The 57,671-nt window shown below is 63.1% G+C and carries 46 protein-coding genes and 2 pseudogenes (1 of these 48 cut by a window edge); 30 read left to right on the top strand and 18 right to left on the bottom strand.

Annotated elements, in window-relative coordinates:
- Positions 1-110: 110 nt before the first annotated feature.
- Positions 111-1,532, bottom strand: coding sequence for an aminotransferase-like domain-containing protein (locus tag L0U84_RS39255; protein WP_233858943.1), 1,422 nt, complete (start codon positions 1,530-1,532; stop codon positions 111-113).
- A 264-nt stretch (positions 1,533-1,796) separates the two neighbouring features.
- Between L0U84_RS39255 and L0U84_RS39250 the strand changes: the two genes are divergently transcribed.
- Positions 1,797-2,000, top strand: coding sequence for a DUF2970 domain-containing protein (locus tag L0U84_RS39250; protein WP_233858941.1), 204 nt, complete (start codon positions 1,797-1,799; stop codon positions 1,998-2,000).
- A 120-nt stretch (positions 2,001-2,120) separates the two neighbouring features.
- Here L0U84_RS39250 and L0U84_RS39245 read toward each other — a convergent pair whose 3' ends face one another.
- A complete protein-coding gene (locus L0U84_RS39245; protein WP_233858939.1) occupies positions 2,121-2,864 on the bottom strand; it encodes an IclR family transcriptional regulator in 744 nt (247 codons plus the stop codon).
- Positions 2,865-3,032: 168 nt separating this feature from the next.
- On the opposite strand from L0U84_RS39245, the gene L0U84_RS39240 reads away from it, so the two are divergent.
- The 6 genes from L0U84_RS39240 (at position 3,033) to L0U84_RS39215 (ending at position 11,225) form a co-directional block, all read left to right on the top strand.
- Positions 3,033-4,073 carry an extracellular solute-binding protein gene (locus L0U84_RS39240; RefSeq protein ID WP_233858936.1) on the top strand — a complete coding sequence of 347 codons (1,041 nt, stop codon included), beginning with the start codon at positions 3,033-3,035 and terminating at the stop codon, positions 4,071-4,073.
- 81 nt (positions 4,074-4,154) lie between these two features.
- Positions 4,155-6,194, top strand: coding sequence for a hydantoinase/oxoprolinase family protein (locus L0U84_RS39235; protein WP_233858933.1), 2,040 nt, complete (start codon positions 4,155-4,157; stop codon positions 6,192-6,194).
- Positions 6,195-6,224: 30 nt separating this feature from the next.
- Complete coding sequence (locus L0U84_RS39230) at positions 6,225-8,234, top strand: hydantoinase B/oxoprolinase family protein (protein ID WP_233858931.1); 2,010 nt, start codon at positions 6,225-6,227, stop codon at positions 8,232-8,234.
- A gap of 80 nt (positions 8,235-8,314) precedes the next feature.
- A complete protein-coding gene (locus L0U84_RS39225; RefSeq protein ID WP_233858929.1) occupies positions 8,315-9,511 on the top strand; it encodes an ABC transporter ATP-binding protein in 1,197 nt (398 codons plus the stop codon).
- Positions 9,508-10,398 (top strand): ABC transporter permease, encoded by an 891-nt coding sequence (locus tag L0U84_RS39220; RefSeq protein ID WP_233858927.1) that lies wholly within the window; start codon positions 9,508-9,510, stop codon positions 10,396-10,398. The genes L0U84_RS39225 and L0U84_RS39220 overlap by 4 nt, the downstream gene beginning before the upstream one ends.
- Entirely contained in the window at positions 10,395-11,225 is an 831-nt protein-coding gene (locus tag L0U84_RS39215) for an ABC transporter permease (protein WP_233858925.1), read from the top strand. The genes L0U84_RS39220 and L0U84_RS39215 overlap by 4 nt, the downstream gene beginning before the upstream one ends.
- Positions 11,226-11,272: 47 nt before the next feature.
- On the opposite strand, the gene L0U84_RS39210 is transcribed toward L0U84_RS39215, so the two are convergent.
- Genes L0U84_RS39210 through L0U84_RS39195 form a run of 4 tightly spaced genes read right to left on the bottom strand, consistent with a single transcriptional unit; the run spans position 11,273 to position 12,866 of the window.
- Positions 11,273-11,473: a hypothetical protein gene (locus L0U84_RS39210; protein ID WP_233858923.1), complete on the bottom strand. Its 201-nt coding sequence runs from the start codon at positions 11,471-11,473 to the stop codon at positions 11,273-11,275.
- 31 nt (positions 11,474-11,504) lie between these two features.
- Positions 11,505-11,873 (bottom strand): hypothetical protein, encoded by a 369-nt coding sequence (locus tag L0U84_RS39205; protein WP_233858922.1) that lies wholly within the window; start codon positions 11,871-11,873, stop codon positions 11,505-11,507.
- Positions 11,874-11,890: 17 nt separating this feature from the next.
- Positions 11,891-12,523: a response regulator gene (locus L0U84_RS39200; protein WP_233858921.1), complete on the bottom strand. Its 633-nt coding sequence runs from the start codon at positions 12,521-12,523 to the stop codon at positions 11,891-11,893.
- A gap of 34 nt (positions 12,524-12,557) precedes the next feature.
- On the bottom strand, positions 12,558-12,866 hold the full coding sequence (locus L0U84_RS39195) for a hypothetical protein (RefSeq protein ID WP_233858920.1): 309 nt from the start codon (positions 12,864-12,866) through the stop codon (positions 12,558-12,560).
- Positions 12,867-13,459: 593 nt separating this feature from the next.
- Between L0U84_RS39195 and L0U84_RS39190 the strand changes: the two genes are divergently transcribed.
- From L0U84_RS39190 to L0U84_RS39180, 3 genes are all read left to right on the top strand, one after another.
- A complete protein-coding gene (locus L0U84_RS39190; protein ID WP_233858919.1) occupies positions 13,460-13,981 on the top strand; it encodes a hypothetical protein in 522 nt (173 codons plus the stop codon).
- A gap of 184 nt (positions 13,982-14,165) precedes the next feature.
- Complete coding sequence (locus L0U84_RS39185; RefSeq protein ID WP_233858918.1) at positions 14,166-14,936, top strand: DUF3047 domain-containing protein; 771 nt, start codon at positions 14,166-14,168, stop codon at positions 14,934-14,936.
- Between the two features lie 165 nt (positions 14,937-15,101).
- Positions 15,102-16,820, top strand: a complete 1,719-nt coding sequence (locus L0U84_RS39180; protein WP_233858917.1) for an alpha/beta-hydrolase family protein — start codon at positions 15,102-15,104, stop codon at positions 16,818-16,820.
- 46 nt (positions 16,821-16,866) lie between these two features.
- On the opposite strand, the gene L0U84_RS39175 is transcribed toward L0U84_RS39180, so the two are convergent.
- A complete protein-coding gene (locus L0U84_RS39175) occupies positions 16,867-17,595 on the bottom strand; it encodes a FadR/GntR family transcriptional regulator (RefSeq protein WP_233858916.1) in 729 nt (242 codons plus the stop codon).
- A gap of 411 nt (positions 17,596-18,006) precedes the next feature.
- Here L0U84_RS39175 and L0U84_RS39170 point away from each other — a divergent pair, with 411 nt between their 5' ends.
- The 4 genes from L0U84_RS39170 to L0U84_RS39155 are packed head-to-tail and all read left to right on the top strand — an operon-like array spanning position 18,007 to position 22,728.
- The gene (locus tag L0U84_RS39170) at positions 18,007-19,134 is read left to right on the top strand and encodes a sugar ABC transporter substrate-binding protein (RefSeq protein ID WP_233858915.1); all 1,128 of its coding nucleotides are present in this window, start codon (positions 18,007-18,009) and stop codon (positions 19,132-19,134) included.
- Between the two features lie 35 nt (positions 19,135-19,169).
- Entirely contained in the window at positions 19,170-20,768 is a 1,599-nt protein-coding gene (locus L0U84_RS39165; RefSeq protein WP_233858914.1) for a sugar ABC transporter ATP-binding protein, read from the top strand.
- Positions 20,765-21,745, top strand: coding sequence for an ABC transporter permease (locus L0U84_RS39160; protein ID WP_233858913.1), 981 nt, complete (start codon positions 20,765-20,767; stop codon positions 21,743-21,745). Before L0U84_RS39165 ends, L0U84_RS39160 begins: the two co-directional genes overlap by 4 nt.
- A complete protein-coding gene (locus tag L0U84_RS39155) occupies positions 21,742-22,728 on the top strand; it encodes an ABC transporter permease (RefSeq protein ID WP_233858912.1) in 987 nt (328 codons plus the stop codon). The genes L0U84_RS39160 and L0U84_RS39155 overlap by 4 nt, the downstream gene beginning before the upstream one ends.
- 4 nt (positions 22,729-22,732) lie before the next feature.
- Here the strand turns inward: L0U84_RS39155 and L0U84_RS39150 are convergent, their stop codons facing one another.
- From L0U84_RS39150 to L0U84_RS39130, 5 genes are all read right to left on the bottom strand, one after another.
- Positions 22,733-23,902: a diguanylate cyclase gene (locus L0U84_RS39150; protein WP_233858911.1), complete on the bottom strand. Its 1,170-nt coding sequence runs from the start codon at positions 23,900-23,902 to the stop codon at positions 22,733-22,735.
- A gap of 274 nt (positions 23,903-24,176) precedes the next feature.
- Entirely contained in the window at positions 24,177-25,340 is a 1,164-nt protein-coding gene (gene argE, locus L0U84_RS39145) for an acetylornithine deacetylase (RefSeq protein ID WP_233858909.1), read from the bottom strand.
- On the bottom strand, positions 25,333-26,010 hold the full coding sequence (locus L0U84_RS39140; RefSeq protein WP_233858907.1) for a DUF1028 domain-containing protein: 678 nt from the start codon (positions 26,008-26,010) through the stop codon (positions 25,333-25,335). Before L0U84_RS39140 ends, argE begins: the two co-directional genes overlap by 8 nt.
- Positions 26,011-26,020: 10 nt before the next feature.
- On the bottom strand, positions 26,021-26,452 hold the full coding sequence (locus L0U84_RS39135; RefSeq protein ID WP_233858905.1) for a RidA family protein: 432 nt from the start codon (positions 26,450-26,452) through the stop codon (positions 26,021-26,023).
- On the bottom strand, positions 26,452-27,810 hold the full coding sequence (locus L0U84_RS39130) for a flavin-containing monooxygenase (RefSeq protein ID WP_233858903.1): 1,359 nt from the start codon (positions 27,808-27,810) through the stop codon (positions 26,452-26,454). The genes L0U84_RS39135 and L0U84_RS39130 overlap by 1 nt, the downstream gene beginning before the upstream one ends.
- A gap of 275 nt (positions 27,811-28,085) precedes the next feature.
- Here L0U84_RS39130 and L0U84_RS39125 point away from each other — a divergent pair, with 275 nt between their 5' ends.
- From L0U84_RS39125 to L0U84_RS39080, 10 genes are all read left to right on the top strand, one after another.
- Positions 28,086-29,009 (top strand): LysR family transcriptional regulator, encoded by a 924-nt coding sequence (locus L0U84_RS39125; protein WP_233858901.1) that lies wholly within the window; start codon positions 28,086-28,088, stop codon positions 29,007-29,009.
- A gap of 123 nt (positions 29,010-29,132) precedes the next feature.
- A complete protein-coding gene (locus tag L0U84_RS39120) occupies positions 29,133-30,284 on the top strand; it encodes an SRPBCC family protein (RefSeq protein WP_233858899.1) in 1,152 nt (383 codons plus the stop codon).
- A 44-nt stretch (positions 30,285-30,328) separates the two neighbouring features.
- Positions 30,329-31,534: an ABC transporter ATP-binding protein gene (locus L0U84_RS39115; RefSeq protein WP_233858891.1), complete on the top strand. Its 1,206-nt coding sequence runs from the start codon at positions 30,329-30,331 to the stop codon at positions 31,532-31,534.
- Between the two features lie 2 nt (positions 31,535-31,536).
- Entirely contained in the window at positions 31,537-32,592 is a 1,056-nt protein-coding gene (locus L0U84_RS39110) for an ABC transporter substrate-binding protein (RefSeq protein WP_233858889.1), read from the top strand.
- Positions 32,593-32,631: 39 nt separating this feature from the next.
- The gene (locus tag L0U84_RS39105) at positions 32,632-33,888 is read left to right on the top strand and encodes an ABC transporter permease (protein WP_233858887.1); all 1,257 of its coding nucleotides are present in this window, start codon (positions 32,632-32,634) and stop codon (positions 33,886-33,888) included.
- 65 nt (positions 33,889-33,953) lie between these two features.
- On the top strand, positions 33,954-34,781 hold the full coding sequence (locus L0U84_RS39100; RefSeq protein WP_233858885.1) for an ABC transporter permease: 828 nt from the start codon (positions 33,954-33,956) through the stop codon (positions 34,779-34,781).
- 259 nt (positions 34,782-35,040) lie between these two features.
- Positions 35,041-35,490 carry an SET domain-containing protein gene (locus L0U84_RS39095; protein ID WP_233858883.1) on the top strand — a complete coding sequence of 150 codons (450 nt, stop codon included), beginning with the start codon at positions 35,041-35,043 and terminating at the stop codon, positions 35,488-35,490.
- A 346-nt stretch (positions 35,491-35,836) separates the two neighbouring features.
- Complete coding sequence (locus L0U84_RS39090; protein ID WP_233858874.1) at positions 35,837-38,602, top strand: MGH1-like glycoside hydrolase domain-containing protein; 2,766 nt, start codon at positions 35,837-35,839, stop codon at positions 38,600-38,602.
- Between the two features lie 420 nt (positions 38,603-39,022).
- The gene (locus L0U84_RS39085; RefSeq protein WP_233858872.1) at positions 39,023-39,439 is read left to right on the top strand and encodes a hypothetical protein; all 417 of its coding nucleotides are present in this window, start codon (positions 39,023-39,025) and stop codon (positions 39,437-39,439) included.
- Positions 39,440-39,742: 303 nt separating this feature from the next.
- Positions 39,743-40,906: an extracellular catalytic domain type 2 short-chain-length polyhydroxyalkanoate depolymerase gene (locus tag L0U84_RS39080; protein WP_233858871.1), complete on the top strand. Its 1,164-nt coding sequence runs from the start codon at positions 39,743-39,745 to the stop codon at positions 40,904-40,906.
- A gap of 651 nt (positions 40,907-41,557) precedes the next feature.
- Here the strand turns inward: L0U84_RS39080 and L0U84_RS39075 are convergent.
- The gene (locus L0U84_RS39075) at positions 41,558-42,388 is read right to left on the bottom strand and encodes a 3-keto-5-aminohexanoate cleavage protein (RefSeq protein ID WP_233858870.1); all 831 of its coding nucleotides are present in this window, start codon (positions 42,386-42,388) and stop codon (positions 41,558-41,560) included.
- Positions 42,389-42,764: 376 nt separating this feature from the next.
- Here L0U84_RS39075 and L0U84_RS39070 point away from each other — a divergent pair, with 376 nt between their 5' ends.
- Entirely contained in the window at positions 42,765-43,175 is a 411-nt protein-coding gene (locus L0U84_RS39070; RefSeq protein ID WP_233858869.1) for a VOC family protein, read from the top strand.
- Between the two features lie 611 nt (positions 43,176-43,786).
- Here the strand turns inward: L0U84_RS39070 and L0U84_RS39065 are convergent.
- Complete coding sequence (locus L0U84_RS39065) at positions 43,787-46,672, bottom strand: autotransporter family protein (protein WP_233858867.1); 2,886 nt, start codon at positions 46,670-46,672, stop codon at positions 43,787-43,789.
- A 159-nt stretch (positions 46,673-46,831) separates the two neighbouring features.
- Here L0U84_RS39065 and istA point away from each other — a divergent pair, with 159 nt between their 5' ends.
- Both istA and L0U84_RS39055 read left to right on the top strand, forming a co-directional pair.
- Complete coding sequence (gene istA / locus L0U84_RS39060; RefSeq protein WP_267939715.1) at positions 46,832-48,310, top strand: IS21 family transposase; 1,479 nt, start codon at positions 46,832-46,834, stop codon at positions 48,308-48,310.
- Positions 48,303-48,623, top strand: a pseudogene (locus L0U84_RS39055) (ATP-binding protein); the annotation flags it as partial. The gene istA and the pseudogene L0U84_RS39055, both read left to right, overlap by 8 nt.
- A 28-nt stretch (positions 48,624-48,651) precedes the next feature.
- Here L0U84_RS39055 and L0U84_RS39050 read toward each other — a convergent pair.
- Positions 48,652-50,709: a recombinase family protein gene (locus L0U84_RS39050; protein ID WP_233845960.1), complete on the bottom strand. Its 2,058-nt coding sequence runs from the start codon at positions 50,707-50,709 to the stop codon at positions 48,652-48,654.
- Positions 50,690-50,857, bottom strand: a complete 168-nt coding sequence (locus L0U84_RS39045) for a hypothetical protein (RefSeq protein WP_011493047.1) — start codon at positions 50,855-50,857, stop codon at positions 50,690-50,692. The genes L0U84_RS39050 and L0U84_RS39045 overlap by 20 nt, the downstream gene beginning before the upstream one ends.
- A 294-nt stretch (positions 50,858-51,151) precedes the next feature.
- On the opposite strand from L0U84_RS39045, the pseudogene L0U84_RS39040 reads away from it, so the two are divergent.
- Positions 51,152-51,646, top strand: a pseudogene (locus tag L0U84_RS39040) (ATP-binding protein); the annotation flags it as partial.
- Between the two features lie 49 nt (positions 51,647-51,695).
- On the opposite strand, the gene L0U84_RS39035 reads toward L0U84_RS39040, so the two are convergent.
- Both L0U84_RS39035 and L0U84_RS39030 read right to left on the bottom strand, forming a co-directional pair.
- Positions 51,696-53,192: a DUF3857 domain-containing transglutaminase family protein gene (locus tag L0U84_RS39035; protein ID WP_233858865.1), complete on the bottom strand. Its 1,497-nt coding sequence runs from the start codon at positions 53,190-53,192 to the stop codon at positions 51,696-51,698.
- A 291-nt stretch (positions 53,193-53,483) separates the two neighbouring features.
- On the bottom strand, positions 53,484-55,964 hold the full coding sequence (locus tag L0U84_RS39030) for a GcvT family protein (RefSeq protein ID WP_233858863.1): 2,481 nt from the start codon (positions 55,962-55,964) through the stop codon (positions 53,484-53,486).
- Positions 55,965-56,319: 355 nt separating this feature from the next.
- On the opposite strand from L0U84_RS39030, the gene L0U84_RS39025 reads away from it, so the two are divergent.
- On the top strand, positions 56,320-57,213 hold the full coding sequence (locus L0U84_RS39025; RefSeq protein WP_326491240.1) for a DeoR/GlpR family DNA-binding transcription regulator: 894 nt from the start codon (positions 56,320-56,322) through the stop codon (positions 57,211-57,213).
- Positions 57,203-57,671, top strand: partial view of a DeoR/GlpR family DNA-binding transcription regulator gene (locus L0U84_RS39020; RefSeq protein WP_233858859.1) — the 5' portion only. 353 nt of this gene lie beyond the right edge of the window; only the first 469 of its 822 coding nucleotides appear in the window; the start codon lies at positions 57,203-57,205; its stop codon lies off the right edge, out of view. Before L0U84_RS39025 ends, L0U84_RS39020 begins: the two co-directional genes overlap by 11 nt.

Genomic DNA, 57,671 nt, shown 5'->3' with positions numbered 1-57,671 from the left:
ATGCCGGAGGCCGGCGAACACGGAGGTGCAACCTTATCGTTCGGAAACCCCGGCCTCAAGCAGCAGATGACGTAAAAAAGAGCGCAGCAGATGCGATGCGCACCGCGCGCTCAGAATCGCGCGCGCACGTCAGGATGAACCAGCAACCCGGCGAGCGTGCGGATCGCCTCGTCGATCTGGGGTGACCATGGATGGCCGTAATTCAGCCGGATGCAATTCTCGAATGCGTGCGAGGCAGAGAAGATCGGGCCGGGCGCCACGCTGACGCCTTGCCCGATGGCGAGACGATGCAGCGCCAGCGCGTCGACGGGATCGGGAAAGGTAAGCCACAGAAAGTAGCCCCCTTCGGGGCGCGTGTACTGCGTGCCTTCCGGCATCCAGCGGCGGATCGCTTCGAACATCGTGGCGCGCTGACTCTGCATGGCCAGGCGCATCGTCTTCAGGTGGCGCTCGTAGCCGCCGTGCTCGAGATAGTCGGCAATGCCGGCCTGGGCGGGGATGCTCGCCGAGATGGTCGTCATGAGTTTGAGGCGCTGCACGCGCGCGGCAAAGCGCCCCGCGCTCGCCCAGCCGACCCGATAGCCTGGCGCCAGGCTCTTCGAAAACGAGCCGCAGTGCATGACCAGCCCGCGCCGGTCGAACGCCATGGCCGGCGGCGGATAGTTTTTCGAGTAATGCAGTTCGCCGTACACGTCGTCTTCGATGAGCGGAACCTCGTGCTGTGCGAGTAGTTCGACGAGCGCCTGTTTCTTTGCATCCGACAACGTGACGCCCGTGGGATTCTGGAAATTCGTCATGAACCAGCAGGCGCGGACGGGGTGTTTCTCGAGCGCCTCGGCGAGCGCGTCGAGGTCGAGCCCCGTCTGCGTGTCGACGGGAATCTCGAGCGCGCGCAGGCCGAGCCGCTCGATCGCCTGAAGGGCGCCGTAAAACCCCGGCGACTCGACGGCGACTATGTCGCCGGGCTGCGTAACTGCCATCAGACAAAGATTCAACGCTTCCAGCGCGCCGTTGGTCACGATGATGTCCTCGGCCGGCTGCGAAATGCCGACGCGCATATAGCGCAGCGCAATCTGTCGCCGCAGGTTTTCGTTACCGGGAGGTAGATCGACGACCGTGCTCCACGGGCTCACGCTGCGCGCGGCCTGGCCGAGTGATTTCGCCAGACGCGAAAGCGGAAAGAGCAACGGCGACGGGAACGCGGAGCCGAGCGGCACGATGCCGGGGCGCTTGGCGGCCTCGAGCACCGAGAAGACCAGGTCGCTGATGTCGACTGTCGCTGACTCGCCGCTCGTAGCCGGTGCCGTCGCCCTGCTGGACTTCGATGGCGAGGCGACGTAGTAGCCGGAACGTTCCTCGGCTCGCACCAAACCCCACTGTTCGAGCAGATAGTAAGCGCGCGTCGCCGTGGACTGGCTCACGTCGTGCTGGGCGATGATTTGCCGCAGCGACGGCATGCGGGAACCGGGCGCCAGGTTGCCGGACCGGATCTCGGTTGCCATGCTCTGCGCCAGGATTTCGTAACGTGTCATGCGCTTTCGCTCTTCGATGGAGGTTGCCGGTCGGGGGATGCCGCCGTGCGCTTCGATTTGCGTGTGCCTCGCCGGAGGTGGGATGCGATCTGCTGCGCTCATTTTATCGTCGACTTCTCCGGGGATGCGCCGGGGCTCACTGCGGCAAAGACGCCGCTCAGGCTGCGTCGCTCAAATCTTTCGCAACTGCTGCTTTTTCCCTGGATGGAAAAGTTCGAGAATTTGCCAACGGATTCAAGTTAATCGAGTGAAACGGAGGAAGAGATGGAACTCATCCGCATGATGCGCATCGTTTTGTGGAGTTTCTTCGGCGTGCGAAAAGGCGCGGCACACGAGGCCGACTTCGCCCATGTGAACTTTAGCTGGCTGCCGTTCGTTGCCGTTCTGATGGCCACGCTCATCGCGGCGTGCATTGCTGGTGTGGTACTGCTGGTCGCGCATTCCACGGGGTCGACCCAGGGGTTCTGATCAGGAAACCCGGAGACCTCGTCATAGGCCGACGACTCTGTTGATCTTTGCTGTTTCAGCAGACCCGCTGATGCGGGCGCTCTTTCTACCGGCATCAGCGGCGCATGGCGCACGGCACATTCAGGCGAGACTGCCTCCGCTGATCTCGTTCGCCGTGCGTCTGACCGCACTGCCCCATTCGTCGATGTTCTCCGGATTGAAGCGGGAGCCCGGCATCGAGAAGCACACGCTGGCCACGACGATGCCGTTGCTGTCGAACACCGGAGCGCCGATCGCATAAATGGCGTGGCGGTATTGCCCGAGGTTCACCGAATAGCCGCGTTCGCGAATCCGCATGAGTTCCTCACGAATCAGCGCGGGGTCGTTGATCGTGTTTTCGCCGTACTTCGGCAGGTCGCGGCCGAGGATCGTATCGATCTGCGTGTCGCTCATATGCGCGAGCACCGCGAGGCCGTTCGCCGTCGCATGAAACGGCGACACATTGCCGATCGTGTAGGCAGTGCGCACGACCTGCTTGCACTCGGTTTCCTCGATCAACACCATCGCCGTCGTCCCGTCCGGGATCGACAGATGAACCGTTTCGTCGACGAGATCGCATAAATCCTGCATCGGCTGGCGCGCGGCCTTCTGCAACGCGCCGCCCTTCAACGCGCTCGGCCGCACGCCGACCACGCGCGCGCCGATTTCCCAGCGCGTCGACTCGGTACCGGCCTGCCTCAGCCACCCAGCCTCCTGAAACGTCATCAGCACGCGCTGCACGCTCGACTTCGGCATCTTCAGCAGCTTCGACAGTTCGCTGACGCCGATGGGCTGCTGCTGCGCGATCGTCTCGATGATTTCGATGCTTTTCAGCAGGCTGTTCATTTTTGATTCCCTTGCGATCGCAAATATCGCATGCTAACTTGTACCGTAATGAAGCACGTCGTGCCGTATTGTGGCACAAACTGCCGAGCGTGCAAAGGCTTCTTTTTCATTCACCAATCGCTGTGATCGCTCATCAAAGCTGGGAGAAGAATGGAGACCACCGTTTCAATGCCCCGTCAGCGTAGGCCCCGGCTGCTGCGTGCCGGCGCATTCGCACTAGCCTGGCTGGCAATTACGCCCGCCGCGTTCGGCGCCGACCTGACCGTCACCGCATTCGGCGGCACTTGGGAAAAGGCCTATCGCAAGTGCTTCGTCGAGCCGTTCGAGAAGAAGACCGGCAAAAGCGTCGACGTGACGCTCGGCAATCCGCTGCAATGGGTCAACCAGGTCGCGGCGAATCCGGCCCGCCCGCCCATCGACGTGATGGTCAGCACGCCCGAAGCGACCCACATCGCGATCGAGCGCAACCTGCTCGATCCGGTCTCGCCGAAGGAAGTGCCCAACATGGCGCAGCTCGATCCGCGTCTGGTGCAGTACGGGCACGGCTACGGCTTTCCCCTCACGTATGGCGATTTCGGGCTGATGTACAGCACGAAGCGCGTGAAAAATCCGCCGAAAACGTGGAAGGAATTCGTCGATGGCGTGATCGCCGGTAAATACCAGGCCGGGATTCCTGACATCAACTACGTCGCGACGCCCGCCGGCCTGATCACGCTGTTCGACCAGATCTACGGCGGCTCGCCGACCAACATCCAGCCGGCGCTCGACCAGATCAAGCGCATGCGCGACAGCAAGAACGTCACGTTCTTCAGCGAGCCCAATGCGCCGCTCAACGCGATCCGCAACGGCGACATCGACATCGCGATGTACTACGACGGCCGCGCGTGGAGCGAGCACGACACCGCCAATCCCGACATCGCGTGGATCAATCCGGCGCCCGGCTCCGTCGCGTTTCCGAACATGGCGGTCAAAGTGAAGAACGGTTCGCCGCTCGGCATCCAGTTCCTCGACGAACTGGCCTCGGCGCAGGGCCAGGCGTGCTTCGCCAACACGATGCAGTACACGGCGTCGAACACCAGGGTCACCTATGACGCGAAAGTCAAACCGCGCATCGCGACCGTCGACAAATCGATCTGGGTGAATTTCGACGACATCGGCAAGTACGTGCCGCAATGGATCGAGAGCTGGAACAAGCAGATCGGGCACTGACCTCGGACCATCTGTAGCTATCGGCGGCGCTGACGCAACGCAGACGCGAGCGGTCTGCAACGGTTATCTAAAGGGACGGCAATGGGCTTGAGAATTGGAGTGGATATCGGCGGATCGTTTACGGACTTCGCCGTGCTGGACGACGAGACGCGTACCACGCGCACGCTGAAAGTGTTCTCGCGGCCGGATTCGCCGGGCAGCGAAGTGATCGACGGCATGCAAGGCCTGAAAGCGCGCTTCGGCATCGATCCGCATGAAGTCGTGTACTTCACGCACGGCACGACGGTCGGCGTGAACTCGGTCGTGCAACGCAAGGGCTTGCGTCTCGCTCTCATCACGACGCGCCATTTCGAGGACGTGCTGGACATCGCGCGCCTGAAGATCCCCGACATGTATCACCTGATGTCGCGCCGCCCCGAGCCGCTAGTCACGCGCGATCGTGTGTTCGGCGTCGATGGCCGCATGCGCCCCGACGGCACCGAGGAAGCGCCGATCGACGAAACGAGCGTGCTCGCCGCGCTCGAAGCGCTGCAGGCGGCGCAATGCGAAGGCGTGGTGATTTCGCTGCTGCATTCCTACCGCAATCCCGCGCACGAGCAGCAGGTCAAGGCGATCATCGAGAAAGCCGCGCCCGGGTTTTTCGTGTCGTGTTCGCACGAAGTGTGGCCGATCATCCGCGAATACGAACGCACGGTCACCGCGACGATCGGCGGGTACGTGCAGCCGCGCGTGTCGCAATACCTGACGCGGCTGCAGGCCGCGCTGGCCGAAAGCGGCGTCGGCGCGGACCTGAAAGTGACGAAGTCGAACGGCGGCGTGATGAGCGCCGAGAACGGCAAGAGCAATTGCGTCCAGATGATTTTGTCGGGCACCGCCGCGGGCGTGATCGGCGCGTCGTATCTGGCCGGCATGTGCAAGATCAAGGACTGCATGAGCCTCGATATCGGCGGCACGACAGCCGACGTCGCGCTGATCGTCGATGGCAAGCCGCAGTACGCCACCGGCGAGTACATCGGCGACTTCCAGATTCATATCCCGTCGGTGTCGGTTTCGTCGATCGGCGACGGCGGCGGCTCGATTGCATGGGTCGACGATTTCGGCGTACTGAAGGTCGGACCGGAAAGCGCCGGCTCGAATCCGGGCCCGGTCTGCTACGGGCGTGGCGGCACGCGCCCCACCATCACCGACGCGTTTGCAGTGATCGGCGTGCTCGGCCGTGCGTCGCTCGGCTATAACGCGGTGCAGGTCGACGTGGAGGCGAGCCGCCGCGCGATCGAACCGCTCGCGCAACGGCTCGGCATCGACGTGCATCAAACCGCGTCCGCGATCATCGACGTCGCGGTGTCCGGCATGTACGGCGGCGTGAGCCGTATCGTGTCGCGCTTCGGCATCGATCCGCGCGCATTCTCACTGATGCCGTTCGGCGGCGCGGGCCCGATGCTCGGCGGCTTTCTTGCGCGCGCGCTGAACATGCGCCATCTGATCGTGCCGACCACGCCGGGCGTGCTGAGCGCGCTGGGCGGCCTGATCGCCGATACGAAGAACGACTTCGTGCGTACCACCTACTACCCGCTCGACGCCGCCTCGCTCGACAAACTCGCCGGCGACCTCGCGACGCTCGAAGCGCAGGCGCGCGAGTGGATCATCAACGAAACCGGCTCCGACGCGGGTGCGGAAATGCTCGTGTCGGCCGACATGCGCTACCGCGGCCAGTCGTTCGAAGTCGACACACCGCTTGATCCGCAATCCATCCGTAACGGCGACATCGCGACGATCGGCGCGGCATTCCATCGCGAGCACCAGCGTCTGTACGGCCACAGCGACCCGGGTTCGGCCGTGCAGGTGGTGGCGCTGCGCCTCGTGATCAGCCTGCCGACACCGAAGCCCGAGATGCCGAAAATCGCGGTCGGCGAAGGCGCGCCGCGCGTCGAGGCGATGATCGATGTCTATCTCGACGGCGCCTGGCGCACGGTGCCGCTGTACCACCGCTCGGCGCTGCTTGCCGGTCATCGCTTCGACGGCCCCGCGATCATCGCGCAGGACGACACGACCACCTGCGTGCTGCCGGGCTTCGAAGCCGTCGTCGACGAATACGGCAACCTGCTGCTGTCGGCTCAGTGAAGCGTCAGTGAAATCCGAAGGACTCAGACCATGACATTCAATCGATCCGTTCTACAGATCTTCGCCAACTATTGCGTCGCGGCTGCGGAAAGCATGGCCCACACGCTGATGCGCACCGCGCACTCCGCGTTCGTCAAGGAAACCGAAGATTTCTCCTGCACGATCATGACGCCCGCGGGGCTCACCTTCGCGTCGCCGAAAACTCTCGGGGCGACCTGGTATCCGGGTCTCGACTTCGGCGCGGTGATCGAGGCGATCGATCACTACGAGCCGGGCGACATTGGCATGACCAACGACGCGTACAGCGGCTACGTCGCCACGCACACGCCCGACGTGATGATGTGGAAGCCGGTGTTCTACGACGGCGAGATCGTCTGCTACGTCGGCGGGCACATCCACAACACCGACATGGGCGGCGCGGTGCCCGCTTCGCTATCGCGCACGCTCACCGAGATCTATCAGGAGGGCATTCGCTGGGCGCCGACCAAGATCGTGCGCGCCGGCGTGCTCGACGACACGCTGCTCGACCACATGGCGATCAACGTGCGCGCCCCCGAGCAGAATCGCGGCGACCTGAAGGCGCAAATCGCGATGCTGATGACCGGCGAGCGGCGCGTGCTGGAAATCATCGAGCGCTTCGGCATCGACGATTTCAAGGCCGGCATGTACGCGATGATCGACTATTCGGAAGAACAGGCGCGGGCGATCGTCGCCGGTATGCCCGACGGCGAATACTTCTTCGCTGAATATGCCGACGAGGATTCGGTCAACGGCAAGCCGCTGCGCGTCGCGCTGAATCTGAAAGTGCAAGGCGAATCGCTGGTGCTCGATTTCACCGGCAGCGACCCGCAGCTCAATTCGTCGCTGAACATGCCGACCGGCGGCAAGGAGCGGCACGTGCTCGCGCTCGTCGGGCTGAATTACGTGCTGTATTCGCTGCATCCGGATCTGCTGCTCAATGCGGGCATGCTGAAGGTCGCGCGCTGCGTGCTGCCGGAAGGCACGATCATGAACTGCGTGCCGCCTGCCGCGGTCGGCATGCGCAGCCTCACCTGCAAGGTCGCGCAGAACGTCACGTTCGGCGCGTTCTCGATGGTCTGTCCGGACCGGCTGCCCGCGTGCCCGGCCGGCGGCATGTCGATACTGAACGTGCGCACCGTCGATAGCGAAGGACGCACCGTGATCGCGGCAATCGGTCCGGTCGGCGGCGGCGCCGGCGGCATGATCAGCGGCGACGGCTCCGATGCGTCGGGCGCCAACGTCGCGTTCCTGCGCAACACACCGGTCGAGATCAACGAAGCGGAAGTGCCGATCCGCATCCTGAAGTACGGCATGGTGCCGGGCAGCGCGGGCGCGGGCCGCTATCGCGGCGGCCTCGGCACCGTGATGGAGTTCCGCGTGTTCTCGCCGGGCACGCTGGTGACGGCGCGCAATCGCGACCGTTCACGCTTCGCGTCGTGGGGCGTACTCGGCGGCAAGGCGGGATCGACGTCGCGCTTCACGCGCAATCCGGGCACCGAACATGAGGAGAACCTCGGCGTGACCGATCTGGTCGTGTGCGGTCCCGGCGACGTGATCCGCCTCGAAGGCTGCGGCGGCGGCGGTTATGGCAATCCTCACGAGCGCGATCCGCAGAGGGTCGTGACCGACGTGAAGCGCGGCTATCTGAGCGAAGCGGATGCGCTGGCGCTGTACGGTGTCGTACTGCGCGCGGGCGAAGTCGATATGCAAGCAACCGCTGCGCGGCGGACCGAGCTCGAAGCGAACGCGCCGCGCACGCCGGCCGCGCACTTCGACTACGGCGCGGCTCGCACCGCCTATGAAGCGCGCTGGACCCGCGAGCGCTACGCGGTATTGACGGAAATCCTGGCCGGCGTGCCGGTCGTGTGGCGGCACTTTCTGAAGCACAAGATCTTCGACGCGTTCGATGCATGGGAAGCCGACGGTCGTCTGAAGCCAGGCGGGCAGACGATCAGCGAGATCTTCAGCGAGGTCGCGAGCCGGTATCCGCAATTGCTCGAAGCGCGGCGAGCCGCATAGCGCGAAGCGCGGCGCCGCGTGCGGGAGATCAACAGGTGCAGGCTGCCGTCTGCCGTGACAACGTCAATCAAGGTGAATCGATGCTGCAATCCGCGAATCCGTTTTCCGGCTCCGCGACGAGCGCCGCAGCGCCCGCCGTGCCGCCGCGTTCGCAGCCGCTGTCGCTCGATGGCGTCAGCAAGCGCTTCGGCGCGACCATGGCGCTGCAACAGCTGTCGCTCGACGTGCGCGCGGGAGACCTCGTCGCGCTGCTCGGTCCGTCCGGCTGCGGCAAGACCACGACGCTGCGGCTGATCGCCGGGTTCGAGTTTCCCGATACCGGCACGATCCGCATCGCCGGGCGCGAGGTGACGAATCTGCCGCCGAACCGGCGCGGGCTCGGCATGGTGTTCCAGAACTACAGCCTGTTTCCGCATCTGAGCGTGGCCGAGAATATCGCGTTCGGTCTGCGCATGGCGGGCGTGCCGAAGCGCGAGCGCGCCGCGCACGTGACGCGGATGCTCGATCTGATCCGACTGCCCGGCTACGGCGAGCGCCGCATCGCGCAGATGTCGGGCGGCCAGCAGCAGCGCGTCGCGCTCGCCCGGGCGATCGTCACGAATCCGTCGGTGTTGCTGCTCGACGAGCCGCTCGGCGCGCTCGACAAGAATCTGCGCGAGAACATGCAGTTCGAGCTCAAGTCGCTGCAAAGCAAGCTCGGCATCACGAGCGTGATGGTGACCCATGACCAGGAAGAAGCGCTGACGATGAGCGACCGTGTGGTCGTGATGAATCATGGGCGGATCCTGCAATCGGGCACGCCGACCGAAGTGTATGACCGGCCGCGCACGCGCTTCGTCGCGGAGTTTCTCGGCGCGGCCAATATCCTGCCGTTTGCGCTCGTGCGCGCCGAGCAAAACTGGCTCGATATCGCGATTCGCGACGCACGCGGCGAGGAGCGCACCGATGCGCCGCCCACCTGTCGCGTCGCGCATGCGCTGAACCGCACGCTCGCGGCGGGCGCGTGTGGCGAAGTCGCGGTGCGGCCGGAAAAGCTGCGCGTGGGCGACCCGCGTCCGGACGATATCCGCTTCGACGGCGTCGTCGCCGCGCGCGTGTTCCGCGGCTCGCAGCACGCGTACCGCATCGAGGTGCCTTCGCTCGGACAGACCGTCAGCGTCTATCAGCAGGCCGCTCGCGCGGCCGCGCTCGAAGCGGGTCATCCGGTGAGCGTGTCGATCAGCCCCGACGATCTGGTGGTTCTCGAAGCCGAACCCGGCGAAGGTGACGCCCGATGAGCACGCTCGCCACGCTGCCGCAGGCGAGCCGCCGTCCGCGTCGATGGCTGTCGCCGTACGCGATGCTGTGCGCGCCGGCGCTCGTCGTACTGGCGATCTTCTTCGGCATGCCGCTCTACGAAAATGCGCTGCGCAGCGTCGGCATCTCGGCGATTCAGGGCACTCACTCGGCCTTCACGTTCGCGTACTACCACAAGCTGTTCACCGATCCGTACTACGTGGGCATCATGATCGAAACGCTGAAGGTCAGCGTGTTGACGACGTTCTGGTGCCTGGTCATCGGCTATCCCGTCGCATGGTTCATGGTGCGCCGCGCGGGGCGCTTCGCCGGCCCGCTGATGTTCGTGCTGATCATGCCGCTGCTCACGTCGATCATCATGCGCACGTTCGGCTGGAACGTGCTGCTCGCGCGCCACGGCCTCGTCAACGACGCGCTGCTCGCGCTGGGGATGATCGAGCAGCCGCTGCGCATCACGCAAAGCCCCGTGATCGTCTATGTGGGCAACGTGCATGTGATGGTGTCGTTCATGGTGCTGTCGATCATCCCGGTGCTGCGCTCGGTCGATCAGCGTCTGGAAGAATCGGCGCGCGTGCTCGGCGCCGGCGCGCTACGCGCGTTCGTGCTGGTGACGCTGCCGCTGTCCGTCGAGGGGATCATCACCGGGTGCCTGATCGTGTTCATGATCGTCAACGGCAGTTTCATCAGTGCGCTGCTGCTCGGCGGCGGCAGTATCGTGACGCTGCCCCTTCTGATCTTCCAGCAGTTCAGCCAGTCGCAGGACATGGGGCTCGCAAGCGCCATGGGTAATCTGCTGCTGATCGTCGTGCTGATCTGTCTGTATGCGCAGGGACGGCTGATCGGCCGGCGCAAGGAGGCACGTCGATGAGCACGCTCAGCCACTCCCCGCGCGACAGCTCGCGGCTGTTCGAAAAGCTCGGCAACGGCGCGCTCGCGTTGTATATCGCGCTATTCGTGGTGTTTCTGCTGGCGCCGATCGTGATCGTCGTGATGGCGTCGTTCACGCCGGGCGAATCAGTCGCGGTGCCGGTCGGCGGTCTGTCGTTGCGCTGGTATCGGCGCTTCATCGAATACAGGCCATTCACCGATTCGCTGATCACGAGCCTGTTGCTGGCCGGCGCGTCGACCGCGCTCGCGATCGTGCTCGCGGTGCCGGCCGCGCTCGGACTCGCCAACACGCGCTCCCGCATCGGCCATGCGGCGACGTCGTTCCTGCTGTCGCCGATCGCGGTGCCGCCGCTGGTGGTCGGGCTGTCGTCGCTGTACTACCTGTCGGAGCTCGGCATCGGCAATTCGTTCGTCGCACTGCTGATCACGCATACGTGCGTGTCCGTGCCCTATGTGCTGCGCACCACGATCGCCGCGTGCAAAAACCTGAGCCCCGGTTACGGTGAAGCGGCGTCGGTGCTGGGCGCGAGCATCTGGCGACGCTTCTGGCACGTGAGCTTGCCGCTGATCTCGCCTGGAATTTTCGCGGGCGCGCTGTTCTCGGTGCTGATTTCGCTCGACAACCTCGGCGTGTCCTACTTCTTCGGCAGCGCCAACACGACGACGCTGCCGGTGGTCATGCTGTCGTATTTGCAGAACCAGTTCGATCCGTCGATCGCCGCGATCAGCACGGTGCAGATGCTGATTGCGATCGTGTTTCTGTTGGCGGTCGAAAAGATTTACGGCTTGCGTTCGATGAACCGCTAGACGCACGCCATGCCGTCGTCAAACACTTAAGCAAAAAGGCGCGAGGTTCAATGCACGGTTCCGAAGAACAGTTGGGCACCGTCCTCCGGCGTCAACCCGGCTTCGAAATAGGTCTGAAGGCGCGTGGCCTTTGCGTCGTCGAGCAGATATGGTGGCCGCACGAGCCCTTCCGCGACGGCATGGTCGTACCATCGGCTGAGCCACGCTCGCAATTCGATTTCACTCGCCGACAGCACTTCCGCTTCCATGCGATGTTCTCCTGGTCTCAAAGCGCGTCGATTACAACGCGAGCCGCTCGACTGCCATCGACGGGCGCGCCACCGAGGGCGGAAACACTTGCCAACCGCGATCGGTATGGTGAAAGAAGAACAGCTCGCACGGACCCCGCGGGCCCTCCCCTGCCACACATACGCCGACGATCCGTCCGCCGCGCGAGCGATGCACGGTCAGCACACGTACCGTTGTGCGCGTGTGTCCGAGCCACTTCCCGACCGCCATACGCAAAGACTGCTGCTCCACCATTGCCGCCCCCTCCGTTGAAGCCATCGTAGGCAGCCGCAAATGATGCTTCCATCGGCGTCGGCGGATTGTGCGTTCAGGATTGACCGGTTCGATCGTCAGGATTTCCTTATCGCCGATAGAGGGCATGCATCCAGCTTGATCGACTATTCGCTGATCAGGCCGTGCCGGATCGCATAACGAATCACCTCCGCGTTATTCGAAAGACCCAGTTTTTGCATTAACCGCATCTTGTGGGTGCTGATCGTCTTGGCGCTCAGCGAGCACGCTTCGGCGATATCGTTGATGCTCCTGCCGCCGGCGATCAGCTGCAGCACCTGAAATTCCCGGTCCGTCAGGACTTCGTGCGGCGGCACGTCTCCCGCATGCTTTTCGAAGACCATCGCGTCAACCAGCTTCGGGTCGATGAAACGTCCGCCGTCGGCGAGCTTACGGATTGCCGCAAGCAATACCTCGGGATCGCTGTCCTTGGTCACGTAACCGGTGGCGCCAGCCCTCAGTGCGCGGGACGCCACCTGTGCCTCGTTGTGAATGCTGAGCACGAGCAGCGGCAATGCGGGCCGGTCCGCGCGCACGCGTCGGATCAGATCGACGCCGCTGATGCCGGGCATCGTCATGTCCAGCAACAGCAGATCGATGTCGCAACTGCGAAGTTTGTCGATGACCTCGGAGCCGTGGCCAGTCTCCTCCACCACGATCATGTCGGCGGTAGTGGCGATGATCTGTTTGAGGCCGCCGCGCACGATCGCGTGATCGTCGGCGATGAGGATCTTGATCATGTCCCGAATCCGAACTCGTGCGTGAGGCGCCGGGCTACGTAACCAGCGAAAACTTCACCGGAATTTCTGCACGATCGATCAGTTCGTCGAGGCGCTCGACGAGCAGGTCGAGCGCGCGGAACGTGCCCGCGTCGAACCCTTCCGCATGCGCGCGGCGCAGTTCCTTCAACGTCTGCTGCAAATGCCGTATCGCGACAGGATGACTGTCGCGCAACGGCCAGCAGAACAGCAGGTATGTCAATGGTGTCAGGCTGCGCGCCTCGCACCACGTTTCGAACAGACGCTGGCAAATTCTATCGACCTCTTGCAAGCGCCTGCGTTTGTCCAGAAAGTCCGCAATCATTTTGCACGTCGCCTTTCGATCTTCGCAAACCCCATCGATGATGAACGACCGGGCGATGGCGCGCAGTCGTCACCGGCTGCAAATGACTACGGCAAATCCTGAACCAGACGTCAGGAAATCCTGAGTCCATGTATGCGCACACTGAACGACGCGCATCGGCAAACGCCAAACCACGCGGATTGGTGCCGTCGTGGTCGCGCCTGCTGCTTCGCGAGCCGTCGCCAGTCGCGAAGGATTTTCAGACTCTCTGACGCCGCCTTGAGGTCGCCCCACGCCGGAAATACGCGGTTACCAATTCCTTACGTGAGGCACGAAACGCTGACATAAGCTGAAAGGAGTAGCGTGCCGTTTTGTCGCCGCGCGACCGGGAGCACGTCATGAAGCCGCTCGATGTAAAGTGCGTCGGCAACGCCGTCGGAGTGCTGGTATTGTTCGGGGCGCTGTCTGGGTGTTACTACGTACCCTACGGGTACTATCCGGGCTACGGCTATTACCCCGCCTATGCCGCCCAGTATCCTGCTGCGTATTCGACTGCCGATCCATCCGGGCCCGGCGACCCGTCACAACAGGCTCCGGTGCAACAGGAATTCGCCATGCCTGACGGCACGTCTGCCGAAGGGCAGTCACCCACGTACGATTTCGCGGCCGCGCCGCCGTCCGCGCCGGCCTATGGGGCGCCGGCGTACTATCCGGTCGCCTATCCACCGTATCCCTATGCGTATCCCTATGCGTACCCCTACCCATATCCGTACTACGGATACTGGCCGGGCTATTACTGGTGGCCGTCGCTGGCGTTGACCTACGCCTTCTGGGGAGGGTGTTGCGGCGGGTACCACTATGGTCATCACACTTACTGGGCAGGCCATGGCTACTGGGGCCATGGGTATTACGGACACGGCTACTACGGCAATTACGGTCACCCCTACTACGGCCACACCAACTGGGGACATGGTCAGGGCGCCTGGAGCGGCCACGCCACCCCGGCCGGTGGTATGTACGGTGGTAGCGGCTGGGGCGGCGCTCACGCGAACTATGGCGGCTACGGCGGTGGCTGGGGCGGTGGTAGCGGCTGGGGTGGCGGTCACTACATGGGCGGCGGCGGGCATGGTCGTTGATATGGAACCCTTCGTGCGCCGCTGAACGCGACGGCAATCGCGGGCGGCGCGGTGCGAACTCCGTCATGCAATCGCTACGACGCGGCAAATAGAACCTGAATTGTCGGCGTAAATGCGCCGCAGAAATGTCGCCAACGAAGCCCATTACAATGGGTGCCATTCAATAAAACCAATGCGAACCGCCATGCATCTTCCCTCGAGCCGTCGAACGCTGCAACGAACAGCCCGATCAGCCTGGATTGCCGTGTGCGCCGCGCTTCTTTTGTTGCCGCCACCCCTCCTGGCCCAGGACGAAAAGCCCGGTATAGCCTTTTCCGCGATCGAGCCGGGCGCACCCCTGCCCGCGGGCTGGAAGAACCTGCCGGTCGTGCACGGCAAGCCCCTCACGCAATACACGCTCGTTCAGGACGCCCACGGCACCGTCCTGCAGGCGGACGCGAACCGCTCTGCTTCTGCGCTGATGCACGAAGGTGATATCGACCTTGCTCGCACACCCGTCGTCGCATGGCGCTGGAAAGCGGATCGACCGATCGAGGGTGCCGATAACCGCGTCGCATCGAAGGAAGACGCGCCAACGCGGCTGGTGTTCGTGTTCGACGGCGACAAGAGCAAGCTGTCGCTTTTCGATCAGGCGAAGATGGGCGTGGCAAAGCAACTGGGCGGCCAGGATCTGCCCTATGCCACGTTGATGTATATCTGGTCGACCAACGCCGCGCCGGGTACCGTCATTGCCAACCCTCACACGGACCGCGTACAGATGATCGTGGTCTCCGGTCAGCCTGGCGATGCGGGTCAGTGGCAAAGCCTGCGCCGCAATATCGTGGAAGACTATCAGCGGGTCTTTCACGAACCGCCGGGACGCATCACAGGCTACGGACTGCTGACCGATACCGACAATACCGGCACCACGACGCGCGCCTGGTACGGGGACGTCCAGTTCCTCCCAGCGCCTTGACAACCGGGTGCGTCGAGCTGAGCGGGCCGGTCGAAAACCGGCCCAGAGTAGTCGCACTACGATCGATGCAAGCACCGTCTGAATCAAGCCTGTTCGCGTCCTCGACTCCTTGGCGGTTGACTCATCGGAACGGGGTGCGAGTCATGCCAATCTGAGCGAGCACGCATGCGGAACGCCGACAAGCCAGCAGCAGCCGGGCACCGACGCGCAGTTTGGACGCCGACGCTCAGCGGCTCGTTGCTCGCGCTTGTGTTCTGGTGGCAGTCACTGACGCCAACCCTGATTCCACGGTCTTGGGGAACGCAGACTGCGGTCGGGGCGATCTGTCTGGCCATCGGTTACGCGATAGGTACCCTGGCCGGCTGCGCGGGGCATCGGCTGCTGGCGCGGTGGGGATTTTCTCCTGGCAGCGGAATGCGCCGGAGTAGCGGGATCGCTGTGGCGGCGGCCTGGCTCATTGCGCTATTCGTCGGCTCGACGCTATGGCTCGGCTGGCAGAACGACCAACGCAGTTTCATGGGGATGACGCCCATCACCTGGTTGGACGGCGTGCTGGCGAGCGTGCTTTCGCCGGTTGCCGCACTGCTAATGCTGGTCCTCGGGCGGCTAATAGCCCGTGGCGTCGCGGCGCTGCAGCGCGTTATCCAGGGGTATGTTCCGTCGATCGTGGCGGTGCCGGCAACGGCACTGCTCATCGTCGTGATCGGCATCGCGCTCGTTCGTGGAGTAGCGGTGCCCTCCTTCATCGGCAGCGTCAACTTCGTCCACTGGCGCGCGAACGAGCGAACGACCGAGGGAACCGTGGCTCCCACGTCGCCAGCGGTGTCCGGCAGCAGCAAATCGTTCATCGCGTGGGACACCCTGGGACGCATGGGGCGCGACTTCGTGGCAACAGCGACGAGCACGCAACAGCTTGCGAAGTTCCACGGCACTGATGCGACGCTGGTCGATCCGGTCAGGGTCTACGTAGGGGTGCGTTCCGCGGACTCCCTGAAGCAGCGTGCAGAGATTGCGGTCCGCGAGCTCGAACGCGCTGGCGGGTTCGAGCGCAAAGTGCTGGTCGTGTGGATACCCACCGGCACGGGCTGGATAGTGCCCAAGGCCGCCGCTTCGCTCGAACAACTGCACCGTGGCGACACGGCAATCGTGGCGATCCAATACTCCTTCCTGCCGAGCCGGTACGCTATCTTCATGGACACCGGGCTCGCCGAGGAGGCAGGCATGACGCTCTTCAAGGCCGTTCGCGCCCGCTGGGCAATGCTCCCGCCGCAACGGCGGCCGAAGCTCCTTCTGTTCGGCAAAAGTCTCGGCGCGGCGGGTGTGGAAGCGCCTTTCGTGGGAGCGGACGCATCGGCGTCGGTCGCCAACATGGTGGCCGCGACCGATGGCGTGCTGATCGCCGGCGCAACACAGAGCAACCCTATCCATGCGCAACTCACTCGCGAGCGCGAGCGCGGGTCACCCTTCTGGCAGCCGATTTTCAATGGAGGGCGTTCCGTACGGTTCTTGAACCGCGATCCGCATCAGGCGGTATTGAATGCCGACTGGCCCGCCCCGCGAATCGCGTACCTGCAGCATCCGTCAGATCCGGCCGTGTTCTGGAGTGTCAGCGCATTCTGGTGGCCGCCAGAATGGATGGCCGCGCCTCGCGGCTTCGACATGCCTCGCGCCATGCGTTGGTTTCCGATCGTGTCGGGCTTGCAGGCGGTGGGCGATCAGATTCACCAGCTAGGCGTGCCGCCGGGTTTTGGCCACAACTACTCTTCGCAGGATTACGTCAGCGGTTGGGCCAGCGTGCTGCCTCCCGACGGCTGGACGAACGCCGATACCGAACGACTGGCCCGGTTCCTCGACGGGATTGCCGGCGACGATTCAGAGCCGTGAGCGAGCCACACCGACGCGCTCCGGTCGCGCACCGCCAAAACCCGGACTAACGCCAGGCCTTCGTGAACTCGCCGATTACGCGCGTGAGATGCGCCTGCATCGCCGTGCGCGCGGCGCTCGCATCTCGCGCCATGATGGCCGAAAAGATGCGCTGATGGTCATCCTGTGAAGCCGCCCGCAAGGCGGGAGTATGGAAGTGCTCCTCGATCTTCTTCCACAACGGGTCGGCGCGCGAGTTGTCCCACATCGCGGCCACCACGAGCCGGAGCATTTCGTTTCCGGTCGCCCGCGCGATCGCCAGATGGAAATCACGGTCGGCGGCCTCGTTCGCGGCCTTGTCGTCCATGTTTTCGCGCATCGCGCGCAACGCGGCGAAGATCCGGTCGAGGTCTGCATCTTTGCGTTCGGTAGCGGCTAACGCCGCGATCCCGCTTTCGATCACCGCCCGCGCGCGCAGCGTCTCGATCGGGCCCAGCCCGCGCGGCAGTTTGAACATGGCGGAGCGCGCCTCTGGCGCCTGGGCCACATAGATGCCCGAGCCGACCCGGACCTCGACCACGCCCTGCACCTCCAGCGCGATGATCGCCTCCCTCACCTGCGTGCGGCTCACGCCAAAACGCTCCGCCAGCGTCCGCTCGGAAGGCAGACGCGCACGCGGCCCGACGTCGCCGGCGACGATCAGATCGTAGATCTGCTTCGCCAGTCCGACGTAGGAACGGTCGGTCGCGTCCTCATCGGCGGCGCGGCCGGTTGGCGTGTGCGAAAGATCGGCCATTCAGGATTCCCGAAAGCTTCGAGGCCGCCAGCAGGCGGCTCGAGTTCGTAAAAATGGTACACCAATTGCCCCGTCCGGCCGCATCGGCGCGGCACTGCCCTTGCCGGCCGTCAAACCGACGCAGCAGGGCTTTCGGGCTTCTCGACGGGCTCGCGACGCCGTGGTAAACCACTATCGCGCGAGGATTGGTATGCCAGTACTGTCAGACGTGACTACGTTCGCGCCGGCCCTTCGTTTTGCTTCGAGGCGGCGCCTTTGAAGAAGTCAATGCGCTGCTTCGACGAGTCCGAGTCAGCCCCGCTGCAGCACATTCCGCAAGATTCCCTGCTTCACGCACAGATTTCCGCGACGCTCCACGATCGCCATGTGCGCCGGCAACCGGTAAGTTCAATCCAACAAATTGGAGACGACATGCTTTCAGGAATCCAGGTGCTTCGAGCGGCGGCGGCCGCGTCATTGGCGCTGTGCGCAAGCGCGGCTTTCGCGCAGGCTTCGATCGTTTCCGGGCCGTCCAGCGATCCCACATGCATGGTCCCGTGGAAGACCGACACGAAGTTCATCAAGTATCCGAAGAAGAACGGACCTTATCGGATCGCACTCGTCAACGGCTATATCGCGAACACCTGGCGGATCCAGATGATCAAGACGGCCAAGGCGTATGCGGCACAACCGGCCGTCGCCGCAAAGATCAAGGAATTCAAGGTCGTCTCGACCGGCGAGGACGTGCCGGCGCAGATCTCGGCCGTCAACAACTTCATCGATGCCGGCTATGACGCGGTCATCGTGGACGCACAGAATCCCACCTCGTTCGGCCCCGCGATCCGCCGCGCGAAGAACGCCGGCGTCGTGCTGATCGCGTTCGACAACATCCTCGACAGCGAAGACGCGATCAACGTCAACGTCGATCAGTACGGGCTCGGCGTGCTGTGGGCCAAGTGGCTCGCGGACCACCTGTCGAACGGCGGCAAGGTGCTCGAGGTTCGCGGGGTGGCGGGGACCTCGGTCGACACCGACCGGCACAACGGTTTCATGAAAACCCTGGACGACTCCGGCAAGAAATGGAACGTCGTCCAGGTCTACGGCAAGTGGGATGACGGGGTCGCGCAAAAGGCCACCGCCGACGCGATTGCCGTGCAGGGTCATTTCGATGGAATTTCGGCGCAAGGCGGCGACACCGGAGTCGTGCGCGCGATGATCGACGCGAAACATCCATTCGTGCCTTTCGGCGGCGAGACCGAGAACGGCTTTCGCAAGTTCTGCGCGCAGTATGGCAGCCAGGGCCTGAAGTGCACGTCGGCGGGCACCGGTCCCGCGCAGGTGGCCGTGGCGATCAAGACGGCGCTCGCCGCGCTGGACGGCCAGACGATCCCGGTTTCGATCAAGCTGCCGCTCGACGTCACCGACGATGCGAAGCTGAAGTCGGGCGTCAACTACTTCCCGAACGACTCCGACAACTTTTTCGTCGGCAACTCGTTTCCGTCCTGCGGCATCAATTTCTCCGCGCAGGAAATCATGAAGCAGAGCCAGGGCAACCAGTGATCGGATGATGGCCGGGATGTGACGGGAGACGAAGCATGCTGCAGGATGCAAAGCAGCCGTTCTTTCAGATGTCTGGCGTGTCGAAAAGCTACGGCGGCGCGGTCGCGCTGGATCACGCCGAGCTCACGGTGCGCCGGGGCCGCATTCACGCGATCCTCGGCGAGAACGGCGCGGGCAAGTCCACGTTGCTGAAGGTGATGTCCGGCGTCGTGCAGCCGGACGAGGGCACGATGCACTTCGATGGCCGGGAGGTCTCGTTCGCGTCGCCGGCCGAGGCGAACGCGGCCGGCATCGTCTGCGTGTATCAGGAGCTGTCGCTGATCCCCGACCTGAGCGTGGCGGACAACATCTTCGCTGCGAACCCGCCGCGACGTTTCGGCATGATCGACCGCCGCACGCAGCGCCGCCAGGCCGAGGAGGCGCTCGCTCGGGCGGGCGCCGCCGACATCAATCCGCTCGCGAAAGTCCGCGACCTGCCGCTGTCGCGCCAGCAGATGGTCGAGCTTGCGAAGGGGCTGGCCCACGCGCCGCGCATCCTGATCCTCGACGAAGCCACCTCGGCGCTGACCGCGGCCGACGTCGCGCGCGTGATCGAGGTGCTCAAGCGCCTGCGCGAAGAAGGGCTCGCGCTGCTGTTCATCTCGCATCGGATGCACGAGGTGAAGGCGCTCGCGGACGAATGCACGGTCTATCGCAACGGCCGTCACGTGATGAGCTTCGAGGCGGGCACGCGCTCCGACAATGAGGTCGTCGAGATGATGATCGGCCGGAAATACCAGCATGCCTTTCCTGACAAACCCGCGGCCAAACCAGCGGCCAAACCAGCGGCGAACCCCGCGACCAACCCCGCGGACGACCGCAGCGCCGCCCCGGCTCTCGCCTGTCGCGATCTCGCGTGGAGCGACACGCTGCAAGGCATCAGCTTTTCGTTGCAGCCCGGTGAAATCCTCGGACTGGGCGGCCTCGACGGACAAGGCCAGCGCGAACTGCTGCTCGCATTGTTCGGCGTGTTGCGCGGTTGCGCGGGCGAGATCGAGATCGACGGCAAAGCGGTGTCGATCGGCAGCCCGATGGCCGCGCGTGCCAACGGAATCGGCATGGCGCTGATACCGGAGGACCGCAAGACCGAGGGCCTGATGCTGCCGATGTCGGTCCGCGAGAACCTGTCGTTTGCCGCGCTCGATCGCATGTCCACCGTCGGCGTAATCGATCGCGACCGTCAGCAGGCGCTCGTCGACCGGGCGATGGAGCTGCTGGCGATCAAGTCGTTCAGCCTCGACGCGCCCGTGGGCTCGCTGTCGGGCGGCAACCAGCAGAAGGTGGTGATCGCGAAGTGGCTGATCCGCCAGCCGAGGATCCTGCTGCTCAGCGACCCGACGCGCGGTATCGACGTCGGCACCAAGCAGGAACTCTATCAGCTGCTCAGGCGCCTCGCCGACGAAGGCGCCGCGGTTCTGTTCTATTCGACCGACTACGACGAGCTGATCGGCTGCTGCGATCGCGTGCTCGTGCTGTACGAGGGCAGGATCAAGAAGGAACTCGTCGGCCCGGCGATCACCGAGCAGAACCTGATTGCCAGCGCGCTCGACCTGCCCGTCGGACAGATTTCGTCTTCCACGGGAGTCGCGCCATGAGCGGGCTGCGTTACTGGTATGCGGAGAATCGCGGGGCGGTGTTCGCGTTCGGCCTGTTCGTGCTGATGTTCGCCATCTACCTGTTCAACTATCCGTCGACGTTGTCGGCCAACGTGTTTCAGACGGCGGCGAACAAGGCGGTGCTGCTCGCGCTCGTCTCGATGGGGCAAGCGCTCGTCGTGCTGACGGCCGGGATCGACCTGTCGATCGGCATGACGCTGGTGCTGACGAATTGCATCGGCTCGTGGATCGTCACCGGCGGTGCGCTGCACAGCGCTCTCGGCATCGCCGGCGTAATCGCGGCGGGCGCGCTGTGCGGCGCGCTGAACGGCGTGATCATCATTTTCGGCCGGCTGCAGCCAATCGTGACGACGATCGCCACCGGCGCGGTCTACTACGGACTGGCCCTGCTGCTGCGTCCCGTGCCCGGCGGCTCGATCAACGAGGACCTCGCCGACGCACTGACCGGCAAGGTCGCCGGTGTGCTGCCGGCGAGCTTGCTGATTCTGCTCGCGGCGACGGTGATCGTCTGGATTCCTTTCAAGCGCTCGGCGCTCGGGCGCGCGGCGTACGCGACCGGCTCGTCCGAACCCGCGGCGTTTCTGTCCGGCATGCCGATCCGCCGCGCGAAGTTCGCGAGCTATACGCTGGCCGGCCTGCTCGCCGCGATCGGCGGCCTGTTTCTGACGTTCTTCACCGACACCGGCGAAGCGAGCCTCGGCAGCGCCAACTCGTACACGCTGTTTTCGATCGCCGCGGTGGTGATAGGCGGCGTGTCGCTGCTCGGCGGCAAGGGCAGCGCGATCGGTGCGATCTTCGGCGCATTCGCGTTCCGCTCGATTGGCGACCTGCTGTTCGTGTTCAACGTCGATGCGCTGTGGCAGCCGCTATTTCAGGGCGTGATTCTTCTGCTGGCCGTCGCGATCGGCGCGTGCGGGCTGTTCAGGGTACGCAACCGTCTGGAGTGGTTTCAATGAGCCACGTTTCGGCAACCGGCCGGACCACGTTCGTGTCGCGGCTCACGCGCAGAATCGACAAACCGATCGTGATCGCGTTCGCGTGCATCGTCGCGCTGCTGCTCGTCGGCGGCATGTTTTCGCGCAACTTCACGTCGCCGGAGTACATCCTGCTGCAGCTGAAGGTCGGCGCGTTCCTCGGCATCATCGCGACCGGCCTGATGATGGTGATCCTGCTCGGCCACATCGACCTGTCGCTGCCGTGGACCATCACCGTCGGCGCGATGATGGCGTGCGCGGTCGCGGGGCACGGCGAACTCGGACGAATCCTCGCGATACCGGTCGGGATCGGTTGCGGCGTGCTGATCGGCATCGTCAACGGCATCCTCGTCGCGCTGCTGCGCATTCCGTCGATGATCGCGACGCTCGCGACCAATGCGGTCGCGCAGGGCATCATGATCGTCTATACCGGAGGATCGTCGCCGCAGGATTCCGCGCCGGAAGTGATGCGCTGGCTCGCGGCGGGCTGGCTCGTGCCGGGCGTGCCCAATGCCGTCGCGCTGTGGGTGGTGATCGGCGGCGCCACCGTGTTCCTGCTGTCGCGTACGACCTTTGGCCGCACGCTGTACGCGATCGGCAATACCGAGCGCGCGGCGTATCTGTCCGGCATCGATACGCGGCTCGTCACCGTGGCCGCATTCGCAGTGTGCAGCGGGTTCGCGGCGTTCGGTGGCGTATTACTCGCCGGTTACGCGTCGAAGGCGGCGCAGTCGATGGGCGATGCCTATCTATTACCTGCGATCGCGGCAGTCGTGCTCGGCGGCACGTCGATTCTGGGTGGACGGGGCTCATACCTCGGCACGGTGGCTGGCGCGATCCTGATCACGCTGCTGCAGTCGATCCTTTCGGTCGCGCAGATGCCGGAGGCCGGGCGTCAGATCATCTACGGCGTGGTGATAGCGGCGATGTTGCTCCTGTATGGGCGCAGCAAGCGGGAAACGTAAGAAATCAGCGACGGTGCAGACTGATGACGTTCTTTTTTGCATCTCGTCGCGCAAACGCATAGGGAGTGCGACCTGCTCGCTTGGCCTCATACATTGCCGCGTCGGCGGCGTCCAGCAATTCTTCAATCGAATCCACGCCGTCCGGGTAAGTTGCGATGCCAATACTCACGCCGATCGAAAAACAGCCATTCGACTCCTCCGCTCCGACCTGACTAACGCTAGCAGCCAACCGCGTCGCCAGCTCGCGCAACTGTTCATCGTCGTCGAAATCGAACGACACCATCACGAATTCGTCGCCGCCGATTCTCACTAACAGATCCCCTTCACGCGTCGACGCTCGAAGTGCGCGTGCCAATGCCCTCAGGACGGCATCGCCGGCCGTATGACCGAGCGTGTCGTTGACGGCCTTGAATCCGTCCATGTCCAGATAGAGCAACGCGATCCGCCTGGGAAGCACTTGCGCCTCCGCAGCGAGCGCGTCGAGGGTGGAAAGCAATTGTCGGCGGTTCGGAAGTCCGGTCAAGGCGTCCCTCGTGGCGCGTCGGCTGATGACATCCGTGTAAGCGTGGACCAGCGCGAACGCGCGTCGCTGAACGAAAAGGGAGTAGACGAGCAGACAGCAAACGAGGACCGCAATGACCGCGAGCGCCGTGGCCCCGAGTACGACCCGTCTGTCGACATCGAGCACCGCAACACGACGGACCTCGCGCCAGTTCTGCAGGAGGACGCCCAGGTCGTCGCGCAGCGCGTCCATATAGCGCTTGCCTTCGTTCGTTTGCACGAGTGCCAGCGCAGCCTCGCGGTTGCCGTTGCGCGCGAGATCGAGCGTGCGGCCGATCTCCATCACCTTGTCATTCTTCGCGCGCTCGATGCGACCGACCAACGCCGTCGAGCGCGGATCGGTAGCGACCAGTTGGTGCAGTCGCAGCACTGCGTCGTCCAGATCGCGCACCGCGAACCGGTACGGTTGCAGGTAGTTGTCGTCGCCTGTCAGCAGGTAGCCGCGTTGCCCCGTCTCGAGATTCTCCAGATCGTGCAGGACGCGATTATCGGCTTCCAGCACAGCGACAGATGTGTCGTCTTGCGTTCGGTCGGCGAGGATGATCGTCGCGTCATATATGAAGAATGCGGCCGAAACCAGAAGCGCTGCAGCGATGAACGCATACAACGCCACAAACCGATTCCTGTCGATCGCCGCAGCGCGGAAAAGACGCCTGGGCATGAAGACCTCACTTGCCGGGAGCTATCGCAGCGACCGGTCGTTCGCTCGCGGCGATCGACGAGCGTTTCGCCCGGGCGGGGCGGGTTGAACATAACGGCATTGTATCGTCAGCCCGCCGGAGTCCTGATTGTCGACCCGGATCGAAGTCGCGCACTTCGTGCTTGAAGCGCCAGAGCACATCTGCTGATGAACCGCTCACGCCCGATTTGCACCCGGGCCGCGCAGGCTACCTCACGCTGCCAAGATGTTCAGCGAGGCGAGCGAACATCGCGTCGCACCGGTTCAGTTGTTCGATCGTGATGAACTCATCCGGCTTGTGGCCCTGGTCCATGCTGCCGGGTCCACAGACCACGGTCGGAATGCCCGCCTGTGTGAACAGGCCGCCTTCCGTGCCGAAGGCCACCGTTTCGTATTCCGTCGACCCGCTCAACATCGCGAGCAGACGTGCCGCGTCGCTGTCGGGCGAAGTCGCCAGTCCGGGATAGGCATTCAGCATCTGCACACGGACATCGGTATCGGGCTGCACCGCGCGCATCTTCGGCAGTAATTCGGCTGCCGCGTAGGTTTGCAGTTTGTCCGCCACCACGTTGGGATCGAAGCCCGGCACGCCGCGCACTTCGAAATCGAACTCGCATTCGGCGGGAACGATATTCAGCGCGCGTCCGCCCTTGATGACACCTGTTTGCACAGTCGAGAACGGTGGATCGAAACGCGCGTCGTGATGTTGCGGCTGCGCGAGTTCGTCGCCGATCTGTTCCAGCCGGTTGATCAGCCGCGCCGCGTATTGAATCGCGTTGACGCCGTGTGGCGCGTACGCGGAATGACATGCCGCGCCCTTCACGTGACAGCGCATCGCGAGCTTGCTCTTGTGGCCGAGCACAGGCTTCAGTTCGGTCGGCTCGCCAATCAGACACATACGCGGCTTATGTACACGCTTTTCGAGTTCAGTCAGCATCGGCCGCACACCGAGACAGCCCACTTCCTCGTCATATGAAAACGCGACATGCACCGGCACTTCGAGCTTCAGCTTCAGCAAAGCGGGCAGCGCCGCCAGCACGGACGCGAGGTAGCCCTTCATGTCGGCCGTGCCGCGCCCGTACAGACGCCCTTCTTTCTCGGTGAGACGAAACGGGTCCACGGTCCATGCCTGACCGTCGACGGGCACCACATCGGTATGCCCGGACAGCACGATGCCACCACGGTCTCGCGGACCGATGGTGGCGAACAGGTTAGCCTTGGTGCGCTCGGCGTTATGGAATAGCTCGCTGTCCACCCCTAGATCCGCGAGGTATTGCTGTACGAACCCGATCAGTTCCAGATTGGAGTCGCGGCTGACGGTCGCAAAACCGATCAGCCGTTCGAGCAACGCGCGGCTCGACAGCTCACTCATCGCCGGGCACTCCGTAGCTCGGCGCCGCGGTTGGATTCAACGCGCGCGCGATGTAGTCCTGCATCTGCGGACGATACGCTTGCCACAGCGCGTCGAGTTTGCCGATCGGATCGTCATCCGCCCAATCGACACGCAGATCGACGACCGGCCAGACCGCCGTATCGACGATCTTCAGCGCCGCCGAATGCACGGGCCCGGCTTCTCCGCCGGCTTCGACGGCCGCATACATCGCGTGCAGCAAACGATCGGCGAGCGCGCCTTGTGCGCTCTCGAACGCTTTCACCATCGCGTCGATCACCGGCTTGTCGGCGAGCAGATTACCCGCTGCCACGCACTGATCTCCCGCGACGGCGTGATGCACGCCGAGCGCTTCCTTGCCGGTGAACATCGCGGTTCGACCCTCGCTGTCCACCACCGTCACCTGCCGGTATTCGCTCCATTCGCTCGCGCCTAGCGCCCGTTCGAGCGCCGCATCCGCCGCGATACGCTCGCTTTCCAGCAGATCGAGAATCCGCGGCCCGAGCGCGGGCAACGTCACGTTCTGCGTCGCCACCACACCGACGCCCGCGCGCGCCCACGGGCACCGCGCACCCACGGCAATGCTCGACGAACTGATCGCGATACCGAGCTGACCGGTCTTGCCACAACGTCCGACGATGGAGAATGTCATGGGTCGTTCCTTACGGTTGAGCAGGCTTCCAGTTGTCCGGAATCACGGCGATCACGTCGATTTCCATCAGCCATTGCGGCTGGCCGAGCGCGCTGACGCAGAGCCCCGTCGAAATCGGATAGACGCCCTTCAGCCACTTGCCGACTTCCTGATACACCGGCTCGCGATAACGCGGATCGATGATGTAGGTCGTCGTCTTGACGATATGCGACATGTCACTGCCCGCTTCCTCGAGAAGCTGCTTGACGTTCTTCATCGCCTGCTCGGCTTGCGCGCGTGGATCGCCGAGACCGATCAGGTTGCCGTCGAAATCGGTACCGACCTGGCCGCGCACATACACCGTATTGCCCGCGCGAACCGCCTGGCAAAGATCGTTGTCGAGCGTCTGGTTCGGGTAGGTATCCTTCGTATTGAACATGCGGATCCGGGTATGCGTAGGCATCAGTTCACTCCCACTTCTTTGGTCTTCGGCGCGTGCGATTCGTCGCACGCGGTATCGGTCGTATTCGCATCATGCATGCCGCGCGTGTCCTGCCGACGCTGCGACGCATCGCGATACGCGAGGTATTTGCGCTGCGTGACGATGTGATCGGCGATGTGCTTCGCGTCGTGCCACACGCCCCAGATGAACGACGACGCGCGCCGCGACAACCACGGCAAGCCGAGGAAATACACGCCGGGCTCCTTCGATACGCCGCGCTGATGCTGCGGCTTGCCCTTGTCGTCGAACGCGTTCACGTGCAGCCAGCTGAAGTCGACCGCATAGCCAGTGGCCCAGATGATCGTGCTCACTCCAGCCTGCTTCAGATCCAGTTCAGGCAGCGGATGCGTCACGCACTCCGGGTCTGGGGGAATCACGCGTGCGTCGGGGTCTTCCGGCAGGTCGACGCCGTTGCGCTCGATATAGGCGTCGGCGGCGGCGAGTAGCGACAGCAGGTTTTCGTCGCCACGCTTCAGATTGGCGGCGAGATCCGGTTCGAAGGTCACGACGCCATTCGCGAACGATTTCGTCGTGCCGACGAGCGTCATGCCCTGATGCGCGAGCCGGCGAAAATCGATGGTCTGGCCGCCGTATGCGCCGCTGACCGCGATGGTCACGTGCTCGCGTCCCGGCACGGCGACTTCCTTGTCCCATTCGCCGAGTACACCCAGCCACCAGCAGAAATCGCGACCGCGATAGGCGCGCGGTGGACGGTCATGCGCACCGACGGACAGATAAACCTTGCGGCCCGCGCGTTGCAGTTCGTCCGCGATCTGCACGCCGGACGACCCCGCGCCAACCACGAGCACCGCGCCTTCGGGCAGTTGCGCCGGGTTCCGATAGTGGGCCGAATGAAGCTGCGTGAGATCGCCGTCCGGTGGCGCGATGGGGGGAATGACGGGACGCTGGAACGGCCCCGTCGCGACGACCACGCGACTAGCTTCGATCGTGCCGTCAGACGTGACGATCGCAAATCCTGCCCGGCCTGTCAGACGCTCGACGCTGGTGACTTCGACCCCTGTGCGAATCGGCGCATTGAACTTGCGCGCATAGGCCTCGAAGTACTCGGCGACCTGATCCTTGCCGGCGAAGCCATCGGGATCGAGTCCTTCGAACTCCATATTAGGGAAGCGGTCGTGCCAGGCGGGACCATTGGCGACCAGCGAATCCCAGCGGCAGGTACGCCAGCGTTCGGCGATGCGGTCGCGCTCCAGCACGAGATGAGGCACGCCGAGTTTGCTCAGGTGTTCACTGATTGCCACGCCCGCCTGACCCGCGCCTATGACCAGCGTGTCGATCGACAATTTTTCAGCCGCCATGGCCTGCTCCTTCTGAAAAGCGGTCTGGATTAGGTTCTCTCTCTTCCATGACGCATGACGCGATGCGCCGTCGAGACGCGGTGACGTTTGCTGTGTTCGCGTTCGAACCAGCACCCGACTACGGCGCGTCACAGCACGTCCCGTCTCGGTCGGACAGAATGTACGCCGCGCGGCAAGCAACAAAAACTATATTTTAAAAATGCTTTGCATCGTTTTTCGCTATGCAATCGACAATTGGCGAGCGACAATCGATTCGACCGATCACGGAGCAACTGATGGACGGCAACTCGATACGCTACTCGTTGCGTCAGCTCAGGTATTTCGTCGTCACGGCCGAGACGCTATCGTTCACCGCCGCGGCAAAGCGCCTGCACATTTCGCAACCGTCCATCTCGACGGCGCTCGCGGATCTGGAGGAATCGTTCGGCGTTCAGTTGTTCATCCGCCATCACGCGAGCGGGCTGTCCCTCACGCAACCGGGCCGCGATCTGCTGGGCCACGCTCGCAATCTGCTTCAGAACGCCGAAGAATTGCAGCTGACCGCGAAGGAAATCGACGGCGGCATGTCGGGCTCCATCTCGCTGGGCTGCATGGTGTCGCTGGCTCCGCCATTGATGCCCGGCATCATCAGCCGCTTCGTGCAGGATTATTCGGCGATCACCTTCCGTACCACGGAAGCGCATCAGGACACGCTCCTGAGCGGCCTGCACGACGGCTCGCTCGATATCGCGCTGACCTACAGCCTCGATATCACCGATGGAATCGCGTTTACCCCGCTGCTTTCGCTGCCACCGTATGCCATCCTGCCTAAAACACATCGGTTGGCGCGGGCACGCAAGGTGTCGCTGGCCGATCTGCTGCCCGAGCCCTATGTGATGCTGGACCTTCCGCATAGCCGCGAGTACTTCTCCGCGCTGTTCGATGCGGTCGGCAGCCGCCCTACCGCCGCTTTCCGCTCGTCACAGCCTGAAGTGGTGCGTGGCATGGTCGCCAACGGCTTGGGTTACAGCATACTCAACTTCCCGCTGAAGTCGACCCGAACGGTCGACGGCGAAGACTTCGTGATTAAACATTTCAAGGAAAGCGTCAATGCGACGACGCTTGGCATTGCACTATCGGGCGCCGTCAAGCCGCGTGAGGTCGTTAAACGCTTCTCCGCATTCTGTGAAACGTATATTCGGCGCCTACACATTGGTTAGCAGCCCGGAAAGCGTCACCGCATAGGCTTGGCCTATGCACTGCATGCAAAAACAATATTTTACCTAGCAATTTGGATTGTTAGATTGGTGCTCATCGGATGCACACACTGATGGGGGGCCCCTATGCAAGCCATTCTTCAGTTGACGGACATTGAACTCGACATCGTTCGCGCGCTGCGCGAGAACTGCGAGCGTCCGTTCGAGGATGCACACGCAATGCCGCCGGCCGTCTACACGTCGGAGGCGTTTCTCGCGCTCGAACAGCGCGACGTGTTTCGCAACGAGTGGTTATGCGTGGGCCGCGAGAGCGCGCTGGCAAAGAGCGGCGACTATCTGACCGCGCAGATCGACGACCAGCCTGTGGTCGTGCTGCGCGATGCGAGCGGTGCGTTGCGCGCATTCTCGAACGTTTGCCTGCACCGGATGTCGGTATTGCTCGAAGGGCGCGGCAACGTGCGCCGGATCGTGTGCCCGTATCACGCATGGAACTACACGCTCGACGGTTCGCTCGCCGGCGCGCCGTTGATGGATCAGCAGCCGGGCTTCTGCAAGGAGCAATACAGGCTGCCTGCGTTGCGCTGCGAAACGTGGCAAGGCTGGATCTACGTCACGCTCAACCAGCACGCGCCCGCGGTGGAATCACATTTGTCCGGACTGACGACGCTGATCGAGCCGTACGGCATGAGCGACTACGTCGAGACCTTCCACGAAGAGCATGTGTGGGACACCAACTGGAAGATCCTCGCGGAAAATTTCATGGAGAGCTACCACTTGCCGATGCTGCATCGCGCAACGGTCGGACCGCACTCGAAGCTCGAAGAAATGGAATGTCCGCCGGGTTTGCCCGCGTTCAACTATCACTGGATCACCAAGGAAGCGTCGCTGCCGATCGGCAACGCGCATCCGGCCAACACGCGTCTGCAGGGCCATTGGCGCCGGACCACCGCGCTGCTGGCGATCTACCCGACCCACCTGATCACGCTGACGCCGGGATACTTCTGGTATCTGATCCTGCAGCCGCGAGGCGTCGGCCGCGTGCATATCCGCTTTGGCGGCGGCCTCGCACCGGAATTCGTCGACGATCCGCGCGCCGCCGAATACATGGCCACGCTGAAGACGCTGCTCGACGAAGTGAACGCCGAGGACCGGCGCGGCGTCGAGGCGGTATTTCGCGGCGTGCACGCGCCACTCGCGAAGCCCGGCCATCTGAGCCCGCTGGAACGGCCGAATTACGACTTCGCCCGCTATCTGGCGGGACACGTGGGCGCACCGTGAAATCGCCGCCTCACGCCGACCGCCAACACTCTGCCGAGTTGCCCATGTCAAGCCAACCATTTATTTCGTTCGACGGCGTCAGTAAGTCATACGACGGCGTGCATAGCGTCGTCGAGGGACTCGATCTCGACGTCGCGCACGGTGAATTCGTTTCGCTGCTCGGTCCGTCCGGTTCCGGCAAGACCACGACACTGATGATGCTGGCGGGGTTCGAATCGCCGACGCGCGGCGAAATCCGCCTCGCCGGCAAGCGGCTGGACGACAAGCCGCCGCACCGGCGCGATATCGGCATGGTGTTTCAGAACTATGCGCTGTTCCCGCACATGACGATTGCCGAGAACGTCGCGTTCCCGCTGTCGGTGCGCAAGGTAAGCCGCAGCGAACAGAAAACGCGCGTGATGCGCGTGCTCGACATGGTGGAGTTGTCGCATCTGGCGGGGCGGCGTCCGTCGCAACTGTCGGGTGGCCAGCAGCAGCGCGTCGCGCTCGCCCGCGCGCTGGTTTTCGAGCCGAGCGTGGTGCTGATGGACGAGCCGCTCGGCGCGCTCGACAAGCGCCTGCGTGAAACCATGCAATACGAAATCATGCGGCTGCATCGCGAACTGTCGCTGACGATCGTCTACGTCACCCACGACCAGAACGAAGCGTTGACGATGTCGGACCGCGTCGCCGTCTTTTCCGATGGACGCATCCAGCAGGCCGCCGCACCGACCGAACTCTACGAAAACGCGGCGAATGCGTTCGTGGCCAATTTCGTCGGCGAGAACAATGGACTGACGGGCCGCGTCAATTCCGGCGGCGGGGAATGGGCCGCGATGCAGCTCGCCGACGGCAGCACCGTGTGCGGACGCCCAGGCGTCGGGCTCGCGTCGGGCGACACCGCGGTGCTGGCGCTGCGTCCCGAGCGCGCGCACATCGCCGCGACGCCGGACGCCGTGCAGGAAGCGACGCGGCAGAACATGAACGTCGTGCACGCGCTGGTCGAGGAACTCGTCTACTGCGGCGATCATCATCGCGTGCATCTGAAGCTCGGCCATGGCGAAAGCATGGTCGTCAAGGTGCCGAACACACAGCACCATGATCTGCCCGCACTCGGCCGCGAGACCGCCGTGACCTGGCGACGCGACGACTGCAAGGTGCTGCCCGCCATGGCGGCCGCGCCGCAATCCGCCGCCGGGTCCGGCGGCGCCGACTATTCCACTGTTGCCGTTCCCTCGTCCGCCTCGCCACTTATCGCAGGAGCCAACTAGAAATGAAGACCACCTTCTCGACCTTCCGGACCACCTTCGCGGCGTGCGCGCTCGGGGTGTTTGCCACAGCCACGGTACACGCGGCCGATACGATTTCCGTCGTCACCTTCGGCGGTGCGTATGAAGCTGCCGCGAAGAAAGCATGGTTCGAACCGTTCACCGCGAAGACCGGCAATCAGTTCTCCTCCGAGTCCTACGATGGCGGCCTCGCCAAGCTGCAGGCCATGGAGCAATCGAAGAACCCGACCTGGGATCTGATCGACCTCGAAACCAACGACGCGATCACCGCATGCGACGAAGGCCTGATCGCCAAGTTCGACAAGAAGATGCTCGGCAACACCAGCGACTTCCTGCCGGGCTCGATCAGTGATTGCGCCGTCAGCGCGATGGTGTGGTCCACCGTCTATGCGTACGACACCAGCAAGCTGAAATCCGCGCCGACCACGATCAACGATTTCTTCGACCTGAACAAGTACCCGGGCAAACGCGGCATGCGCAAGTCGCCGAAGGTCGCGATGGAATGGGCGTTGATCGCCGATGGCGTGGCGCCCAAGGATGTGTACAAGACGCTCTCCACGCCTGCCGGCGTCGACCGCGCGTTCAAGAAGCTCGACACGATCAAGTCGAGCATCGTCTGGTGGGAGGCGGGTGCGCAGGCGCCGCAGCTGCTCGCCGACGGCGCGGTCGTGATGACGCAGGCGTACAACGGCCGCATCGACGACGCCGTGCACAAGGACAAGAAGCCCTTCAAGATCGTCTGGGATGCGCAGGTGTACGACTACGAATGGTGGGCCGTGGTCAACGGCGCGAAGCATGCCGACGCGGCGCAGAAGTTCATCGTCGCATCGTCGACGCCGCAGGCCTATGCGGACCTGTCGAAGTACATCGCGTACGCGCCGCCGCGTAAGGACGCCATTCCGCTGATCGACAAAGCGCGTCTGAACGATCTGCCGACCGCACCGGAGAACTTCAAGCGTCCGCTGCAAATCAACGCGACGTTCTGGGCCGACAACGCGGATGCGATCAACAAGCGGTTCCAGAACTGGCTGACGCAGTAACGCCAGACCGAACGAACGTCACCCGAGAGATCGAGCACGATGAACACGCCGCTGCCATCCACCGCCCCTTTTGGCCGCGGCCCGCAGGCCGCGAACCGCGAGTCGTTCCGCGCCGCGCGCCGCAAGGCCGCGATGCGCGCGTTGCTGCTGGCTTTGCCGTTGCTGATCTTTCTGCTGGTGACGTTCGTTGCGCCGATCGCGAGCCTGCTCGCGCGCAGCGTGCGAAACCCCGAAGTGCGCACCGGCATGCCGCAGTTGAGCGCGGCGCTGGCCGGATGGGACGGCGCGGGCCTACCCGGCGAACCGGCCTTTGCCGCCCTTGCGCACGACCTGAAGGACGCGAGCGAGTCCGGCCAGCTCGGCAATATCGCGCGGCGCATGAACTTCTATCAGCCGGAATTCCGCAGCCTGCTGTTCAAGACGGCGCGTGCCACCCGTTCGGAGACGCCCGCGCAATGGAAACCCGCGCTGATCGACCTGGACGAACGCTGGAACACACAGGAAACCTGGCGGCTCCTGAAGCGCGCATCGATCTCGCCCACGCCCGACTATTTGCTGAACGCCGTCGACGCGCAGGTCGCGCCTGATGGTTCGGTGACGTCCGTCGCGGCGGACAGTGCGATCTTCCGCGCGGCCTTCGGGCGCACCGTCACGATCAGCGCGACGGTCATGCTGCTGTGCCTCGTGCTGGGCTACCCCGTGGCCTATCTGCTCGCGACACTGCCGGAGAACCACAGCAACCGGCTGATTCTGTTCGTGATCGTGCCGTTCTGGACCTCGCTGCTGGTGCGTACCACCGCCTGGTACGTGCTGCTGCAACCAGGTGGCGTGATCAACAGCGCGTTGCTGCGCTTTGGACTCATCGATCATCCGTTGCCGCTGATTTTCAATCGCACGGGCGTGTTGATCGGCATGACGCATATCCTGCTGCCCTACATGATCCTCGCGATCTTTTCGGTGATGAAGAGTGTCCCGCCCGTGTACATGCGCGCGGCGAAATCCCTCGGCGCGCATCCGGCCGTGGCCTTCGTGCGCGTGTATGTTCCGCAAACGCTGCCGGGTGTCGGCGCGGGATGTTTTCTCGTGTTCGTGCTCGCGCTCGGTTATTACATCACCCCCGCCCTGCTAGGCGGCGCCGGCGACGAGATGATCAGCCAGCTGATCGCGTCGCAGACCAACGAGCAGCTGAACTGGGGACTCGCGGGCGCGCTGTCGTGCTATCTGATCGCATTTACAGCGGTGTTCTATTTCATCTTCAACCGGCTGGTCGGTATCGACCGCTTGCGCTTCGGCTGACGCGCCGCGGAACTGACGCTCATTCGTGTCGCTTACCCGGATAGTTCATCAACAGGCAGACTCAGATGAAAGACGTACGAACCCGGCTACTGTCGGAACGCATCGCGGGCGCGGGACTACGCGTGCATTGCGCGCTCATGTTCTTTTTCCTCGTCGCGCCGATCCTCGCGATCGTGCCGCTGTCGTTCAACTCCGGCTCGTTCTTCTCGTACCCGATGCAGGGCTTCTCGCTGCGCTGGTACGCGCAGGCGCTGAGTTCGCCGGACTGGCAACGCGCGTTCGCGAACAGCATCGGCATTGGCGCGGCGTCGACGCTGATCGCGACGGTGCTCGGCACGCTTGCCGCGCTCGGCTTGAGCCGCGCGCAGTTTCCTTACCGCGCGATCATCATGCCGATCATCGTGTCGCCGATGATCGTGCCTATCGTGGTCGTCGCGGCGGGTTTTTATCTGGTCTTTTCGCCGCTCGGGCTGGTCAATTCGTATCTCGGCGTCGTGCTTGCGCATGCCGCGCTCGGCACACCGTTCGTGGTGATCACCGTGACGGCCTCGCTGTTGTCGTTCGATCAAAGCCTGCTGCGCGCCGCCTCGGGCCTGGGCGCGCAGCCGTGGGTCGCGTTTCGCCGCGTCACGCTACCGCTGATCACGCCCGCCGTCGCAACGGGCAGCGTGTTCGCGTTCGCGACATCGTTCGACGAAGTGATCGTCATTCTGTTCATCGGCGGCCCCGAGCAGCGCACCGTGCCGCGGCAGATGTGGAGCGGCATCCGTGACCAGATCGACCCGTCGATCCTTGCCGTGGCCACACTGCTGATGGCGTTCGCGATCGCGCTGTTCGCCTGCATGAACTGGTTGCGCAAGCGCGCGGCGGCGGCTAGCCGCTCGTTTGCCTGAGCCGGCCGTCATGCCGGCCGTCATGCCGGCGTGACGTCATCGATCCGCGCGTGCGGCGCGCAGCCCCGCGACGGCGGATCGACCTGGCGGCATCTGGTTAGCCGGTGTGCGGCGAAGCCGGAACGGGCGGGCGCGTAAGAGCTAGACAGTTAGTTGCGATTTATTTATGAAGACGTTGAACGGCCGCGACCGTGGCGATATGCTTCGGATCGCCCATCCAACACGCTTGACCACCGACGCACCCGAAGGAAACGACACCATGCGATTGCGACGCATCACCGCACGACGCTCTCCGGTCCATGGCATGGGACTGTTCGCGCTACAGCCGATTGCGCCGGGCGAACGGGTCATCGAATACAAGGGCGAATTGACCAGCTGGCGGCGTGCCGCCGCCCGTCAGCGAGCCGAGGCGGGTCATACGTTCGTGTTCGGCCTGTCCAACGGGCGCGTGATCGACGGCAGCCGGGGCGGCAACAGCGCCCGCTTCCTGAACCATGCGTGCGCCCCCAACTGCGAAGCGATCGAGACGGGCGAGCGCGTATTCATTCATGCGCTCGCCGCTATCGCGCCCGGCGACGAGCTTTTCATCGACTACGGTCTGTCGGTCGATGGCGCGATCACCGACGAAATCCGCACCCAGTACATCTGTCATTGCGGCGCTGCGGCCTGCCGTCGATCCATGCTCGGCAACAATGCCGAGCCAGCGTAATCCTGGCTGCCGCGCAGGCGGTCCGGTGAGCGATACCTGCGGCTTCTGATACCGAAACAGGCACGCGCTTCGATCTCCGGGCACGGCCTGACGCCCGACGATCGGTTCCGGCGCGAGGCCGGGCCATTGCGCCGCGAGATCCCGGCCCATCTCCGGTCGTGGCGAATCGTGGATCCGCATCGTCGTTTCGGCGGCTTCGAAGCGCTCGAACCGACCGCAACGAGGCCAAACGACGCCTATCATCCAGATAATCATCCAGATACCGCCCGGCGACGCACGCCCGACAGGATGGGCGGCGCTCACGCACTGAACGTGTTCGACGGTAGATCCCGGATCGGGAGGTCACATGTCATCGCTACGCGCAAACGATCTGCTCCGTTCGAAGGAAGGAGTCCGTCTGCATGGCCCGGACCTGGACTGCTGGCGCCGCTGGGGGCCTTATCTGAGCGACCGGCAGTGGGGCACCGTTCGCGAAGACTACAGCGACTACGGAACTGCCTGGGACTATTTCCCACACGATCACGCGCGCAGCCGCATGTACCGCTGGGGCGAGGACGGCATTGCCGGATTCGGCAACGACCCGCTCGACTGGTGCGTGTCGCTCGCGCTCTGGAACGGGCGCGACCGCATCCTGAAGGAGCGGCTGTTTGGCTTGACCAATGAGCAAGGCAATCACGGCGAGGACGTGAAGGAGCTTTACTTTTACGTCGACGGCACGCCGACGCATTCGTACATGAAGATGCTGTACAGGTACCCGCACGATGCGTACCCGTATCAGGATCTGATCGACGAAAACGGCCGGCGCGGCGCCGATCAGCCCGAATACGAAATCCTCGATACGGGCGTGTTCGACAACGACCGCTATTTCGACGTCTGGGTCGAGTACGCGAAGCACACACCCGACGACATCGTGATGCGCGTCACCGTCGAGAATCGCGCGGATCAGCACGCGAGCCTCCATGCGCTGCCGCTCTTCTGGGCGCGCAACCGCTGGGCGTGGTCAGGCAAGCCCGGCAGGCCGTCGCTCACGCTCGAGCCGGATTCCGCCGAAGGCGAGCGCGTGATCGCGCACAATCCCGCGCTCGGCACGATGATCGTCACGGCCTCGGCGCCGCAGCCGATCGAATGGCTCTTCTGCGAAAACGAGACCAACGTGCGGCGCATTTTCGGCATCGACCGTGAAGGCCCGTTCAAGGATGGCTTCAACGACTACATTGTCGATCGCGACGAGCAGGCGATCCGCCGCGACGCGGGCACCCGCGCCGCCGCGCATGTGGCCCTGCCGCTCGCGCCGCACGAGCGCGCGGTGCTGTATCTGCGTTGGCGTCCGGCCGCGCAGCCGGGAATCGCGCGCGACGACGCGCCGCTCGACTTCGAAGCGCTGTTCGCGCGCCGGATCGCGGAGGCCGACGAGTTCTACGGGGCGCTTCAGCACGACATCACCGACGCCGATGCGCGGCTCGTGCAACGACAGGCCCTCGCCGGCATGCTATGGACGAAGCAGTATTACCAGTTCGACGTGACGCGCTGGCACGACGGCGACCCCGGTCAGCCGAAGCCGCCGAAAGGACGCCGGCACGGCCGCAACGCAGACTGGCGGCATATGTGCAACGGCGACGTCGTCTCGATGCCCGACAAGTGGGAGTACCCATGGTACGCGTCGTGGGATCTCGCGTTCCATGCCGCCGCGTTCGCGATGATGGATCCCGACTTCGCGAAGAAGCAGTTGCTGTTGCTCGTGAAGGAACGCTACATGCATCCGAACGGACAGTTGCCCGCCTACGAATGGGCATTCGGCGACGCGAATCCGCCCGTTCATGCATGGGCGACATGGCGCGTGTACGAACTCGACCGCGAAGTCACAGGCGTTGGCGACCACCAGTTTCTCGAAGTGATGTTCCACAAGCTGCTGCTGAACTTTTCGTGGTGGGTCAACCGCAAGGACGCGGAGGACCGCAACATCTTCCAGGGCGGCTTTCTCGGCCTCGACAACGTCGGGATCTTCGACCGCTCTTCCCCGCTGCCGACCGGCGGCCGCCTCGACCAGGCCGACGGCACCGCCTGGATGGCCTCGTACGCGCTCGATCTGATGCAGATCGGACTCGAGCTCGCGATGACGAACAACGCGTACGTCGAAATCGCGGTGAAGTTCTTCGAGCACTTCCTGTATATCGCGGAAGCCGTCGGTTGCAGCGAGGGTTGCAGGACCGGGCTATGGGATGGCCACGACGAATTCTTCTATGACGTACTGCATCTTCCGGACGGAACCCGCGTGCCGATGCGCGTTCGTTCGATCGTCGGCCTGATTCCGCTGTTCGCCGTGCATGTGCTCGAAGACCGGATCTACGGCCACCTGCCCGGCTTGCGAGAGCGGCTCGCGTGGTTTCTCGATCATCGGCCGAATCTGGCCAAACTCGTGTCGCGCTGGACCGAGCCCGGCAAGGGCAACACTACCCTGCTGTCGCTGTTGCGCGGATACCGGATGACGGCGCTGTTGCGCCGCGCGCTCGACGAAGACGAATTTCTGTCCGGGCACGGCGTGCGCGCGCTGTCGCGGGTGCATCGCGATACACCGTATGAGTTCGATCATGGCGGCGCACACGTGTGCATCGAGTATCAGCCGGCCGAATCGGATTCGCGCGTATTCGGCGGCAATTCAAACTGGCGCGGCCCCGTGTGGATGCCCGTCAACTATCTGCTGATCGAATCGCTGTATGAATTCCATCGCTACTACGGCGACGAGTTCCGCATCGAATATCCGACGGGATCGGGCAACCGGTGCTCGCTCAGCGAGATCGCCGACGGTCTCGCGCAACGTGTCACTACGCTCTTTCTGAAGGACGAGCACGGCATGCGGCCCGTGATGGCCGCTTATCCGCAGTTGCAGGCCGACCCGCGTTCGTCCGATCTCGTGCTATTCCACGAGTACTTTCACGGCGACGACGGACGTGGCGTCGGCGCTTCGCATCAGACGGGCTGGAGCGGTCTTGTCGCGCTGCTGCTTCAGCCACGTTTGATGAAGCTGGCCCACGTGGCGTCCGATGTCACGAGCGAAAGCGCGCGTGCGGCCGCGCCGGCAGCCGAAGACGCGCTCCCCACGATGGCGCGATAGACGACCCGTTGGCGTGATTTGTCGACTGCAGTCTGGCAGGCGACCGTACTGTGCGCTGCCTACTACGCACGGTTCAATCCAGTTTGACGTTCCTCGTTTAACACTTGGCACCTCTGGCGATCTCACGCGCGTCTTAGGCGCTGATGCAGACGCTGTTGATGCGGAGTGGGCTGCCTCGCCCCAACGGGCAAGCTTTGGTAGCAGCGACTGCAGGGACAACTCATTGCGAGGCTCGCCCTCAGGAAGGAGAACGTCATGTCGTTTGACGTGGGGGAACCTGTTTGCGTCAACCATCCTCGGGGATGGCCACTCTTGCGCATGGGTCGCCCGCCTTCACACGATACCGATTCAGTGAATACGTGAATGGCTTTGCAGGAAGGTGCATCAAGTATCGGCTCGAGGGTCGAGAGGAGCAATGGAATGAACGCAAGCGAATTACAGAAACTAGGTCATGCGCTGGATGCCGGCTGGCTGATGGCATTGTGGTTAGCGATTCATGGTGGTGACCCGCCGCCGCAAGAGCAGGTGATCGGTGTAAACGAGTCACTGGACTTAGCGGCACTCACGATGGTCGCGCGCCTCGGCGAGCTGTATCCCGAAGCGGGCAAGAACCCAGGTGCGGCGCTGTCCAACCTCGCGAAACTCGGCTTCAGGGTGACGGTCACCATGGCTGACGATAGCAAGGTCGAATTGCATGGACCTGATGACGTCAAGACCTTGATGGCCACCATGTCGGCCGCCGGCACGAGCCAGCAAGGACCCTACAAGAAGATCTGCGTCTGGAACCAGTATCTTGGCCAGGTTTGCAAGATCCTTTACCAGACGCATTGGTCGTAGGCCGCCACACTGCCTTTGAGGGGCCGCCTGCCCGGGGTGCAAAGCCGGCGCATGATCTCGAACGCGCCGCGCTACGCAAGCCACAAGGAGTAGAGTCGGTCCCTCACGGACGCGGGAAGACATCGAGAAAAACTTCGACGCGGCTTCGCTTTCGGCCAGGGGCCGCGGTTTGCCGACGACTGACATCCCCGCGCCGACAGCAATCCTCTCGCTTCGCGCTCAGCAAAAAAGGATTGCCCTTGCTGCGGGAGCGATTTTTGCTGTGGCCCAGCTATCGCCGGGTGCTCCGACGAGGAGACGACAATGATGACGAAGGCTTCAGGGCTGCGATCAGCGCTGGCATTTGTACTGGCGATCGGACTTGCCGGGTGTGGAGGTGGTGGCGATTCGGCCGGCACCGACGTCGATGCCTCGAAATTATCGGCAAAGACCTTGGCCGCCGCCTCGAACCCGGCGGCGAACGACGATTCGGCCACTTCCCGAATCGTGAAGCTCCAGCGCTACCAGATCGACCCGACGAAGGTCTTCGTCGCGGGTATCTCGTCTGGCGGTTTCGCGGCGGTGCAGATGCACGTGGCCCACTCTTCGACGTTCAAGGGTGCCGCGATTTACGCCGGTGGGGTGTACTGGTGTGCGGGCGCCGGAGGCGCCGCGACAGCTTTGGAAAACTGCGGCGGCTTGACGCTTCCGACGAACCACGCGTCGTACAACAACACTCTGACGACGTCAGAGGCGTACCTGGACACGCAGTCGTCCCTCGGAACCATCGACCGGGCGACGAATCTGCGTGGGCAGCCGGTCTACCTCTGGTCCGGCACGCAAGACGAGGTCGTCAATCCGCTCGAGATGGCCGACCTCGACGCCGAATACCTGCGTTATGGTGCCAACGTTCGCTTTGACAATGGGTTTCCCGCCGAGCACGGCTGGGAATCGCCTGACGGCGAACTTGCATGCGGCACGCTCGGCAGTCCCTACATGATCCGCTGCCTCGCAAATGGCGCAGCCTACGATTCGGTAGAAACGTGGCTGACGATGTTCCTCGGCCGATTGAAACCGCGCAACAACGGAAAACTGTCGGGCACGTTGTATTCATTCTATCAATCGGAATTCGGGGCGTCCCCCAACCTTTCGATGAGCTCGACCGGTAGCGTCTTCGTTCCCAAGGCCTGCGCGCAAGGCGACAGGTGCGGATTCGTTCTCGCTCTGCACGGCTGTCTGCAGCAGGCGTCGCTGATCGGAAACCGCTGGGTCACCGAGGCCGGCATCAACGAATGGGCCGACACGAACAAACTCGTGGTGGTGTATCCCGACACGATCGCGTCGTCCGCGCCGGGGCCGACCAACCCCAACGCATGCTTCGACTGGTGGGGCTACTCCAATCAATACGACCCGAACTACGCACTCAGGAGCGGTTTGCAGATGTCGGTGCTCTACGCGATGGTGCAGCGCGTGACAGGCCGGCCGTAGCGTTGTCGTGGCACTGGTTCGACGCAGGCGCCGAGCGCCGCCGGCAACACGGCCGATCAAGGCGGGCTGGGCCAAACAGTGTCGCGGAGCGTCGCTCCGGATTCGAGTCTGATGCTGCATGGATTGTTTCGACCTCGCGTTTATCGTTCCCACATGACCGCGTCAAAAAAAATTCACACGGAGGTCTCCGGTTTCGGAAACTGGTGCCGATAAGACCGCTCATAGGTCCACCGCGAATTGAGGTTCCCCATGCCATTTGATTTTGTCGCCAGCCCGTCGCCCCGCTTGAAACGGACGGTCGTTATGCTGGTTGGATGTGTCGGCGTATTTGCCAGTCTGTCGATCTGGGGCCGGGTACCCGCCGATGCACTTGCCGACGCGGATAGACAGGTCGCTCACTACGGCCCCGCACTAACCGGCAACGCTTGCCCTGTCGAGGGAGCGGTCTCGCGGGACCCTCACGGTAATTTCGTGATGTGTTGGAAAGAGGTTTGGACCAAGCCGTAGACCTGATCAGGCCAAGCAATTCAAGCTGGCCTGATCAGAATTCAGATAGCCCAAACGGGCCATTGGTCGCGATCGCCCGAAAATTGCCGGCGCGGCCGATCGCGCGAAAGCGACCGGCCGCCGGAGCAAGACGGTAAGCCCGTCTTACATGGCCGGAAGACCCAGCATCTCACGCGCTTGCGCAGCAGTTGCCACCGGCCGGCCATATTCGCCACACAACGAGGCCACCCGTTCAACCAGTTGCGCATTGCTCTTCGCCAGCGTGTCCTTGTCCCAGCGCACGTTGTCTTCGAGACCGGTGCGGCAGTGCCCGCCCATCTCGAGAGTCCAATGGTTGACTTCCAACTGATGCCGGCCGATACCCGCAGCGGTCCATGTTGCATCCGGCAAGATCGCCTTCAGTTGCTTGACCTCGAACTCGAGAATCTCGCGTCGCGCAGGCAGCGCATTCTTTACGCCCATCACGAACTGAACATGCACGGGTGACTTCAGCAGCCCTTGCTGGACGAGATCCGCCGTGCTGTACAGCATCGCCAGATCGAAGATCTCTATTTCCGGTTTGACATCGTAGTCGAGCATCGTTTTCGCAAGCGCACGCACGAAGTCCGGCGGATTCTCATAGACGGTAGTTGGAAAATTGACCGAACCCGTTGCGAGCGACGCCATATCCGGGCGCAGGTCGAGCATCGCGCCACGTTGCTCGAATGAACGGCCACGGCCGCCCGTCGAAAACTGGATGATGATGTCAGGGCAGTGCTTGCGGATGCCGTCCTGGAGAGCGGCGAAACTCGACCGGTCGGAACTCGAGTTCTCCTGTTCGTCACGCACGTGCAGATGAACGAGGGTGGCCCCGGCTTCGTACGCTTCGTGCGTGCTTTCAACCTGCTCGGGGATCGTGACCGGCACAGCCGGGTTGTCCTTCTTGCGGGGAACTGAGCCAGTGATCGCAACGGAGATGATGCACGGTTCGCTCATGACTAACACTCCGGTTCCAGAGTTTCGTCTCACCAATAAGGCGAGCGCTGATGATCGCGTGCGTGGCGAAATCCCCGCACACCCAGTTTTCCAAGTCTAGTTCAAAAGCGCGACTGAAATCGACGCGCAAAACCGGACGCCTGAAGTGTGCACCGCATCGCGCGTGCGCCGAAAGGCTCCCGCTGCGCCGAGCGCATCCGTCACATAGGGCGCCAGCGTAAGTGCGACGGTGAACGCTGAAGATCAACGAACTAACGTGCAGTCGCGCCAAAGGTGCAGCACTTCGCCGGATGCGATTGGCCGAAGTCGGACCCTTTGCGGACATCCGGCGCTCGGAGGACAATGCCCTTGCGAATCTCTTCCGAGGCTGCCCAACATGGCTAACTTTCAGCCCGATGGATGGCATACCGTCACGCCCCGAATCGTCGTACGGGATCCGGAAAACCTGATCACATTCATCAAGATGGTGTTTCAGGCACAGGGCGAATTCCATCACGGGCGGCCTGCCGAAATCATGATCGGCGATTCCGTCGTGATGGTTAGCGGCGGAGACGGCCTTCGCGATCCGATGCAGGCGTTTCTGTATGTCTACGTCGAGGACGCCGATTCGACCTACGAGCGGGCGATTTCGGCGAACGCGATCTCACTCGAAGTTCCGACCGACATGCCATACGGCGACAGGCGAGCGATGGTAAGAGATCCGTGGGGAAACACATGGCAGATTGCCACGCGTCAGCGCGACCCTTCTGCTGCCGGGATCCGTTCCAGGTTGGCCAACGACAGATAGGCCGATATTTGTGGAGCACGGAGCGATTTGGGCGCCTCGTCTTGCAAACCTCACGGCCCACCCCCAAAAAAGCTTGACTGAGTGACTCAGGGCGTGATGCAGACATACAGTTTGCGATTCCGTGGTGACCGTTCATCAGCAGCGGTTAGCGGCCATTCGCCATGCTTCGCGGGTAGTGCGCGAAAGTGCGATCACTTCACGGGAATGTCCATAACCGGACCTTGCTGACGCGACGCACAGCGTTCTTCAGGCAGGTTGCAGAGAAGTAAATCCCCTTTGGCGTTGGCAAGCGACCGGAACTAGCCCAACGCCGTGGCTTTCCGGCGCCAGCGTCCTGGCGATCGGGCCGCACGCGAGCCTGCCGTTTCTCTGTACTTGAGACATCGAACAGGTCGAACATCAAGATGCCGCGAAACGCAAAGAACACCGATGCTGCGACTCCCCTTGGGGGCGGATGGTGCGGCGCGTCCTGTACTGGACGGCAGGTCCGCCACAACGAGGTTCAGCGCCGCATCACCCGGTAGAGCGCGAAGACACCAATAACTGTCAATCGCGCGCAGGGGCGCGTCTGTTCGACGTCGATTGCGCCGATCCACGCTTCGCAGCGCTGCCTACCACGTGTAACGCACTCCGAGGGCGCCCTCGACGCCGTTACGGCGGACGTTGCTGTCGCCACTCACGGCGAACTGATAGCCGAACTGCCCGTACAGGCTCAGCCGCTCCTTGATCTTCGCGGTGACACCCCCCGCGAACTCCAGTCGCGTGGCCTGCACGTTGAGCAGCACCGGGTCGCTGCCGAACGCCGTACTCGCCTGCGCACCCCAGTCCCGCCACAGGTTGGCCCGCACGTACGGCTGCCACACCGCACCGTTGCCGCGTTCGATGGTCCACTGCCCGCGTACGCCGAGCCGGCCAGTGGCGCCCGAAGTCGAGCCCAGCGCAACCGGCCCCAGACCATCGTTCTGATCGCTGAACGACACGTGCTGCCAGATGATCTGCGCCTGCGGCTCCAGCACGAAGCCCGGGCCCAGCGGCAACGGAACCGGATAGCCCCCTTCGAGAGACGTCACGAAGCCCGAGCCGCGGATGGGCAGACTCGTAAACTGCGTGTCCGCGTTACCGTCGTAGTATGTGCCCTGCAGCACCGCATCGAGATACCAGCCGCTGGGCCCGTAGTGCGTCCAGTAGGCGCCGCCCGAATACGCACTCATGCGCATCGAGCCGGTGCGGGTCACCTCGTATCCCGTTGCCGCCGCGTTGGTCACAAGGCCATCGACGTCGACGTTGCCGTATCCATAGGCAAAATACACGCCGGCGGTCTCGCGATGTCCCGGCCAGAAGCTTCCACGCCATACGTCGACGCCGGTCTGAAAGCCGCCGAGCCAGCCGCTCGCGCGCGGATCGGCGAAAGCCTGGTATCGGTTGTCGATCTGTTGGCCGAACACCCGGCCCCACGCGGAGTTCGTCCAGCCCGAAGCGTCCGCGCCGCCGGCGGGGAGCGTAAGTGTGTCGCCGATGCGCTCATGCATCGTGCCGAGCATCGTCAGGCCCAACTGGCGCGCTATGGGTTGCACTACGCCATAGGTCGCAAGCTCCGGCCCGATGATCGGCCAGACGCCGGGAGGCAGCGGTTCAGGTGGCGTCTGAGTGGTGATCTCCTCTTCCGGCAGCGAGCCGATCCCGTTGCCGCCGTTACCGCCATTACCGCCGTTACCGCCATTACCGCCGTTGCCGCCGTTGCCGCCGTTGCCGCCGTTGCCACCGTTGCCACCGTTACCGCCGTTACCGCCGTTGCCGCCGTTGCCACCGTTACCGCCGTTGACGAACGTCGAGCGCAGAAACCAGTCTTCAGGGCTGGTGCCGTTCAGGCCGCCGCGAAATAGACGATAGTCGTGGGAGCCGCCGCGCACCTCACCGGCAAGTGTAAAAGCGTCATCCGTCGTGGTGGCGCCGTTGATCGTCTGGACCACGAGAATGCCGTTCGTCTTGGTCAAGGCGCCAGGACCGCCCGCATTGGTGACGCGCATCGATGAAGGGTCGGCGCTGCCGCCATTGACGATGAGGGTGTCCGATGGCGAGCCATCCGCACCGAGATACGTCCGAAGTGCGAGCGTGCCGCCGGCGCCCACGTAGTTGTTGACGGTCAGTGAGCCGAACTGCCCCTGCGCAAGCCCGAAGCCGGGCTGAACCGTTCCGGCGTTGGTGACGCTGTTCAAGACCGTTCCGGTACTGCCCAAGGTTCCGTTCGGATCCACGCTGACTGGCGACTGCAACGAGCCCGTCAGATTGACGACGCCACTTTCGACGATGGTCGGACCGGCAAAGGTGTTGTGGCCCGACAGCGTGAGCACGCCGGTGCCGACTTTCACGAGCGAGCCACCGGTACCGCCGCCTTGCCCTCGGTCGGCGATCACGCCGCTGACCGTCGTCGAAATATTGTTCAGGCCAGTGGTGAGTACCTTGGAACCGAGAAAATAATTGCCGGCGCCCTCGATGGAGCCGGCAGTCATCCCAGCGGCGGTCAGGCGCGAGATATCGACCACGCCGCCGGTGTTGGTAATGAACCGTGCCGTACCACCCGTGCTGGCATCATAGAAAAGGGTTTCCCCCTGGCCGTTCGTGATGATCGTCTTGGTGGCACCGCTGCTGCTGCCGTGAAAGGTTGTAACGCCGCCGCTCCCGGTTGTGATGGCGTTCTGAGGGCCGACCGCCGCATTCGGCGTTGTCCCCGCAGTTGCTGTGCCGGAAAAGTCGAGGGTTCCAGTATTGGTAATCGTCGCGCTGGCCGCCGTGCTGTCGTCCTGAAAAGTCGTCCTGCCACTATTGATAATCGTTGATGTGCCGGCATCAGAAGAGACGGTGAAATTCAGGACCCCGGCGTTGGTGATATTCGCCTGAGCGGCACTGGCATGGCCTGAAAAAATCGCCGTACCACTGCTCAAATTGTCGATGGCTGATGTCTCGCCGGTCGCAGGATCAACCGTGCCGGCGTTGGAAGAACCGGTAAATATCAATGTTCCGGAATTCCCAATGTTTGCCTGCCCCCCGGTGCTCATGTCATTGAATGTGACGGTGCCGAGTAAGGTGTTGGTGATGGTGGCACCGGCAGCCGTGCTCGTGCCGTTGAAAATAATTTCACCGGGGCTACCCGTAGTGCCGTTAGTGATATTGGCCTGGTGAGCGGTGCTTGTACCCTCGAATACGACGGAACCCACCGAGTTAGTGATTTTGCTCGTGCCGGCATCGCTGTTGTTGAATATGATCGTACCCGTACTGGCGTCTGTCGTTTCAAAGGATGCATCGCCCGAAGTGCTGTTATTAAAGAGTATCGTTCCGCCTCTATCGCCATATCCAACTGTGCCGTTGCCATTGGTTTCGAGCGCCGAGGTGCCCGGACCGAATGTCAGTGTGTATCCGGTAATCACGACGAAATTCTGGTTGACACCAGAAGTGTTGCTTACGCCACTACCCGTAATGTCGAGATTGCCGCCAGTCACGCCGATGGTGAAGCCGGGTGTTGATGTTCACGCAGAATTGACCCACTAAGGGGCGTAATTTTCATCGAATTTTGACCCACGTGATTGAATGTCCTGCTCAATCTTTGAGCAGGGGATACAGAGGTGATCACGGTGGGCATATTGGCCAAGATCAGGCGGATGTATTTCCGCGAGCAGGTCCCGCTGCGCGAGATTGCGAGGCGTACGGGCCTGTCCCGAAACACGGTGCGCAGCTGGCTGCGGCAGACCGATTCTGTCGAGCCGAAGTATCCAAAGCGCGTCAGTCCGAGCGTTGTTGACGAGTGGGCCGCACAGCTGACGGGCTGGCTGCGGGCGGACAGTCATCGCCCGAAGCGCGACCGGCGCACCGCGCGATTCATGTTCGAGGCGATCCGCGGCGAGGGTTACGCGGGCAGCTACGGCCGCGTCAGCGCGTTCGTGAGGCGCTGGCATGAGGAACAGGCCGAAGCGCCGCGCAGAAAGGCCTACGTGCCGCTCGCCTTCGAGCCCGGCGAAGCCTTCCAGTTCGACTGGAGCTGCGAATACGCCTTCATCGGCGGGCTGCGGCGGCGCCTCGAGGTTGCCCACGTCAAACTCAACGCCAGCCGCGCGTTCTGGCTCGTCGCCTATCCCACCCAGAGTCACGAGATGCTGTTCGACGCGCACGCCCGCGCATTCGCCGCATTCGGCGGTGTGCCCAGGCGCGGCATCTACGACAACATGAAGACCGCCGTGGACAAGGTTGGCCGCGGCAAGGAGCGCGCGGTCAACGCACGCTTCGAAGCGATGTGCAGCCACTATCTGTTCGAGCCAGAGTTCTGCAACCGGGCGGCAGGCTGGGAGAAAGGCATCGTCGAAAAGAATGTTCAGGACCGCCGACGGCAGATCTGGCACGAAGCGGCGCTACGGCGCTGGGAGACGCTGGAGATTCTGAACGAATGGGTCGCCGGCCAGTGTCGCGAAGCCTGGCACATGCGGCACCCGCAATGGCCCGAGCTGACAGTCGAGGACGTGTTGCAGGACGAGCGCACCCGGCTGATGCCCAACCCACGGCCGTTCGACGGCTACGTCGAGCAGACCCTGCGGGTTTCGTCGACCAGCCTGATCCACGTCCAGCGCAACCGCTACAGCGTGCCTACCGAGTACACGAACCAGCTGGTGAGCGTGCGCTGCTATCCGGCGTATCTCAGCGTCGTCGCCGACGCGCACGAGATCGCCCGCCACGAACGCAGCTTCGAGCGGCACATGACCTTTTACGACTGGCGACACTACATCACGCTGGTCGAGCGCAAACCCGGCGCACTGCGCAACGGTGCGCCCTTCATCACGATGCCGCAACCGCTGCAGCTATTGCAGCGGCACCTGCTCAAACACCCGGGCGGCGATCGCATCATGACGCAGGTGCTCGCCGCGGTGCGCGAACACGGACTCGATGCTGTGCTGCTCGCTGTGCAGGCTGCGCTGGATTCAGGGCGCCCCAGTGGGGAGCATGTCCTGAACGTGCTGAGCCGGCTGAAGGCGCCTGTCACGAGTGCCAGTCTCGCCACCACGAAACTCCAGCTCAAGGAAGAACCGGCGGCTGACGTGAATCGCTACGAGACGCTACGCGCCAACCCACCGGAGGATCGTCATGTCTAACGACATCATTGCCCAGCTCAAGGGCCTCAAACTGCACGGCATGGCGAGTACCTGGCCGGAGCTACTGGCACAGGCGCGTCACACTGACTTCGAGCCGGAGCGCTTCATGAAGCAGCTGTTGATGGCGGAAACCGCCGAACGGCAGGTCCGCTCGATCGCTTACCAGATGACCGCCGCACGCTTCCCGGCTCACCGCGACCTGAAAGGCTTCGACTTCGCACAGGCACAAGTTGATGAAGCGCTGATTCGTGAACTCAGCGAACTGTCGTTTCTCGCAAGCGCACACAACGTCGTGTTCATCGGCGGCCCCGGGCACGAGACATAATGCTCACCTCCCTATGTCATTGAAGATCAATGGATAATTGATTTGAGTTATCTGATTGCGGACGGTCCGCAGCTCGTCGCTCCAGATAATTGTCGACGTCCACCTGCTGGATGATCCATGGCGCACCCAGACAAGCCTGTGACGCCGGCAACCTCCCGACTCGAATCAGGCGGATGACGGTTGGCGCACTGATACCCAGCAGGGTGGCTACTTCTGTAACCGTCAGTTCGCGGCGCTCCTGCCGTTCGCCTTCGCGATATGCAGGGATTCGATGGTCCTTCCGCAGCGTGCAGATTCGCGCGGCGGTCCAGGTGTGGCCCTTCGCCGTCCGTTTGCCTAGTCGATTGATGACCGCCGCTACGCCTTGATCTGCCAACGTTCTCGCCAACGCGCGAACGATGTCTATCGTTGCGACATCGGTGGCCCAGCGATGCTCACCTGTGTGGTTCTTCTCGAACACGATCTCGGTGTGATCGCCTCCTTGCCAATGCACGAGTGCACGAATCGTGTCGTCCTGCTTTGTGGCAACGATCTCCTTGACGACCGTCCTAAGAATGCGTTTCTTGATCTCGACCGAACTGGCCGGGTGGTGCCATAGCCGGGGCAGGTCTTCACCGAGTCGCAGAAGTTCATCACGCGCGCCCGCACTCAGCGCCCTCGATGACTGTTCGCGCAGGAGGTCGAGTTCGGTCTGTATTTGCACCTGCGTCTTCAGCGTTTCATTCCACCGTCGCTCAAGTTCCGCCGCAACCAGCCGGTTCTCAGGATCAATCGCATCGTATTGCCGACGTGCTCGCGCAGCTTCATACCGCGCCTGTTCAAGTGCCAGCTCCTTGTGCCGCACGCGTTCGTCCTGCTCTGTTCGTGTACGTTCAATGGCCTCGAGTGATGCACGAATACCTAACGGTTGAAGTTGGCGCAAAACTTCTTCAGTAACGCGTTGATCAACACGAACCGCACCAAACGAAATGCAGCGAGGGCCACCATGATTGATCATGCTGCCCTGACAGTTGTACCGCGCGACGGTGCCTTTGGTGCCGGAATACGCAACGTGCAGCTTGCGCCCGCAGTGACCGCAACGAAGCAGTCCCGCCAGAAGCGAGCTCCCGCGCTTGACAGCGCCGCGGACCATGCTGCCCTTCATGTTCGCGTTATTGGTAATCAATTTGCGGTTCGCCTCGTACTCGTCCCAGCTAATGTAGCCCGCGTGGTGCTCGATGATCAAGGCCTGCCATTCCTCGCGCTGAAGGGGGTTGCCCGCAAACACTCGCTTGCGTCCGTTCACAATGCGAGCAATAGTCCGGGTCTTGCCAAACGCGTATGCGCCGCCATAAGTCGGATTCGTCAGGATGTGCAGAAGGGTGTTATAGACGGGAAGCTTCCATACAATGTGGCGACCGTCCGGGCCGTAGTTCACCGCGGGTAGCTCAATGCATTCCTGTCGAATCCATAGGAGGACCTGCCTGACGCTACCAAACTCGCGAAACTTCCGGAACGCCAGATCGAGCGCTTCCCGGACGCGGGTATCAGGATCCTTCTCGATACGATTTCCTTGTGCACGCACATAACCGATTGGCACCGACGTGAACAGTTCACCGCGTTTGGCTTTCTGATCAAGAGCCGCCTGTGAGCGTTGGCGAAACGTCGAAAGCTCCATCTCGGAAAGCGTGCCCTTCATGCCTAACAGGAGGCGATCGTTAGGCTGTCTCGGATCGTAAATTCCATCTTCGTCAATCAGCAGGCATCCTACAAGACGGCAGAATTCCAGAAGCGTGTGCCAGTCACGACCATTGCGCGCAAGACGCGAGGCTTCGATGCAGAATACGGCACCCACTTCGCCGCTGCACAGTGCCACCAATAGGCGCTCGAATCCGGGACGATGATTGCCAGAGCCGGAGCGACCCAGGTCGTCATCGATAACCGTCGCATCTGGCCAGCCAAGTCCGCGTGCGCGATCGGCAAGCCCGTATTGGCGCAACTGGCTCTCGCGATTGTGGTGGACCTGATCCAGCGTTGACTGACGGACGTACACGTATGCACGACGGGAAAGGTGTTCAGCGCCGATCTTGCTCATCACGCGCCTCCGCTTCGATGACGTCGATCAACGCGAACATCAGCAGCGCCAGTTGCGTCACCAGCTCGGCTTGCATCTCCTCTGATACTAACGCCTCCGGCACAGTTTCCTCGAACAGATCCTTCTGCCTCGTCATCTGGTTGCGCATCTTTGCCTCCCTCAGGTGTTACCGCCGCAAAGCACGATAACGCCGTGTCGACCAGGCGCAGAAGTTCGATCAGCACCGCATGAGGCAACTCCGGCTGGACGACGACAGACATGCGGGCAGCATCCTCGCCTGCCATCCACGGCGGAAGATGCGTCAGAGTGCCATCGGGCTGCCTGATAGTCAGATACGACTCGCCCCGGTAATTGTTCATCCCGATGACGGTTATCCGTTCACCGCAGCGAGGGTGAAACGGATAGCGGATGATCACATCATCGCAATGATGATGGGCAGTGTGTAGTGGGTTCGCCGGGCACTGGCAAGACGCACCTTGCCTCGGCAATCGGAATCGAGGCCGTACAGCGCCACGGCAAGCGTGTGCGTTACTTCTCAACTGTCGAGCTGACCAACGCCCTGGAGCAGGAGAAATCGGCGGGCAAACAAGGCCAGATCGCACACAAGCTGATGTACGTCGATCTGGTGATTCTCGATGAACTTGGCTATCTGCCGTTCAGCCAGACCGGTGGCGCATTGCTGTTCCACCTGCTGTCAAAGCTGTACGAGCATACGAGTGTCGCGATCACCACCAATCTCAGCTTCGGCGAGTGGGCAACGGTGTTCGGGGATGCAAAGATGACGACAGCGCTGCTGGACCGGGTTACGCATCATTGCCACATCGTCGAGACTGGCAACGAATCGTGGCGCTTCAGGACCAGTTCTGCCAAAGCGAAGGCAACGAGAAAAAGGGCAGCAAAACCGGCTGGAAACGAAGAGTTATCCACACCGGAATAGATGTACTACGCTGTCTCGAGGTGGGTCAAATTTAGATGAAAACGGTGGGTTAAGACTCCGTGAAAATCAACACTGTGAGCAAAGCCCGCTTTCCTCCCTCGTTGAAGGTAAGGGTGCCGAATCGGGCAGTGCCCGCTGTCGAGTCAAGGTAGACGTCGAACTCGGGAATGTAGGTGATCACATGGTTGAATACCGCTAGCGGGCTAGCGACCGACGGCAGCCAATAGCGGCTGTCCGAATTGACAAGTACCGTGCTGCTTTGTATGCCTTTCGCGGCCAGCAGCGCCTGCAGCAGCGTCGTATGGTCTTTGCAGTCGCCATAACGCGCGTGCAGAACATCTTGTGCGGTATGCGGAACGACTCCGCCGAAACCGAGGATGACGGCAACGTAGCGAATATTCCGGCTGACCCATTGATAAAGGGCATCTGCCTGAGCGCGCCGGTCGGTGATTCCCATCGTGACTTCATTGGCCAGCGTTTGTATGTCGGGCGTAATGGCCACTTGAGCTCGCGCACGCGCAAGGTATGCCTTTCCGACCGCCTCGTAACTGGGAAACGTCGTGACCGCTAGCCGCGGACTGCGATCGTCTATGCTCGGCGCGTTGGCTTCGTCGCCAGGCTGCGCCGGTACATCCTTTATCGACCAGCGCCACGTTTGTCGGCCGTCAACATCCGCCACAACCAGTCCGCCGGGCATATCGACGACATCGGCATACAGTTTCATCGAGGCTGGCGCATTGATCGTTACGCTGGCGCTTTTGATGGCCTTGTTGTTCGAAAACCTGTCATCAGCCGAAAATTGACCTGGGAACAGCGGCGTGACCTGCGTCTCGCGCGTGCGCATCGTGACGGTCGCACCAGGCTCGACGCCGGGAAAGACAATCGTCTTGACGAGGTTGTCGTCGAAAGTAGGTGCCAGGGCGCTCGACGTACTTTGACGGGTGAAGATCGCACTGGGCGGAACATCGATCCGCACTCCGTCCTGAGTAGTTGTATAAGCCTCGATCACCTCGAATTTCTGCAATTCGGGGCTATATCGATGTGAAATCTGACCGTAGGACCTGACTCCCTGTTCAGTTTCTATGCGAATTGACCTCGTTTGATCATGTGTTGACGAGCCGTCGCGATTCACCGTGTAAACGCTGTCATAGGACAAGATGGTCACGGGCGGGGAGAAATCAGCGGAAAAAGCGACAGTTGCGTGCGTGGCGACTGTGACCATAGCGAGGTGTGCCATCAGCCGGCAGCCGATTGAAATTGACCGACCGTCTCGCGCAATCAGCGTGCGGATCGTCTCTCCTGGTTGCTTTTTTTCCCCTTGCGAAGAGCCGCGGCAAACGACCACTTCGTGGCGTCCCTCGGAAGCAGGCGTGCTCTCCTGCTTGTCGACAGCCCCCACGACGTCGCTGGCGCTTTCGAACTTCTTCGTCCGTAACGCCTTCAGACCGTCGTAACCGTATGCAATCGCTTTCTTTGCCACGTCGGGGAACGCACCGCTGGCCCAAGCGCAAAGGGCTGCAATCAGGGCGGTCGTAACGTGGTCCATTGCGCGCTCCTCATGCACGGGACGGGTCCAAGGTCCGGCTGGCGGGAACTTGTCGCGATAACGCAGGTGTTCGGCGTACCAATATAGAACGCGCGAGCACCCGCGCCTTATAAATCAACGAGAGGCCAGCGACCGTCAGTAACCGTCGACTGGCTCGGGCGGATAGTATCCGCTGGTGTGGTCTATGGGATCGGGCGGCCACGCGTAAGCCGCACCGCGAACCGGGAGCGTCATCCGGGGTTCGATGTCCGATCGCACTTACTCTGGCGCCCTGCGCGCCAGCTCGGTCCTTCAGCCTTTCACGCGCTCGGATCGCGGATCATACGGTGCCTTCAGATGCACGGTTGCCCTCACCTGTTCGCCCGCCACGTCGATCGTATAGCGGCCTTCCGTGAGCCACGCGGCATCGGCGACGCCGTCGGCACGGCTTACGAAACCCATTGCGACCGGACATCGCAAGGTATGCCCGAACGCGGCCGACGTTACCGCCCCCACCGGCTTGCCGTCGCGCAGGATCGCTTCGCCACCCCATAGCATCAGATGTTCGGCGCCGTCGGCCGTCAGGGTCACGAGACGCCGTCGCAGCGGCGCGTCGCGCAGACGCAGCAGCGCGTCGCGACCGCGGAAAGCGATGTCCTTGTCGAGCTTGCAGGCGAACGCGAGGCCTGCCTCGAACGGATTGCAGTCCGGCGAAAGCTCGCGGCCCCAAGCCCGATAACCCTTCTCGATCCGCAGCGATTCGATCGCGTAGTAACCGGCGTTGACGAGGCCGAACGGCTTGCCGGCCGCGTGCAAGGTCTCGTAGACGCCGACCGCGAATTCGACCGGCACGTACAACTCCCAGCCCAGCTCGCCCACGTAGGTGAGGCGCGTTGCCCGCACAGTCGCATAGCCGATATCGACTTCGCGGCTCTGGCCGAACGGGAACGCCTCGTTGCTCCAGTCCGCCTTCGACACGCTTTGCAACAGCGCGCGAGCGTGGGGCCCCATCACGGCGAGCACGGCGTACTGGCTCGTGACATCGACCAGCACGCAGTGGCGCTCGGGCGCGATCGCCTTCTCCAGATAATCGAGGTCGCGCGTTGCCTGCGCCGAGCCCGTCACGATCAGGTACTGGTCATCGGCGAGGCGGGTCAGCGTCACGTCGGATTCGTAGCCGCCGCGCTCGTTCAGCACGCCGGTGTAGACGGTGGTGCCGGGCGGCACGGCGACGTCAGTCGCTACGATGCCTTGCAGCACCGCTTCGGCGTCGCGCCCCTTGACCAGCAGTTTCGCGAACGAACTCATGTCGAAGAGCGCGACCCGCTCGCGGCACGCGCGATGCTCGGCGCCGCTCCACGGCAACCAGTTCTGTTGGCCGAACCCGTAGTCGATGCGCGCTTGCTCAACGCTCGGCGCGAAAAAGTTGGCGCGCTCCCAGCCCATCTTGCTGCCGAAGCACGCGCCGTCGTCGCGCAGCAGCGCATATAGAGGCGAGCGCCGGAACGGCCGCGCCGTATCGAGCTCGCGGTTGGGCCACGGCATCGCGTAGTGCAGGCCGAGCGTTTCCTTCACACGATCGTGCAGCCACGTGTCGTTGCCATTGAAGCGCGCGAAGCGGCGGATGTCGACGGGCCACAAGTCCATGGTCGGCTCGCCGGCGACGATCCACTCGGCGAGCGCCATGCCCGCGCCGCCCGCCGACGCGATGCCCATCGAGTTGAACCCGGCGCCCACGTAAAAGCGGCGCAACTCCGGCGCTTCGCCAAGGATGAAGTTGTTGTCCGGCGTGAACGATTCGGGCCCGTTATAGAACTGCCTGACCTGCGCGGTTTCGAGCGCCGGCACGCGCACGAGCGCGTTTTCCATCAGGATCTCGAACTGATCCCAATCGTCGGGCAAAAGCTGGAACTCGAAGTTCTCGGGGATGCCCGACATGCCCCACGGCTTCGCGTTCGGCTCGAAGCCGCCCATTACAAGGCCGCCCACCTCCTCCTTGAAGTAGATGTAGCCGTCCGGATCGCGCATCACGGGCAGATCGCGATGCACGCCGGCGATCGGCTCGGTGACGATGTAGTAGTGCTCGGCCGAATGCAACGGCACCGTGACGCCGCACATCCGCCCGACCGCCTTGGCCCACTGGCCTGCGCAGTTGACGACGATCTCCGCGTGCAACGTCCCTTCGGCCCCGTCCTTGCGGCGCCATGTGACGCCGCAGGCCTCGCGGCCCTGACGCGCCGGGCGCGTCTGCACCGCGGTGATGCGTACGTTTTCGACGATACGTGCGCCGCGCATGCGTGCCCCACGCGCGAGCGACTGCGTCAGATCGGTGGGGTTCGCCTTGCCGTCGCCCGGCAGCCAGACCGCGCCGAGCAGGTCGTCGGTGCGCATCACCGGCCACAGTTCGCCTGCCTCGCGCGGCCCGATGACGTCGCAGGCAACGCCGTAGGCGCGCGCGACTGCCGCCGTGCGTTTCAGTTGGGTCATGCGCTCGGCGGTGCGCGCGACCGACAGCGAACCGCACTGCTTCCAGCCCGTGGCGAGGCCGGTCTCGGCCTCGAGCTCCGCGTAAAGCTTCGTCGAGTAGCGGATCAGCTTCGTCATGCTTTCCTGCGCCCGCAACTGCCCCACCAGACCGGCCGCATGCCATGTGGTGCCGCACGACAGCTGCCCCTGTTCGAGCAGCACGATATCGGTCCAGCCGAGCTTCGTGAGGTGCCACGCAACCGAGCAACCGACGATGCCGCCGCCGATGATGACGACACGAGCATGGCTTGGGATTTCCGTGGACATCGGGCGACCTCGCTTTGGGAATGTGTGGCAATGCGTGGAAAACGCTGTTGCCATAGATTGCAACATAAACATGCAAAAAACAACAAAAACCACGAGTTGCCTGTTTGACAGCAAGGCGGAAGCGCGCAGCGAAAAGTCACATGCAATGCCCTGTATAAAGGGCCTATCGCGTCTTGGCGGAATGCCTAGGACGCCTACCGCCTTGTCACTTCTAGCGATGACGACGGGAAATCCAACCTCACAATAAAACTCCGAACGACGAGGAAATATGTGTTATTTTGTGGTTTCGTGACAACCGAGACCTGACGCGCCGTGATCCGTCGCGCCCCTTTTTGTTTTTGATTCCTGGTCGCTTATGTATCCGTTGCTACGTCGTGCCGAAATTTTGCGGATCGCCCAGTCGCAGGGCACCACCTCGATTGCCCAGCTCGCCGAGGCGCTGGCCGTATCGGACGAAACGATCCGACGCACCGTCAAGCCGCTCATCGAGGAGGGCCTGCTCGTCAAGGTGCATGGCGGTGTGATGCTGCCCAGCCATCTGGAAGAGTCGCCCTTCCGGCGGCGTATGCACGAGCACAGGGTGGCAAAGGAAATCATCGCGCAGCAGATCGGCGAACTGGTGCAAGACGGCGATTCGCTCATCCTCGACAGCGGCACGACCTGCACGCACATCGCCCAGGCGCTGCGCAGCCGCTCACGGCTCACGGTGATCACCAACTCTGCCGCCATCGCCAGCCTGCTCGCACAGCACAACGGCAATCGCGTTTTCATGGCGGGCGGCGAGCTTTGCGCGGACGATGCCGCCGCGCTCGGCGAGCCGGTGCTCGCCTACATCCGGCAGTTTCACGTCAAATACGCAATCGTGTCGGTCACGGCCGTCGATGGCGCGGGACGCTTCATGGACGCACAGCCCTGGGATGTCGAGTTCACGCGTGCCGCATTCGGGCAGGCGCGGCAGCGGGTCGTCGCCGCCGTGCACGCCAAGTTCGAGCACAGCGCGCTAGTGTGCGCGGTGAACGCCGACGAGATCGACATGCTGGTCACCGATGAGCCGGTAGACGCGCACTTTGCGCAGATCTTCGCTGCGGCAGGCGTCGATGTGCGTTATCCGGGCAGCGCGGCTGTACCGATGACCGTTGCCCCCGGAACGGACACGCAGGCCGCGGCGCCGCTGTCCGACGCGACTTGCCATTCATCCAGCGACGCCATCGCCGACGATGTGCACGGAGAGCCACACCATGCTCGATAACCGGTCAGCCGGGCCCGTGCCCGCTGCATTGAACCCGAACCGCAGGCTCGCGATCGAGCGCATCGACTACATCGTGCAAAGCCTCGAGGCGAGCGGCTCGGTCAGCGTCGCGAACCTGTCGGCGACGCTCGGCGTGTCGCGCGAAACGATCCGCCGCGACCTGAAGATTCTCGCGGAGCAGGGCCGTGCGAATCTCGTACACGGCGGCGCGGCGAAACGGCCCGACGCCGAGCCGTCACTGGCAAGCCGCGAGGCCGTCAACGCGCTGGGCAAGGCGGCCATTGGCGCCGCGGCCGCCCGGCTCGTCGCTGACGGCATGGTCGTGCTGATCGACTCGGGCTCGACCACGCTGGGTCTCGCCGAGGCGCTGCAGCATCATCGCGATCTGACGGTGATCACCAACAGCCTGCCGATCGCGCTGATGCTGTGCCGCGCGCCCGGCGTGAAGGTCGTCGTGC

Origin of the sequence: Paraburkholderia sp. HD33-4 (assembly GCF_021390635.1) — a bacterium.
In the GTDB taxonomy this organism is placed as follows: Bacteria; Pseudomonadota; Gammaproteobacteria; order Burkholderiales; family Burkholderiaceae; genus Paraburkholderia.
This window is presented reverse-complemented; position numbering and strand designations above follow the sequence as displayed.

Bases quoted from the DNA above. Each gene is read 5' to 3' on its own strand.
- L0U84_RS39135 (WP_233858905.1), bottom strand. From the start codon at position 26,452: ATGCCTACGCATACCCGGATCCGCATGTTCAATACGAAGGATACCTAC.
- L0U84_RS39085 (WP_233858872.1), top strand. From the start codon at position 39,023: ATGAACGCAAGCGAATTACAGAAACTAGGTCATGCGCTGGATGCCGGC.
- L0U84_RS39045 (WP_011493047.1), bottom strand. From the start codon at position 50,857: ATGCGCAACCAGATGACGAGGCAGAAGGATCTGTTCGAGGAAACTGTG.
- L0U84_RS39225 (WP_233858929.1), top strand. From the start codon at position 8,315: ATGCTGCAATCCGCGAATCCGTTTTCCGGCTCCGCGACGAGCGCCGCA.
- L0U84_RS39115 (WP_233858891.1), top strand. From the start codon at position 30,329: ATGTCAAGCCAACCATTTATTTCGTTCGACGGCGTCAGTAAGTCATAC.
- L0U84_RS39110 (WP_233858889.1), top strand. From the start codon at position 31,537: ATGAAGACCACCTTCTCGACCTTCCGGACCACCTTCGCGGCGTGCGCG.
- L0U84_RS39125 (WP_233858901.1), top strand. From the start codon at position 28,086: ATGGACGGCAACTCGATACGCTACTCGTTGCGTCAGCTCAGGTATTTC.
- L0U84_RS39140 (WP_233858907.1), bottom strand. From the start codon at position 26,010: ATGACATTCTCCATCGTCGGACGTTGTGGCAAGACCGGTCAGCTCGGT.
- L0U84_RS39105 (WP_233858887.1), top strand. From the start codon at position 32,632: ATGAACACGCCGCTGCCATCCACCGCCCCTTTTGGCCGCGGCCCGCAG.
- L0U84_RS39090 (WP_233858874.1), top strand. From the start codon at position 35,837: ATGTCATCGCTACGCGCAAACGATCTGCTCCGTTCGAAGGAAGGAGTC.
- L0U84_RS39095 (WP_233858883.1), top strand. From the start codon at position 35,041: ATGCGATTGCGACGCATCACCGCACGACGCTCTCCGGTCCATGGCATG.
- L0U84_RS39155 (WP_233858912.1), top strand. From the start codon at position 21,742: ATGAGCCACGTTTCGGCAACCGGCCGGACCACGTTCGTGTCGCGGCTC.
- L0U84_RS39025 (WP_326491240.1), top strand. From the start codon at position 56,320: ATGTATCCGTTGCTACGTCGTGCCGAAATTTTGCGGATCGCCCAGTCG.
- L0U84_RS39230 (WP_233858931.1), top strand. From the start codon at position 6,225: ATGACATTCAATCGATCCGTTCTACAGATCTTCGCCAACTATTGCGTC.
- argE (WP_233858909.1), bottom strand. From the start codon at position 25,340: ATGAGTGAGCTGTCGAGCCGCGCGTTGCTCGAACGGCTGATCGGTTTT.
- L0U84_RS39185 (WP_233858918.1), top strand. From the start codon at position 14,166: ATGCATCTTCCCTCGAGCCGTCGAACGCTGCAACGAACAGCCCGATCA.
- L0U84_RS39210 (WP_233858923.1), bottom strand. From the start codon at position 11,473: ATGGAAGCGGAAGTGCTGTCGGCGAGTGAAATCGAATTGCGAGCGTGG.
- L0U84_RS39035 (WP_233858865.1), bottom strand. From the start codon at position 53,192: ATGGACCACGTTACGACCGCCCTGATTGCAGCCCTTTGCGCTTGGGCC.
- L0U84_RS39180 (WP_233858917.1), top strand. From the start codon at position 15,102: ATGCGGAACGCCGACAAGCCAGCAGCAGCCGGGCACCGACGCGCAGTT.
- L0U84_RS39245 (WP_233858939.1), bottom strand. From the start codon at position 2,864: ATGAACAGCCTGCTGAAAAGCATCGAAATCATCGAGACGATCGCGCAG.
- L0U84_RS39190 (WP_233858919.1), top strand. From the start codon at position 13,460: ATGCCTGACGGCACGTCTGCCGAAGGGCAGTCACCCACGTACGATTTC.
- L0U84_RS39130 (WP_233858903.1), bottom strand. From the start codon at position 27,810: ATGGCGGCTGAAAAATTGTCGATCGACACGCTGGTCATAGGCGCGGGT.
- L0U84_RS39160 (WP_233858913.1), top strand. From the start codon at position 20,765: ATGAGCGGGCTGCGTTACTGGTATGCGGAGAATCGCGGGGCGGTGTTC.
- L0U84_RS39100 (WP_233858885.1), top strand. From the start codon at position 33,954: ATGAAAGACGTACGAACCCGGCTACTGTCGGAACGCATCGCGGGCGCG.
- L0U84_RS39050 (WP_233845960.1), bottom strand. From the start codon at position 50,709: ATGAGCAAGATCGGCGCTGAACACCTTTCCCGTCGTGCATACGTGTAC.
- L0U84_RS39215 (WP_233858925.1), top strand. From the start codon at position 10,395: ATGAGCACGCTCAGCCACTCCCCGCGCGACAGCTCGCGGCTGTTCGAA.
- L0U84_RS39080 (WP_233858871.1), top strand. From the start codon at position 39,743: ATGATGACGAAGGCTTCAGGGCTGCGATCAGCGCTGGCATTTGTACTG.
- L0U84_RS39070 (WP_233858869.1), top strand. From the start codon at position 42,765: ATGGCTAACTTTCAGCCCGATGGATGGCATACCGTCACGCCCCGAATC.
- L0U84_RS39220 (WP_233858927.1), top strand. From the start codon at position 9,508: ATGAGCACGCTCGCCACGCTGCCGCAGGCGAGCCGCCGTCCGCGTCGA.
- L0U84_RS39075 (WP_233858870.1), bottom strand. From the start codon at position 42,388: ATGAGCGAACCGTGCATCATCTCCGTTGCGATCACTGGCTCAGTTCCC.
- L0U84_RS39030 (WP_233858863.1), bottom strand. From the start codon at position 55,964: ATGTCCACGGAAATCCCAAGCCATGCTCGTGTCGTCATCATCGGCGGC.
- L0U84_RS39195 (WP_233858920.1), bottom strand. From the start codon at position 12,866: ATGATTGCGGACTTTCTGGACAAACGCAGGCGCTTGCAAGAGGTCGAT.
- L0U84_RS39250 (WP_233858941.1), top strand. From the start codon at position 1,797: ATGGAACTCATCCGCATGATGCGCATCGTTTTGTGGAGTTTCTTCGGC.
- L0U84_RS39240 (WP_233858936.1), top strand. From the start codon at position 3,033: ATGCCCCGTCAGCGTAGGCCCCGGCTGCTGCGTGCCGGCGCATTCGCA.
- L0U84_RS39255 (WP_233858943.1), bottom strand. From the start codon at position 1,532: ATGACACGTTACGAAATCCTGGCGCAGAGCATGGCAACCGAGATCCGG.
- L0U84_RS39235 (WP_233858933.1), top strand. From the start codon at position 4,155: ATGGGCTTGAGAATTGGAGTGGATATCGGCGGATCGTTTACGGACTTC.
- L0U84_RS39170 (WP_233858915.1), top strand. From the start codon at position 18,007: ATGCTTTCAGGAATCCAGGTGCTTCGAGCGGCGGCGGCCGCGTCATTG.
- istA (WP_267939715.1), top strand. From the start codon at position 46,832: ATGTATTTCCGCGAGCAGGTCCCGCTGCGCGAGATTGCGAGGCGTACG.
- L0U84_RS39175 (WP_233858916.1), bottom strand. From the start codon at position 17,595: ATGGCCGATCTTTCGCACACGCCAACCGGCCGCGCCGCCGATGAGGAC.
- L0U84_RS39120 (WP_233858899.1), top strand. From the start codon at position 29,133: ATGCAAGCCATTCTTCAGTTGACGGACATTGAACTCGACATCGTTCGC.
- L0U84_RS39200 (WP_233858921.1), bottom strand. From the start codon at position 12,523: ATGATCAAGATCCTCATCGCCGACGATCACGCGATCGTGCGCGGCGGC.
- L0U84_RS39205 (WP_233858922.1), bottom strand. From the start codon at position 11,873: ATGCCCTCTATCGGCGATAAGGAAATCCTGACGATCGAACCGGTCAAT.
- L0U84_RS39165 (WP_233858914.1), top strand. From the start codon at position 19,170: ATGCTGCAGGATGCAAAGCAGCCGTTCTTTCAGATGTCTGGCGTGTCG.